The sequence below is a fragment of the Sanguibacter sp. Z41_6 genome (genome assembly GCF_059621145.1).
In genome coordinates this window covers 1-57,114 of the sequence record NZ_JCAQIF010000006.1, presented here as the reverse complement: position 1 = coordinate 57,114, position 57,114 = coordinate 1, and the positions used below count along the sequence as shown (strand labels likewise).

Genomic DNA, 57,114 nt, shown 5'->3' with positions numbered 1-57,114 from the left:
CCCACAAGGGCCTGCCCAACGACGCTCGCGTCGGCGACCCCATCCTCATCGACGACGGCCGGGTGCTCGTGCGCATCACCGCCGTCGAGGGCCCGCGCGTCGTCACCCGCGTCGAGGTCGGTGGACCCGTCTCCAACAACAAGGGCCTCAACCTGCCCGGTGTCGCCGTCTCCGTGCCGGCGATGTCCGACAAGGACGAGTCCGACCTCCGCTGGGCCGTGCGCCTCGGCGCCGACATCATCGCCCTGTCCTTCGTGCGCAGCGCCGATGACTACGCGGACGTCCGCCGCATCATGGAGGAGGAGGGCCGTGTCCTCCCCGTCATCGCGAAGATCGAGAAGCCGCAGGCGGTCGAGAACCTCGTCGAGATCATCGACGCGTTCGACGGCATCATGGTGGCCCGTGGTGACCTCGGCGTCGAGCTGCCGCTCGAGCAGGTGCCCCTCGTGCAGAAGCGTGCCGTCGAACTCGCTCGCCGGGCCGCGAAGCCCGTCATCGTCGCGACCCAGGTCCTGGAGTCGATGATCACGGCACCGCGTCCTACCCGCGCCGAGGCGTCCGACTGCGCCAACGCCGTGCTCGACGGTGCGGACGCGGTCATGCTCTCGGGCGAGACGAGCGTCGGCGACTACCCGCTCGAGGCCGTCCGCACGATGGCGCGCATCATCGAGAGCACCGAGGAGCACGGCCGCGAGCGCATCGCGCCCCTCGGCTCGACGCCGCACACCCGCGGTGGAGCGATCACCCGCGCCGCTGCGGAGATCGGTGAGATCCTCGGCGTCAAGTACCTCGTGACGTTCACGCAGTCCGGTGACTCCGCCCGTCGCATGTCCCGCCTGCGTTCCGCACTCCCGCTGCTGGCGTTCACGCCGAGCGCCGCGGTCCGCAACGTCCTGTCCCTCACGTGGGGCGCGCAGACGTACGAGGTGCCCTCGGTCGAGAGCACGGACGCGATGGTCCGCCAGGTCGACGTCACGCTCCGTGCCAACGGTCTCGCCGAGAACGGTGACCTCGTGGTCGTCGTCTCCGGTGCTCCGGTCGGCGTCTCGGGCACGACGAACTCGATCCTCGTGCACCGCATCGGCGAAGAGGTCTGACCCTCTCGTCACCGCATGACGACACCCCCTGTCCCGTCCGGGACAGGGGGTGTCGTCGTTCCCAGGCTCGTGCCGCCCGCAGACGGATCGGCAGGTCCGCGCATCAGAGAGCGCTGAGCGCCACTCCCTCGACGAGCCCCACGACCCCGACGCAGAACCCGTAGGTCGCGTAGAGGGTCACGGGCACGGCGAAGGCCCATTCCCGTCGGGACCCTGTGTTCCCGAGGAGTGGTAGCGCGAGGCACCCGTTGCTGCGCCAGACGTCGTTGAGGACGGGTGTGCGGCGCCACCACCGCGGAGGCTTCGGTGTCCACGGCCACAGGAGCGGTACCCCACCGGTCGTGAGCATGTCACCCACGATGTGCACGGCGACACCGATGCCGACCGCGACCGGCAGCCACTCCCACTCGTGAGGGGCATGGATCGTCACGAGCGCCGAGACGCTCAGCGCGATGAGCCACGACCGCACCCATGAGCTGCCGTCGGTGAGGTGCAGCACGCGTGCCGCGTAGGCCACGAGGAGCAACGAGAGCACTCCGGCGCCGAGCGCCACCCGCCCGTAGGTCGCGGTCTCCAGGCCGACGAGGCCCGCAAGGGTCGCGAGACCCACAGCGGCCGCCACGGCCAGCACGCCGTGGGTTCCCCGTCGGTGACCGCCGGAGATGTGCGCGACGGCCCGCGTGACAACCTTCGACAAGGGCGGCAACGACGTCGCGATGGTCCCTGAGTGGTGGTCGGCGTCGGGCAGCATCGCGGCGCCGGCGCAGACGACGGACCCGACGAGCAGACCCGAGGCCGAGACGGGGTACCACCCGAGCATGAGCGGACCCGTCCCGGCGACGGCCACCCACGCCGCTGATCCCGTCACGGCATGGTGCGCGCCCATCATCGTCTGCTGACCTCTCGTCGGTGCGTGCGAAGGCCCGACGGGCGTTCGGCGTCCCGGCGCGGGCGGCCGGACAGCACGCCGACGCGCCCCTGACCTGCTCCGGGACTGCGAGGAGGCACGCTACCTCCAGGCGCCGACACTGCCTTCCGCCGGACGGACCCGGGTAGCGTGACCGGGGTCAACACTGACCACGACGACCGGACGGAGAGGCCGAGGTGGACCTCACGACTGCTGCTGACGAGCTGTACGGTGCGCCGTTGGCCGGGTTCGTCGCGGCTCGCACGCGGCTGGAGATGCAGGCCCGAGCGGACGGTGACCCTGAGGTCGCCGCGCAGGTCCGAGGGTTGCGCAAGCCGTCTCAGGCCGCGTGGGCCCTCAACCAGATCGTCCGGCAGCAGCCAGACCTGCTCGACGACGTGCGTCGCCTCGGGACGGAGCTCCGCGCCGCGCAGGAGGCGGGGGACAGTGCGGCGCTGCGCCGGGCGACCGCGCGCCGGCACGAGGTCTATGCGGCGTTCCGTCGCAGGGCGGAGGAGCTCGTGGCGGCCGACGGACGGCGGTTCGGCGCCGCTGTGGCGCTGGCACTCGAGAGCACGCTGAGGGCTGCGCTGGCCGATCCGGGCGCGTCGGATGCCGTGTGCTCGGGTCGGCTCGTCGTCGACCTCGAGAACGCCGGGTGGGGTCCCGTCGACCTCGACGGAGCGCTGGCTGCTCCCGGTGTCTCGCTGGCAGGAGCGCAGCGGACCGCACCTCGGGTGGCCGGCGAACGGCAGGCGGGCCAGGGCACCCGGGGACGGGGGGCGACCGGTGGATCCACGGCCGAGGAGCGTGCCACTCAGCGCCGGGAGGAGGCGCGCCGGACGGCAGCACGCAGGGAGGTCGCGGCCGCGCTGGCCCGAGCGGAGAAGGTCGCCGGCGGCGCCAGGTCCGAGCTCGAGCGTGCGGAGGAGAGGCTCGACGCGGCCGACAGCGAACGACGGCGTCTGGGTGACCGTACGGCCGAGCTCCGCGAGGAGCTCCGCCGGGTCGAGATGAGCGCGGAACGGGCGACCACCGACGCGCGCACGGCGCGTGAGATGCGCGACGCGGCCGCTCGGAAGGTCGAGCGTGCCGACGCGCAGGTGCGTCGTGCACGAGACGAGGCGGGCACCCTCACAGGCCGCGCGCAGGACGTGGACCGCGCGTAGCGTGCAGGGAGGTGAGTACGCCCGTCCGACGAGCCCCGGAGCGACCATGGGTACCCGCAGGCACCATGACGTCGTCATCATCGGCGGCGGCAACGCCGGCTTGTCCCTGGCCGGGCGACTTGTGCGGGACGGAGCCAAGGACGTCGCCGTGATCGAACCGGCGCAGGTCCACCAGTACCGGCCCATGCTCTCGTACGTGGCGGGCGGGGAGGCGACGCTCGAGGAGCTCCGGCGCCCGCAGGCGCGTGTCACGCCCGCTGGGGTGCGTTGGTATCCCGACGTGGTGGTCGCGCTCGACCCGGAGCGGTCGGTCGTGCAGCTCGCCGGTGGTGACGAGATCGAGTATGTCGACCTCGCTGTGTGCCCGGGATCTGAGGTCGACTGGGACGCGTGGCCGGGTGCGGAAGCCGCCGTGGCGACACCGCACGCAGCCACGAGCTATCTCCCCGACTCGGCCGTCGACACGTGGTCGATGCTCGCGGCGCTCCGTCGTGGGCGCGCGGTGTTCGCCGTGTCGGACCAGCACGTGCCGTGCGCGCCGGTCGCTCTCAAACCCCTGTTCATGGCGCTCGAGCACTGGCGACGCGAGGGGGTGCGGGATTCCATCGAGGTCGAGCTCGTCGTCGAGGCGGACCGGCTGGTCGACCACGCCCGTGCCGACCGGATCCTGCGGTCCCAGGCAGCCGAGCACGGGGTGCGGGTCCGGCTCGGCGTGACCGTGCGTTCCATCGCGCCGGCCTCCACGAGCCTGGAGATCGAGGAGCTGTCGATCGGTGGGGACGGGAGCACCCGGAGCACCCTCGCGTACGACGCGCTGTACCTGGCGCCACCGCACCGCGCGCCCGCCTGGGTCGCGGCCAGCGGCTTGGCGACCACACGCCGCGGTGGCTTCTTCCGGGTCGACCCACGCACGCTGCAGAGCCCGGCGTACCCGAGGGTGTGGGGGCTGGGTGACGTCGCGGAGCTCGACGCCATGCCGTCCGGGGGAGCGCTCCGCAAGCAGGTGCCTGTCGTCGCGCGGAACATCGCAGCGCGACGGACCGGCGTGCCGATGCGCGCGTACGACGGGTACTCCATCGCCCCTGTCACCACGGCTCGTCGTCGCCTGCTCCTCGCCGAGTTCGACCGGGACGGGCGGCCCCGACCCTCGGTGCCGTTCCTGGACCTCGTGAGGCCGCGCCTGAGCACCTGGGTGCTCGACCGGTTCGTCGAGCCGCAGGTGTACTTCCGGCGGCTGCTGCAGGGCAAGGTGTCCTGAGGCGCGCCTCTCAGTCGTCTGAGTGACGTCCGGGCTCAGTCAGTGGCGCAACGTCGTCGAGGCCGACGTACTCGAAGTGCCACGGCTCGAACTTCGCCGTCTTGGCCCACCGCGGGTTCACCCACCCGTACTCGGCGCCGTGCTCGTGCAACCACGCCTGCATCCGCCCAGAGACATCGATCGCGAGACCGAAGCCGTGCTGGCTGGTTCCCGGGGTCGCCGCCAGGCCCGGCTTGCTCGCGGCGACCGCGACCTGGCCCTGGAGGGACCGGTAAGAGTCAGAGATCGACGAGACCGGCATGCCGGCAGCGCGCGCATCCTCGAGCGCGAGGTCCGCGTCGCAGCGCAGCAGGTGCTCGGGCTCGAAGGACAGCTCGCAGAGCGCATCCTCGGGGATCGTGCCGTTGGGGTAGGCAGCCGCGACCTTCGCCTGCTTCGTCGCGATCTCCAGGGGCGTCGGCGCCGGCGGGGGCGGCGGGGGCGGCGGGGGAGCGGGCGTGACCGCGAGGTCCGTGACCTCGATGCTCCACGGCGCGTCGGGTGCGGCGGTGACCGGCGTGCCGGCGGAGGGCGGTGGCAGGTCGTCGCGGTGCAGGCCGACGCTCGGCGTTGTCGCAAGCACGGAGAAGACGGCAGCAGACGCCATGCCCGCGATGATCCGTGAGGTGATGCGCATCGTGTCGTGGGGCCCTTTCGGAGCGCGCGGCGCACTGGTGACCGGACGTGGGGTCAACGCTGACTCGGCACTCCTGCGTGCCTCTCGGCGGGCGGACCCGTCCGCGAGCACGTGCGACATCCCCTGTAGCAGCCTGAGCCGTGAAACCCCTCTCCGCCACTCGAGCGCCGAGGACGTCATGGGACGGCTAGCGGGCGGCGCGGGTCACCGTGCGCGTGAGCTCGTCCGTGCGTCGTCGTCCAGACCGACGTACTCGAAGTGCCACGGCTCGAACTTTGCCGTCTTCGCCCATGCGGGGTTCACCCACCCGTACTCGGTCCCGTGCTCGTGGAGCCACGCCTGCATCGGGCCGGAAACGTCGATCGCCAGGCCGAGGCCGTGCTTGCTCGTCCCGGGCACCGCGGCGAGCGTGGGCTTGCTCTCGGCGACGGACACCTGGCCCTCGAGGGACCGGTAGGAGTCGGACATCGACGAGACGGGCATCCCTGCCGCGCGAGCGTTCTCCAGGGCCAGGTCAGCGTCGCAGCGCAAGAGCTGTCCGCGCGCGAAGGACAGCTCGCACAGGGCGTCCTCGGGGATCGTGCCGTTGGGGTACGTCGCGGCGACCTCGGCGCGGGCGGTGGCGATCTGCTCCGGCGTCTGGCGACGCACGGGCGGCGGCGGGGGAGGCGCGGGCGTGACGGCGAGCGTGGTCACCTCGATGCTCCACAGGGCGTCGGGAGCAACCGTGACTGCACGGCTCGCACGCGGACGAGTCTCGTCCTGGGAGGCGAGCGGCTCAGCAGACGCAGGCACCGTCGACAGCACCGCGAGGGCAGTGGCCAACGAGAGACTCGTGATGATCCGTGCGGCGGTGCTCATGGTGCGGTGGGTCCTTCCGGACTGTGCGGTGCGGGTCCAGGCGTGTGCAACCCCTGCGACGGTGATGGCGGGCCGTGCGTGACCGGGGTCTCCGTCCCTCCCGGACCACTATCGGCGCGGAGCGAGAGAACTGAACCCTTGCGGCGACGTTCACCCGCCGTCTCACCACTGCGCGTGGCCGTGCGGCGCATCGGCGGGGCCGCGATCCGCACGCCATCGCTGATGACGCGGCTGTGCGAGGGGCAGGTCGGCGCAGTGACCTCGAGCATCTCGCCGGGTTGGCGCTGGACGGCGTCACGGATGTGCTGTGAGGCGTCGAGAATCGGATGGCCCTCGCGTCGGAGTCGCGCCATGAGAGGGTGTTTCAGTGCAATTCGATGTCTCGAGCGCGTTGCTTGGTCTGCTGTTTGTGCGCGCCGCGTGGAATGTGGAAGACCCTCCTAGCCTGCCCTCCCTTTCGCCAGCCCCGGAAACGGGAGAATCCTTTCGCCAGCCCCGGAAACGGGAGAATCTCCTCGCCCTGACAGTGCCGATCTCGACGCGCGATGGTTGGCGCTTTGGGAGGCCGCCACACGTGATGACGAGGCGAGAAACGACCAGTCGTGGCGGGCGATCCTCGACCTCCGGGGGATCGACACGCAGGCTCTCAGGGAGTGGTCGAACAGCACACGCCACCGAATCAACACAGAACTCGTTGGACAAGGCCGTCCAGTGCACAGCACGTCTCTCGCGAGTCGGTCACACAGTGGTGAGGCTGCGGGACTGTCCTCCGTGCTGATCATCCCGGTGGATGGTCCGTACGCAGATCGCGTTATGCCCGACCGCATCGTGGTCTCGGAAGCGACGTACGTCGACGATGTCGCGTGGAGCAAGGCCCTCACTGTCTGATAGCTGCTGATATGCACGAGTCAGTGCTGCCATCGACGGCACCGCTGCTTGCAAGCGCGAGGTCTCGATCCTCATCGAACAGCGCATGTGGCCTGGCCTGAAGTCAGCACTGCGACACGGCCGCTCGGTTTGTAGGGCGCACCCGCGATGAGCTCCCAGGTGCGCCCGCTGCACCCGGCCGACATCCGCCGGGTGATCGAGGCGCCGCGGCATCCGCCGAGCACTACTTCCAACTGGTCAACGGCTACCGCACCGGAGGCGTCGAGACGTACCTGGCAGACGCCACCACGCGCGCCACCCAGGAAGCATCCGTGTCCGCTCAGCGCCTGATCGACCTGCCCAGGCAGTGGCACGAGCGGGCCCGTCCGCCGCGGCGGGTCCGCGGCCGCGGCGCTGCTCCCGCTGCTGACCAGCCACCCGATCGTCGGCGCCCACGACATCGGGTGCTACGTCCGGTCCCGCTCCTCGCGCGAGACCCTGAGTAGGTGCGCCTGCACCTGCGCCTGCCGCTCCACCTCAGATGACGCATCGACGACGCCCCGGGTGTGAGCCCTGGTCTGAGTTCTGGTCGTGACCCGCGCGCCGGGCATGGAGCGCGGGCGCGCACCGAGAAGGCGCTGCGCGATGTCGGACGAGGCTTTGATCACGACAGGGGGAGTGGGTCCCTCTGACCATGAGGTCAGCAGGTACTGCTCCCGGGCGGCAGTGACGACGAGATCGTCATCGAGGTCGCGGTTTCGGGCGTGCACCCTCAGGCGGAACCAATCAGAGCCTGCTGGGTTGAGCGCGCAGGGCAGGTCTGGAGGGTCTGCGTAGGGGCCGACGGCCACGACGAGAGGTTCCCGCGCGCGGCAACTGAGTTCCACGACGTCATCCCAGTCGTCGGTGGCATCGACATGAGAGGAGATTTCCCGGCGTTCGACGTGGATCCGTACCAGCCCCATCGCAATTCCGGTGATGATCCTCAGGTGGCCTGACGACATTCCAGCGAGGAGACCGCCGAGAAAGTCAGAGGGGTGGGGCAGTGGTTCACCGCCGCGCAGGTCGATACTTCGTTCGTCGGCCCGCGTGACGTATTCCATCTCAGCCCCGCCTCCCTGACTTCTCGCGCTGGTCTACATAGCGGTCGCGAAGAGCGCGTCACCTTCGATGACGCGCATCGGAACGTACAGGACGGTGTTGAGCAGCCCGCGCTGTCGAGTTCTCCGTCTCGTCAAGCATGCACGAGCTGTACCCGGGACCCGTGACTCCGGTGAGGTGGTTGGGAACCTGGCACCAGTCGAACGTGCGACCGAGGCCGCCGCCAGTAAACGCACCTTCCCGCGTGGACGAGAACGGGTACTCGTCGCAGCTCTTCCCGTCAGGTCTCGTCCAGGATCGCGGGCATGCCGTATCGCGGTTCCGATCACGGAGCGTCGCGTCTGTGAGCCGATGTAGCGGGGCTCCTGTGTACCAGGATCCTGGTAGCCCACTCTGTCGACATGGAGTGCCCCGGGTGGGATTCGAACCCACACCAGATACAGCACCCGAGCAGACCCCTTCAGGGGCTCTGACCAGCCCTACCAGACCAAGGCGGGGGAGCGGTTCAGGATCACCTGGCGCGAGCCGGTCGACCGCGACCGACCCGAAGCGGGCCTCAAGCAGTTCTCACGGGGAGGTTCACCACACGCAAGGAGGCCACCACCGGGCTGCGTGCGGTCCTGACGAAGGTCGACGCCGGCGTCCCCGCGAAGGTGGTCAAGGAGACGTTCGGCGCCTACGCGATGCACTGGCTGGAGACGAAGCGCGTCTCCCGATCGACATACACCAGCTACCACAGGCTGCTCACCCTCCACGCGGTCCCGCGGATCGGCAAGATGCAGCTCTCTGGCATACGCCCGACGACGCTGGCCGACCTGTGCGACCAGCGTCGTCTGCTGTCCACGTTCGACCTCGCCCTCACGCGCCCCGCCGGCCAGGGATCAGCGACCGGATGAAGTCCAGGATCGCAGTGAACGCCTTGGTCAGCGCCGCGGCCCGCCGCGGTGACGTGACGGGTTGCGTGGTCCACTCGGACCGAGGCAGCCAGTTTCGAAGCAGGAAGGTCCTACGGGAGCTGCACCGCCACGGCCTGGTCGAGTCCATGGGCCAGGTCGCCTCCGCCGGCGACAACGCCGCTATGGAGTCGTTCTTCTCCCTGCTGCAAAAGAACGTCCTGGACCGGCGCCGTTGGGCCACCCGCGAGGACCTGCGCCTGGCGATCATCACCTGGATCGAACGGACCTTTGAGTAGGCCTGTCACACGTGCTCAACGGCCTCGCGGAACGTGTCCCACCGCGTAGATGGTGGCGCGGGAGACACTGACCGGGGTGTTGGCGTTCAGCGAGGATTGCGGATATGTGGACTTGCGTGTTCCCGGACGGGCCGCTTCGCTGACATGGGTCGGTGGCGCGCCACGCGGGTACGACCGAGATCGCGGTGAAGATCGGCAGGTCCAGGGCGGATTCTGGCGGCTCGCCGTAGTGCCATCGTCTGACGCACGCACCCGACAACGGCCTGAGGCATGCTCGACATCACCGCTGCGCCCCGATGAAGTCCGCCAGGAGATTCGGGTACAGCGGGTGAGCAAGGCTGAGCCGTGGGAGCTCCTGGACGCCTACGAATCGCAGGTCGTCGTGTTCATCGGGCGCACCGTTGATGATGCGCCCGGACCACTCGGGGACGAGGTGAGCATCGAGCATCATCTCGTCCGACTCGATCCGGAACAGCACCGCCGGCTCGACGCTAGCCGCAACACCAAGCTCCTCGCGCAGCTCGCGAGCCAGGGCAGTGACTGTGCTTTCGCCTGGATCGACATGACCACCCGGAAGATCCCACACGCCGGGGTACCAGCGACGCGACGCGGATCGAAGCCCCAGCAATACAGCCCCACCTCGGTAGAGCACACCTACGACGACCCGATGTTCGTAGCCCACGTGCGGATGCTAGCCCTCCCGCTGCCCGGGTTCACCTGCGCCGAACGAGACCTGCGCAGGAACTCAAGAAAGGCGGTCCCAACCCCTCTACGCGCCACCCGTTGGTGACTCGCGGGTCGTGGTGGCGAACCGAACCTCTGACCAGCACCTCTACCCTCAGGAGGAGCGATCATGTGTCGAAATGCAGTGCCCCGGGTGGGATTCGAACCCACACTGGATCGGGTTTGAGCCGAACGCCTCTGCCGGTTGGGCTACCGGGGCCGGTCGCGCCGCAACGAGTGCCCGACAATGAAACCACATCGTCGCCGTCGGGTACGCACGGCATGTGGACAGCACGGGACAAGGCGCCCCCGGTACGCACTACGATGTGCGGTGTGACCGACAACGACGCGCCCGAAGGCAAGATCCCGCTCGACCTCCCGCCGCTCCTCGAGCCGGTCGAGGTCGCCGTGGACGCTGAAGCACAGGCGCCGCCCGCGGCAGCGCGGCGGGCGCGTCGAGCCGTGGTCGCTGAGGACGAGGCCCTCATCCGGATGGACGTCGTCGAGACGCTCCGCGAGGCCGGCTACGACGTCGTCGGGGAGGCCGGTGACGGGGAGACCGCGGTCCGCCTCGCGATGGAGCTCAAGCCTGATGTCGTCATCATGGACGTGAAGATGCCGGAGCTTGACGGCATCTCCGCAGCGGAGCGGATCGGCAAGGCGCACGTGGCGCCCGTCGTGCTGCTCACGGCGTTCTCGCAGACCGAGCTCGTCGAGCGCGCCCGCGACGCAGGTGCCATGGCGTACGTCGTCAAGCCGTTCAGCCCGGCTGATCTGCTGCCGGCGGTCGAGATCGCGATCTCTCGCTACTCGCAGATCAGCGCGCTCGAGGCCGAGGTCGCGGACCTGGCGGAGCGGTTCGAGACCCGCAAGCGGGTGGATCGGGCGAAGGGTCTGCTCATGACGAAGATGGGGCTGAGCGAGCCGGACTCGTTCCGGTGGATCCAGAAGACCTCGATGGATCGACGCCTGACGATGCGTGAGGTGGCCGACGCGGTCATCGAGCAGGTCGGCGGAGCCTGACCGAAGCCCTCCGTGCACACTGGTTGACCTCGCTGCCCTCGGGGAGGAACCTGGGAAGAAGCGGAAGGCCCGAACGCACCACGACGAAAGGGATCTGAGATGCGAGCGTTGGTCGACGTACGGCCCGCCGTGGCTGCCGATCTCCCTGCGGTCGCCCGGCTGTGCACCGCCGCACGCCGCGAGTCGGCGACGGGCATCCAGCTGTGCGTGAGCGACGAGGAGCGACTGGTCCGCCAGCTCGCCGCGCTGACGAGCGTTCCGGGCGGCAAGGTGCTCGTCGCCCTCCACGAGGAGGAGCCGGTCGGGTTCCTCCTGCTGCGCGTCCTCGACCCCAACGTCTTCAACGACGAGCCGTCGGTGTACATCGAGGCCATCTACGTCTCGCAGGACTTCCGGCGCCGTGGCGCAGGCCATGCGCTGCTCACCGCAGCCGGCGACCTGGCGGCGTCGATCGGCGCGCCGGACGTCTACTCGGTGCCCCTGCCCGGCTCGCGTGGCATGCAGCGGTTCCTCGCACGGCTCGGGTTCGCGCCCGCTGCCGGTCACCGCGTCGTGGCCACCTCGGTGCTGCAGCGCAAGCTCGCGCTCGACACCGCAGGCTCGCGCCGACAGGTGCGCGGGATCGAGGATCTCATCGCCCGCCGGCGCAAGGCCCGCATCGAGACGCACAGCGGACCCGTCGACCTGCGGAGCTTCCAGGCAGGACTCGCCGGTGCTCAGGGGCAGGACACGTCGTCCGACTCCGGCAACGCTCCGCTATCCAGGGGTCAGCACCAGACAGGTTAGGCGTGCGGTACACACACGTCGCCCGGCCTCGTCCTCGATGACGATCTCGTAGCTCGCGGTCGTGCGGCCCCGGTGCAGCGCCGACGCTGTGCCGGTCACCACGCCCGCGGTCGCGGCGCGGTGATGGGTGGCGCTCACCTCGATCCCGACGGCGTTGCGGCCCGGTCCCGCGTGCAGCTGGGCCGCGAAGGAACCGAGCGTCTCGGCGAGGACGACGCTCGCGCCGCCGTGCAGGAGGCCCGCCGGCTGCGTGTTGCCCTCGACGGGCATCGTCCCCACGACGCGCGACGCCGTGGCCTCGAGGAGCTCGATCCCCATCCGTTCGATGAGGGTGCCGCGGGCGGACTCGGTGAGGGCGTCGGTTCTGTCGATGTCAGCCATGGGGGATAGGTTTGCAGGTGTGACGGACATCGCGCGACCCAGGCTCCTGCTGATCGACGGCCACTCGATGGCCTTCCGGGCGTTCTTCGCGCTCCCCGTGGACAAGTTCTCCACGACGAGCGGTCAACCGACCAACGCCGTGCACGGGTTCATCTCGATGCTGGCGAACCTCATCCGCGACGAGGCCCCGACCCACGTGGGCGTCGCGTTCGACGCCGGCAGCACCACCTTCCGGACCGAGCAGTTCCCGCAGTACAAGGGCACCCGGGACGCCACGCCCGAGCCCTTCCGGGGACAGGTGCCGCTCATCAAGGAAGTTCTCGAGTCGATGCGGATCCCGCACCTCGAGAAGGACATGTTCGAGGCTGACGACATCCTCGCCACGCTCACGACCCAGGCCGCGCGCCTCGGCATGGAGGTGCTCGTCTGCTCCGGTGACCGCGACACGCTGCAGTTCGTCACCGACGACGTCACCGTCCTCTACCCCGTCAAGGGCGTCTCCGACCTCGCACGGATGACCCCAGAGGCCGTGCGGACGAAGTACGGCGTGGAAGCACGTCAGTACCCGGAGCTCGCGGCGCTCGTCGGGGAGTCCAGCGACAACCTCCCCGGCGTGCCGGGCGTCGGGCCGAAGACGGCGGCCAAGTGGATCAACCAGTTCGGGTCGCTCGACGAGATCCTCGAGCGCTCCTCGGAGATCTCCGGCAAGGCCGGCGAGTCGCTGCGCGCGCACCTCGACCAGGTGCGGCTCAACCGCCAGCTCAACCACCTCCTCACCGACATCGAGCTCCCCTTCGGGCCGGACGACCTGCGCGCGCAGCCGTGGGACCGTGAGGCCATGCACCGCGTCTTCGACGCGCTCCAGTTCCGGACGCTCCGGGAGCGGTTGTTCGCGATGCTCCCGGCGCAGGACGCCAGCACGGAGGGTGAGGCGGAACCGGCCCCCGAGGTCGTTCTGCTCGACGTCGCGCCGGGTGCGCTGCGGGACTGGCTGGCCGAGGTCCCCGCGGAAGGCGTCGGGCTCGAGGTGGCGGGCCGCTCGACCCCCGGCGCGGGCGACGCGTGGTCGGTCGCCGTCGCAGACCCCCGGCGCGGCGCGGTCGTCCTCGACCTCGCAGATCTCGCCCCGGAGGACGACGCGGCGCTGGGGGACTGGCTGGCCGACGCCGCCGCGTCCAAGGTGGTCCACGGGGGCAAGGCGGCGTGGCACGCACTCGCTGCTCGCGGGTACGACCTGCGTGGCGTCGTGTTCGACACCGAGCTGGCGTCGTACCTGTGCCACCCCGACCAGCGCACCTACGACCTGGGAGAGCTGGTCGTCCGCCACCTGCACCGTGAGCTCCGGGTGAGCGAACCGGGTCCCGGCGCGCAGGGAGCCTTCGACCTCAGCGAAGGCGGACAGGGCGAGGCGGAGCGCCTCGCCGTCCGTGCGGCTGCGCTCACCGACCTGGCCGAGGTGCTCGCCGGGGACCTGCGCGACAGGGACGCGACGTCGCTGCTCACCGACCTCGAGCTGCCGCTGTCGGAGGTGCTCGCCCACGCCGAGGCACGCGGCATCGCCGTCGACAGCGACTATCTCCGCGAGCTCGAGCAGCACTTCAGCGACGGCGTGGCCGAGGCGGCGCGCCAGGCGTACGAGGTCATCGGCCGCGAGGTGAACCTCGGTTCGCCCAAGCAGCTGCAGGAGGTCCTCTTCGACCAGCTGGGGATGCCCAAGACGAAGAAGATCAAGACGGGTTACACGACGGACGCCGCTGCGCTCGCCGATCTCTTCGCCAAGACCTCGCACCCGTTCCTCGAGCACCTGCTCGCGCACCGGGACGTCATGCGGCTGCGGCAGACCGTGGAGGGACTGCTCAAGTCCGTCGCGGACGACGGTCGCATCCACACGAGCTTCCAGCAGACGATCGCGGCGACCGGGCGGTTGAGCTCGACGGAGCCGAACCTGCAGAACATTCCCATTCGCACGGAAGCCGGGCGGAGGGTCCGCAAGGCCTTCGTCGTCGGGGAGGGGTACGAGACCCTCCTCACCGCCGACTACAGCCAGATCGAGATGCGGATCATGGCGCACCTGTCCGGCGACGAGAGCCTCATCGAGGCGTTCCGATCGGGTGAGGACCTGCACAACTACGTCGCCTCACGGGTGTTCGGCGTGCCGACCGACGAGGTGACGAGCGCGATGCGCTCGAAGATCAAGGCGATGTCCTACGGGCTGGCCTACGGCTTGTCCTCGTTCGGCCTGTCGAAGCAGCTCGACATCGCGGTCGGCGAGGCCGCGGCGCTCATGGACGACTACTTCTCCCGGTTCGGTGGCGTGCGCACGTACCTCACGGGAGTCGTCGACGAGGCACGCGCGACGGGTTACACGGCGACGATCATGGGCCGTCGCCGGTATCTCCCCGACCTCACGAGCGACAACCGGCAGCGCCGGGAGATGGCCGAACGCATGGCGCTCAACGCGCCCATCCAAGGGAGCGCCGCGGACATCATCAAGGTCGCGATGCTCGGCGTCGACCGCGAGCTGCGCGCCCAGGGTCTGCGCTCACGGATGCTGCTCCAGGTGCACGACGAGCTCGTGCTCGAGGTGGCGCCGGGCGAGCGCCCGCAGGTCGAGGCCCTCGTCCGCGAGCAGATGGGCTCCGCGGCGCAGCTGTCCGTCCCGCTGGACGTCTCGGTCGGGGTGGGTGCGAGCTGGCACGACGCCGGGCACTGAACCGACACCGGACGCTGAACTGACGCCAGGCGCTGAACTGACGCGGCGTGCTGATCCTCAGCACGCCCCCGGGAGGTGGGCGACGAAGATCGCCGTGCCCGGCAGTCGCTCTCCGCGGGTGCGGCTCCAGCCGCCCCACACGCCGTCGTGGTCGGCGGGCCACTCGGGCTCGACGAGGTCGGCGAGGACGAATCCCGCCCCGGCCACGTCCCGCACGTGGTCCCCGATCGTCCGGTGGTACTCGACGTAGGTCACGGCACCGCGCTCGTCGCGCTCCGCGTAGGGGCGCCTGTCGAAGTACGACCGGGTGGCAGTGAGCCCGCGCTCGGTGGGGTCGTCCGGGAAGGCCCACCGCACCGGGTGCGACACGGAGAACACCCACCGACCACCGGGGCGCAGCACGCGCGCGACCTCGGTGTGGATCGCCGCAGCGTCGGACACGAAGGGGATCGCCCCGTACGCGGTGAAGGCGACGTCGAAGCTGTCGTCCGCGAAGGGCAGGCGCCGTGCGTCCGCCTGGACGACGGGGACGTGCGTCCCGTGCGCCGCGTCGAGGTCCTGGCTCGCCCGGAGCATCCCGCCGGAGACGTCCGTCGAGACGACGTGCACGCCGCGCCCTGTGAGCCACCGGCCGCACTGTGCCGCCCCCGAACCGATCTCGAGGATGGTCTTCCCCACGAGCTCGTCCTGCGGACCGAGCAGGTGCGCGTCCGCCTCCCGGAGCCCCTCGGGGCACCAGCAGAAGTCGTCCGCACCGAGGAAGTCGCCGTGCTCGTCGAGGTAGTCGGCGGCGTTGTCGTCCCACCAGGTCCTCCCGACGGTCCTCGCGTCGGGGTCGGGGACGTCCTGGTAGCCGACACGCGGCGCACGAGTGCTCACGGGGACAAGTCTGCGCCATGCGGTGCTCCACGCCCTGACCGGGACCTATGCCGTACAGAGCCCGCCCGGGAATGGGTAGGGTTGAGTGTGGTCGTCCTGGTCCGGCCAGCACACTGCCCGACCAGTCATGTCGTCTGAGGGAGTTCCCATGCGTATCGGTCTGCTCACCGGCGGGGGCGACTGCCCCGGTCTCAACGCCGCGATCCGCGCCGTCGTGAAGCAGGGCCTGGGGGAGTACGGGCACACGATCATCGGATTCCGCAACGGGTGGAAGGGCGTCGTCGACGGCGACGTCCACACGCTCAACCGCGAGAACATCCGCAACGTCCTGCCGCAGGGCGGCACGCTCCTCGGTACGGCCCGCTACCACCCGCACTCCGCGGACGGCGGGATGGATGCGGTCATGGCGACGCTCGAGGCCGAGCGGATCGAGGCCCTCATCTGCATCGGTGGTGACGGGACGCTCAACGCGGCGAGCAAGGTCGCGGAGCAGGGCATCAAGATCGTCGCGATCCCCAAGACGATCGACAACGACGTCGCAGGCACGGACCTGTCGATCGGGTTCCACACCGCGGTGAACATCGCCACCGAGGCGATCGACCGGATCCACACGACGGCGGAGAGCCACAACCGCGTCATGGTCGTCGAGGTCATGGGACGCCACGCTGGATGGATCGCCGTGAACTCCGGCATCGCCGGCGGCGCCGAGATCGTGCTCGCTCCTGAGGAGCCGTTCGACATGGACCGCATCGTGAAGTTCCTCAAGCACCGCCACCGTGCGCACGCCAACTTCTCCATCGTCGTCGTCGCCGAGGGCGCCCTGCCCAAGGAGGGCAGCTCGATGCAGTACGAGGCGCAGCTGGGCAAGTTCGGGGAGATCATCGCCGGTGCGATCGGTGAGAAGGTCGCCAACGAGATCGCAGCGCGTACGGGCTTCGACACGCGGCTGACGATCCTCGGTCACGTCCAGCGTGGTGGTACGCCCACGCCGACGGACCGGATCCTCGGCAGCCGCTTCGGCGTCGCCGCCGTCGACGCGGTCTCCCGCGGAGAGACGAACGTCATGACCGCCCTGCGCAACGAAGAGGTCGTGCTCGTCCCGCTCGAGGAGATCGCTGGCAAGGTCAAGCACGTGCCGCAGGACCTGCTGCGGGTGGCGCGCGTCCTGGCGTGAGTGTCGCGTTGACCGGTGCACGGGGCCGCGACTAGGGTATATGGCGGTGCACTAGGGTCCGGCGCGTCCATTTTTCGTGACGAGACGACCCGACGTGCAGAGCATGAGACGGCGCTGGGTGTCACGTTCGGTCCTCGTCTTGTTGTGAAAAGCCGCAGCTTCATCCCTATCCGTCACTACTTCCTGTCCGCATCGGAGCACCTGACTCAATGACCATCACTACCCCCGCGAAGTCCGCCCCGCAGGTCGCCATCAACGACATCGGTTCTGCAGAGGACTTCCTTGCCGCCATCGACGCCACCATCAAGTACTTCAACGACGGTGACATTGTCGAAGGCATCATCGTCAAGGTCGACCGTGACGAGGTTCTCCTCGACATCGGCTACAAGACCGAAGGCGTCATCCCCTCCCGTGAGCTGTCCATCAAGCACGACGTGGACCCCGGAGAGGTTGTCACCGTCGGTGACGTCGTCGAGGCCCTCGTCCTCCAGAAGGAGGACAAGGAAGGTCGTCTGATCCTGTCCAAGAAGCGCGCACAGTACGAGCGCGCCTGGGGCACGATCGAGAAGATCAAGGAAGAGGACGGTGTCGTCACCGGTACCGTCATCGAGGTCGTCAAGGGTGGGCTCATCCTCGACATCGGTCTCCGTGGCTTCCTGCCCGCCTCGCTCGTCGAGATGCGTCGCGTCCGCGACCTCCAGCCGTACGTCGGCAAGGAGATCGAGGCCAAGATCATCGAGCTCGACAAGAACCGCAACAACGTGGTCCTGTCGCGCCGTGCCTGGCTCGAGCAGACGCAGTCCGAGGTTCGTTCGACCTTCCTGCAGACGCTGCAGAAGGGCCAGGTGCGCCCCGGTGTCGTCTCCTCCATCGTCAACTTCGGTGCGTTCGTGGACCTCGGCGGCGTCGACGGTCTCGTGCACGTCTCCGAGCTGTCCTGGAAGCACATCGACCACCCGGGTGAGGTTGTCGAGGTCGGCCAGGAGGTCACCGTCGAGGTTCTCGACGTCGACTTCGACCGCGAGCGTGTCTCGCTGTCGCTCAAGGCGACGCAGGAAGACCCGTGGCAGACCTTCGCCCGGACGCACGCCATCGGTCAGGTCGTGCCCGGTAAGGTCACCAAGCTCGTTCCGTTCGGTGCGTTCGTGCGCGTCGAGGACGGCATCGAGGGCCTCGTGCACATCTCGGAGCTCGCTGTCCGTCACGTCGAGCTGCCCGAGCAGGTCGCGAACGTCGGCGACGACGTCTTCGTCAAGGTCATCGACATCGACCTCGAGCGTCGCCGGATCTCGCTGTCGCTCAAGCAGGCGAACGAGGGTGTCGACCCCGAGAGCGACGACTTCGACCCCGCTCTGTACGGCATGGCGGCCGAGTACGACGCCCAGGGCAACTACAAGTACCCCGAGGGCTTCGACCCGGAGACGAACGAGTGGCTCGAGGGCTTCGAGGCGCAGCGTGAGGTCTGGGAGGCGGCGTACGCCAAGGCGCACGAGCGCTGGGAGGCGCACCGCAAGCAGGTCGCCGAGGCCGTCCGCGCGGACGCCGAGGCTGCTGACGCGCCCGACAGCGACACAGGTTCTGTGTCGGGTTCGTCGAGCTCCTACTCCTCGGCTCCGGCCGCGGAGCCCACGTCCGGTGGGACGCTCGCCTCGGACGAGGCGCTCGCCGCACTGCGTGAGAAGCTCACGGGCAACTGATCGCCCGCGGGTCACGATCCCGCGCGCATGACGAACGGGCCGGCTCCCCTCGGGGGGCCGGCCCGTTCGTCGTCCGCAGGACGGCTCAGACGGTGTCGTCCGCGAACTGCTGGTGGTAGAGGTCGGCGTAGAGTCCGCCGGCCTCGAGGAGCTCGCTGTGCGTCCCCTGCGCGACGACTGCCCCGTCCTCGAGCACGACGATACGGTCGGCCTCGCGGACAGTGGAGAGCCGGTGGGCGATGACCACGGACGTCCGGCCCTGGAGGGCGGCCCGCAGCGCCCGTTGCACGGCCGCCTCCGACTCGGAGTCGAGATGGGCGGTCGCCTCGTCGAGGACGACGATGGCCGGAGCCTTGAGCAGGAGCCGTGCGATGGCCAGGCGCTGCCGCTCGCCCCCCGACAAGCGGTACCCGCGGTCCCCGACCACCGTGTCGAGACCGTTCGGCAGGCGGGAGACGAGGTCCCAGATGTGCGCGGACCGCAGGGCGTCCTCGAGCTCGGCATCGCTCGCGTCCGGCCGGGCGTACCGGAGGTTGTTGGCGATGGACTCGTGGAACATGTGCGAGTCCTGGGGCACCGTGCCCACGACGTCACGCAGCGACGCCATGCTGACGTCCCGCAGGTCGCGACCAGCGACGCGCACCACGCCCGACGACGGGTCGTACATCCTCGTCACGAGCTGGGAGATCGTCGTCTTGCCAGCCCCGGAGGGGCCGACCAGTGCGACCATCTCCCCGGGTCGGACGGTGAACGACACGTGGCGCAGGGTGTCCGCGACGGGATCGTTGCTCAGGACGGCGACGGACTCGAGCGACGCGAGGGAGACGTCCTTGGCGTCCGGGTAGCGGAACGTCACGTCGTCGAGCTCGATGCTCGCTCCGTGCTGCGCGACGTGCTCGCGAAGGTCGCTCGCTGTGGGGGAGTCGGTGACGGTCGGGCGCAGGTCGAGGACCTCGAGCACGCGCTCGAAGCTCACGAGCGCGGTCATGACGTCCACCTGCACGTTGGACAGAGCGGTGAGCGGGCCGTACAGCCGCCCGAGGTATGCGGTGAGGGCGACGACGACGCCGACGGTGAGACCTCCGCCGATCGCCATGACACCGCCGACACCGTAGACCACGGCGACGGCCACGGCGGCGACGGTCGTCAGGCCTACCCGGAAGACGGTCGCGTACATCGCCTGCTTGATGCCGATGTCCCGCACCCGGGTGGCTGCGGACGCGTACGTGCGCGACTCGTCCTCGGGACGGCCGTAGGTCTTCGCGAGGTGTGCGCCGGCGACGTTGAAGCGCTCGTTCATGATCTGCGCGGTATCGGCGTTGATGGTGTAGCTCTCCCGGGTGATGCGGGCGAGCCGTGGTCCGATCCACCGGGCGGGCAGGATGAACGCGGGGAGCAGCACGAGGGAGAGCAGGGTGAGCTGCCAGGACATGGTGAGCATGGCCGCGAGCACGAGGATGACGGTGAGCCCGTTGCTGAAGACGCTCGACAGCGTGGACGTGAACGCCTGCTGGGCTCCGAGGACGTCGCCGTTGAGACGCTGGACGAGCGCTCCGGTCCGCGTCCTGCTGAAGAACGCGAGGGGCATGAGCTGGACGTGGTCGAAGACGGCGGTCCGCAGGTCGAGGATGAGACCCTCGCCGATGCGCGAGGAGAACCACCGCTGGGCGAGGGTCAGGGCGCCGCTGAGCAGGGCGAGCAGGGCGACGAGGCCCGCGAGCCAGAGGACGACGTCGCGTCGTCCTGCGCTGATGCCGTCGTCGATGATGGCCTTGAAGATCAGGGGTGTGGCCGCGCCGATCGCGGCGTCCAGGCCGATGAGGACGAGGAAGGCGACGAGCTGGCGGCGGTAGGGCCGGGCGAAGCGCAGGATGCGGCGGACCGTACCGTCCGCGAGGACGTGGTCCTTGACACTCGCGTCCTGGCGGAAGGAGCGCATGTTGCCCCCACCTGGGCCGCCCCCGCCCGCGGGGATGGGCAACGACATGGATGACCTCCGGTCGAGGGGATCGGGCGGTGAGAGATTCGGGCCGCCCAATTCGTGAGTCTAACTCACAATGTGGTCCGGTGCGCGGGTCGGACAGTGAGCTAACCTCTTTTCATGGCCGACGCGAGCGGAACGCACACGCACGAGGGCGACCCGCCAGGTGCGGAGTTCGTCTCCCTCCTGCACGTCGTCCTGCAGCGCGTACGCCGGGAGGCCATGGAGCAGGACGACTCCACGGGGACGACGCCGGGACAGTACCGTCTGCTCCGCACGCTCGCCGCGGCGGAGGGACCCCAGCGACTGGGCGACGTCGCGGCGGCCCTCGGGATCGCGCCGCGGTCCGTCACCTCCAAGGTCGACGACGCCGAGAGCGCCGGGCTCGTCCGACGCCTCGCCGACCCCCACGACCGCCGCGCGACACGCGTAGAGCTGACCGCCGAGGGGCGTTCCGTGCTCGAGCGGGTGAGTGCGCGCCGCGCGGAGCACGCCGCACGCCTGCTCAACGGTCTGAGCGACGGCGAGCGGGACGAGCTCTTGCGGCTCCTGCGGCGGGTCGGCCGGGTGGCCGCACCTCGGTGCTGTGCCGTGGACGAGGGCGGGCCCGCGCACTGACCCCCTCGCGCCGCTCCGTCGGCCGCGCTGGCGAGCAGTGCCCCGGACCGGCAGGATGAGGTGATGTTGCGGATCGGGCTGACAGGGGGCATCGCGGCGGGCAAGTCCGTTGCCTCGGAGCGACTGGCCGAGCTCGGTGCGGTGGTGATCGATCACGACACGCTGGCCCGGGAGGTCGTCGAGCCCGGCACCGTCGGGCTCGAACGCATCGTCGAGACCTTCGGTCCGGAGGTCGCGCCGGACGGCGAGCTGGACCGAGAGGCGCTCGGTCACATCGTCTTCGGGGACGCTCGGGCGCGCGAGGCGCTCAATGCGATCGTGCATCCCGAGATCCGCCGGCTCTCCGCCGAGCGCGAGGCGGCCGCGGACGCCGCCGACCCGGCTGCTGTCGTCGTCCACGACATCCCCTTGCTCGTCGAGACGGGGCAGGCCGACTCGTTCCACATCGTCGTCGTCGTCGACACGCCGGCAGACCTGCGCATCCGGCGGCTCGTCGAGATACGTGGGATGTCGCTCGCCGACGCCCGGCGGCGCGTCGCCGCGCAGGCCGGTGACGAGGAGCGACGCGCAGCGGCAGATCTCGTCCTGTCGGGTGGGGGATCGGTCGACGAGCTCCGTGCGGGGATCGACGCGTTGTGGCGCCGGCTCCAGGTCGAGGTGGAGGAGGAGCTGGTGTGACGAGCACACCGCGCGCGGCGAGATGTCAGCGGGTGGTCGTACGGTGGGTGCATGCGACCCGTCACTGATCTGCAGCGCGCCGTGGCACCGTTCGAGGTGGTGTCCGACTACACACCCTCCGGTGACCAGCCCACCGCCATCGCCGAGCTGACGCAGCGCATCCAGGCGGGCGAGAAGGATGTCGTCCTGCTCGGCGCCACGGGTACGGGCAAGTCGGCGACGACCGCCTGGCTCATCGAGAAGCTCCAGCGACCCACGCTCGTCATGGCGCCGAACAAGACCCTGGCCGCGCAGCTCGCCACCGAGTTCCGCGAGCTCCTGCCCAACAACGCCGTCGAGTACTTCGTGTCGTACTACGACTACTACCAGCCCGAGGCGTACATCGCGCAGACGGACACCTTCATCGAGAAGGACTCGTCGATCAACGACGAGGTCGAGCGGCTGCGGCACTCCGCGACGAGCAACCTCCTCACGCGCCGGGACGTCGTCGTCGTCGCCTCCGTCTCGTGCATCTACGGCCTCGGTACGCCGCAGGAGTACGTCGACCGGATGGTGCGGCTCGACGTCGGGGACGTCGTGGAGCGCGACGCGCTGCTGCGCCAGTTCGTGACGATGCAGTACTCACGCAACGACATGGCGTTCACCCGCGGGACGTTCCGGGTCCGGGGCGACACCGTGGAGATCATCCCGGTGTACGAGGAGCTCGCCATCCGCATCGAGTTCTTCGGCGACGAGATCGAGGCCATCCAGACCCTGCACCCGCTCACCGGGGAGGTGGTCCGGAACGAGACGTCGATCAACCTGTTCCCCGCCACGCACTACGTCGCCGGTCCGGAACGGATGGAGCGTGCGATCAGCTCGATCGAGATCGAGCTGGAGCAGCGGCTGGCGGAGCTCGAGGCGCAGAACAAGCTCCTCGAGGCCCAGCGCCTGCGGATGCGCACGACGTACGACATCGAGATGATGCGGCAGATCGGTTCCTGCTCCGGCATCGAGAACTACTCGCGGCACATCGACGGCCGCGCCCCCGGCACGGCGCCGCACACCCTGCTCGACTACTTCCCCGACGACTTCCTCCTCGTCATCGACGAGTCGCACGTCACCGTCCCACAGATCGGGGCGATGTTCGAGGGCGACATGTCTCGCAAGCGCAACCTCGTCGACCACGGGTTCCGGCTGCCCAGCGCCATGGACAACAGGCCGCTGCGGTGGGAGGAGTTCGTCGAGCGGATCGGGCAGACCGTCTATCTCTCCGCGACGCCGGGCAAGTACGAGCTGTCCATGTCGGACGGTGCCGTCGAGCAGATCATCCGGCCGACGGGCCTCGTCGACCCGCAGGTCGTCATCAAGCCGACGACCGGTCAGATCGACGACCTCCTCGAGGAGATCCGGGTACGCGCCGACCGCGACGAGCGGGTGCTCGTGACGACACTCACGAAGAAGATGGCGGAGGACCTCACCGACTACTTCCTCGACAAGGACGTCCGGGTGCGTTATCTGCACTCCGAGGTGGACACCCTGCGGCGTGTCGAGCTGCTGCGCGAGCTCCGGATGGGCGAGTACGACGTCCTCGTCGGCATCAACCTCCTGCGCGAGGGCCTCGACCTTCCGGAGGTCTCGCTCGTCGCGATCCTCGACGCCGACAAGGAGGGATTCTTGCGGTCCGCGACATCGCTCATCCAGACGATCGGTCGCGCGGCGCGCAACGTCTCGGGCGAGGTCCACATGTACGCGGACAAGATCACGGCCGCCATGGCGATGGCCCTCGAGGAGACCGATCGGCGTCGTGAGAAGCAGGTCGCCTACAACCTGCTGCACGGGGTCGATCCGCAACCGCTCCGCAAGAAGATCAGCGACGTCACCGACATGCTCGCCCGGGAGGACATCGACACGGCCGAGCTCCTCAGGGGCGGCTATCGCAACGCAGGCAAGGGCAAGGCCCCGGTACCTGGGGGCGGCAAGGCGGGAGCGACGACGGCGAACCGGCTCGCGGGCGTTGCTGCAGGGGAGCTCGTCGACCTCATCCAGGAGCTCAGCGACCAGATGCACGCGGCTGCGGCGGAGCTGCAGTTCGAGCTCGCAGCCCGCCTTCGTGACGAGATCTCCGGATTGAAGAAGGAGCTACGGCAGATGCAGTCCGCGACAGCCTGACCCGTCCTGCGCGTCAGGCCGTCGCCGACTCATTCCGCCCAGGGGCCGAACACCACGGTCCATTCGGCGACGGCGCGGCTGGCGACGAGTCCTTCGACGTGGAACGGGTCGGAGTCGAGCAACGTCTCGACCGCGTCCGTCGAGTCCGCCCGCACGACGAGCAGAGCGCCCTGCATCTCGCCCACGCTCACCGGTCCCGACGCGAGCAGGATCCCGGCGGCGAACAAGCCACCCAGGAAGCCACGGTGCGCGGGTCGGTGGACGTCGCGCACGTCCGCGCGGTCGTCGTAGACGTAGGTCACTGCGTAGATCGTCATGGCGCCATTGAAGCACCGGTCGGCCCCGACAGGTGCGCCGTGACCGCCATGTTCGCCACGCACGGCACCTAGCCGGGGGCGAGCCGTCCCACGAGCGCGTGCGCCGCAGCGGTCACCACTGCCCGGTCATACGTCACGACGAACTCGAACTGACGCTCACCGTCCGGTCCCTCGTCGCCCAGATCCTTCGCGATGAGAGCGGCTGCGTGGTGCGCCCCGAGGACGACGACCGTCCACTCGTCTGCCAGCGGGTCGCCTTCCTCGAGTGCCGTTCCCCGGACGCCGACAGCCGGCGCCTTGGGCATGTCGACGGCCAACGCACCCACGAAGGGAAGAGTCTCCGCCAGGTTCTCGTACCGGCGCGCCGTGCCCGGGGTGAAGAACGAGCCGTGCTGGAACGCCGCGAGAAGCAGCGGGGGGATGCGCGACTGGATGGCCATCATCTCGAGCGTCCGAGAGATCGGCAGGAGAAGGCTCTTGGGCGCGAGCCGCAGCCGACGGAAGTTCCGGACGAGGTCGTACGGTGTGCCGCACAGACTCACGCCGATGGGGCGCGGAGCGAACCGGCCGGGACGGGACGCGGTCGCACTGAACTTCCTGCCCCCGTGGCTCCACAGCCAGCCCTGACCGAGCGTGGCCCCGAGGACGAGTGCGCGCCGGAGGTCCTCCTGCGTCTCGACACCTTCCGCGACGACCTCGGCGCCTGACTCCTCGGCGTACCCGCGGACGGCCTCCGCCACGCTGATCGTGCTGATGTCGTCGACGCTGCGGAGCAGCCCCAGGTCAAGCTTGACGACCTCGGGACGCAGCAGGGGGATGAACGCGAGAGAGGCCGGTTCCAGGCCCACGTCGTCGAGCGCGATCGCACACCCGGCAGCCCGGAGACGCTCGGCACCGTGCAAGATCGCGGCCACGTCCGCCGCCAGCGCCCGCTCGGTGATCTCGACGACCACCTGGACGTGCGCGGGCCGGGTCGCGAGGGCGTCGAGCACGACGTCGAGCCGTTGCGTGAGCGTCGTGGGCTCGACGTTGACGAACAGGGTCATGGGCCGACCCAGGGACAGGCGCGCGGCGTCCGCGATCGAGGTGCGCAGGGAGTACGCCTCGAGCTCAGCGAGACGTCCCGTGCGGCGAGCAGCCTCGATGAGGACGAGCGGCGACGCCCACGGCGAGCCGACCGGGCCACGCAGCAGCGCCTCGTGCGCGTATGCGGAGCCGGTCTCCAGGTCGATGAACGGCTGGTAGACGCAGTGCAGCCGGCGGTCAGCGATGAGCGCATCGAGCGGGACCTCCACGGGCGCCGCCTCGCGCACCTCCGCGTCCTGCACGGGGTGATCGACGACCATCGTTCCTGCGCCGCCGGCGCTGTTCTCTGATTCCACGTGCGTCATATCGACAGACGACGGCGCCCCATGAGGATCGCCGTCGACCAACGTCGCTGCCGGGGTGTGACGCGGGCCGCTCACCATCCGCGTTCCTCCCACGACGGGAGGGCCGGTCGCTCGGCGCCCAGCGTCGTGTCGGGCCCGTGACCGGGGTACACCCAGGTGTCGTCGCCGTACCGGTCGAACACCCGCGTCGTGACGTCGCCGAGCAGCTGCGCGAACCGCGTGGCCTCGCCGCCGGTGTTGCCCACGCCACCGGGGAACAGCGAGTCGCCGGTGAAGAGGTGGGTCCGACCGGGCACCCCTTCCGCGAGCCTCTCCCCGCCTGCATCGCTGGACGGCGGGCCGTCGGGGGACAGGGACGGCTCCGTGTAGGCGAGGGCGATCGAGCCGGGGGTGTGCCCGCGCAGCGCGACCACCTCGAGCTCGACCTCGCCGAGCGCGATACGGTCCCCGGCGCGCAACCGCTTGACGACGGGCACCCCGAGGGCGTCCGCGTCGTCCGCGCCCGCGGCGGTCACGGCCCCGGTGACGGCGACCATGTCACCGAGGGCGCCGTGATGATCGGCGTGCCGGTGCGTGGTGACGATGAGGTCGAGACGCGCCGACCCGGACCCTTCACGGACGAGCGCGAGCAGCCGGTCCGGGTCTGCGGCCGCGTCGATGAGCAGCTGGTGACCTGTGCGCCGGCACGTCAGGAGGTAGGCGTTGTTGTCCATCTGGCCGACGCTGGCCTTACGGACGACGAGCTCGGGGAGCACCCGGACGTCGCTCTCCAGCCCGGCGCGCACGACGCCGGTGTAGGGGACGGGTGCATCGTGGGGTGGGGTCGGCATAGTCGATTGTGCGCGCAGGCCGGGGATCCGGCACCTGGGTCGACAGCCGTGTGGGGGAGCGCACGTTCGAACACGCGTGCGCATGTCGGACGTTCCCCCTACGATCGACGGGTGAGTGACCGTCTCGTCGTCCAAGGTGCCCGTGAGCACAACCTCCGAAACGTCGACCTGGATCTGCCGAGGGACAAGCTCATCGTGTTCACCGGCCTGTCGGGGTCCGGGAAGTCGTCGTTGGCGTTCGACACCATCTTCGCCGAGGGGCAACGGCGATACGTCGAGTCGCTGTCGGCCTATGCCCGGCAGTTCCTCGGGCAGATGGACAAACCTGATGTCGACTTCATCGAGGGGCTCTCGCCCGCGGTGTCGATCGACCAGAAGTCGACGAACCGCAACCCGAGGTCGACGGTCGGGACCATCACGGAGGTGTACGACTACCTCCGGCTGCTCTTCGCGCGCGCCGGCACCCAGTACTGCCCGCAGTGCGGCGAGCGGGTCACGGCACAGACCCCGCAGCAGATCGTCGACCGCCTCCTCGAGCTGCCGGAGGGGACCCGGTACCAGGTCCTCGCGCCCGTCGTCCGCGGACGCAAGGGCGAGTACGCGGACCTCTTCAAGGACCTTCAGGCGAAAGGCTTCGCGCGGGCCCGGGTCGACGGTGACGTCGTCCAGCTCACCGACCCGCCCGTCCTCGAGAAGAAGCTCAAGCACACGATCGAGGTCGTCGTCGACCGTCTCGTCTCCCGCGAGGGGGTGCAGCGGCGCCTCACGGACTCGATCGAGACCGCGCTGGGGCTCGCCGGCGGTCTCGTCGTCGTCGAGCTGGTCGACGCACCGGCCGACGACCCGCAGCGCGAGCGTCGGTTCTCGGAGCACCGGGCCTGCCCCAACGACCACGCCCTCGCGCTCGAGGAGATCGAGCCGCGCACGTTCTCCTTCAACGCGCCCTACGGGGCATGCCCCGAGTGCACCGGCATCGGTGTGCGGCTCGAGGTCGACCCCGAGCTCATCGTCCCCGACGAGGACAAGACGCTCGCCGAGGGTGCCGTCGCCCCCTGGGCCCAGATCTCGTCCGAGTACTTCGTCCGGGTGCTGAGCTCCCTCGCCAAGGACCTCGGGTTCTCCATGGACGTCCCCTGGCGCGCGTTGCCGGAGCGGGCCCGCAACGCGGTCCTGCACGGACAGGACCACGAGGTCCAGGTGAAGTACCGCAACCGGTGGGGGCGAGAGCGCCAGTACTCGACCGGGTTCGAGGGCGCGATCACCTTTCTCAAGCGCCGCCACGCCGAGACGGAGTCCGACTGGTCGAAGGAGAAGTACGAGGCCTACATGCGGGAGGTGCCGTGCCCCGTCTGTGACGGGACGCGACTCAAGCCCGAGGTCCTCGCCGTGCGCGTCGGCGGGAAGTCCATCGCCGAGGTGTGCGCGATGCCGCTCCGCGAGTGCCGCGACTTCCTCGATGCCCTCGAGCTCGGCGTGCGCGAGCGCGCGATCGCGACCCAGGTGCTCAAGGAGATCCAGGACCGCCTGGGCTTCCTGCTCGACGTCGGGCTGGACTACCTGTCGCTCATGCGGGCAGCAGGCACGCTCTCGGGCGGCGAAGCGCAGCGGATCCGGCTCGCCACGCAGATCGGCTCCGGGCTCGTCGGCGTGCTGTACGTGCTGGACGAGCCGAGCATCGGCCTGCACCAGCGGGACAACCGTCGCCTGATCGAGACCCTCACCCGCCTGCGGGACCTCGGGAACACGCTCATCGTCGTCGAGCACGACGAAGACACCATCCGACAGGCGGACTGGATCGTCGACATCGGGCCGGGCGCCGGCGAGCACGGCGGACGCGTCGTGCACTCGGGTGACTACGCGGGGCTGCTCGAGGCGCCCGAGTCGGTGACGGGGGCGTACCTCGCCGGCCGGCGCTCGATCCCCATGCCTACCCAGCGTCGGCCCATCGACCCGTCACGCAAGCTCACGGTCGTCGGTGCCAAGGAGCACAACCTCAGCGGCATCGACGTGTCGTTCCCTCTCGGGGTGCTGCTGGCCGTCACCGGGGTGTCGGGGTCCGGCAAGTCCACGCTCGTGAACTCGATCCTCTACACGGTCCTCGCGAACGAGCTCAACGGTGCCCGCCAGGTCGCGGGCCGGCACAAGCGGGTCACCGGTCTTGAGCATCTCGACAAGGTGATCCACGTCGACCAGGGCCCTATCGGCCGCACCCCGCGGTCCAACCCGGCGACGTACACGGGAGTCTGGGACCACGTGCGCCGGCTGTTCGCCGAGACGGCAGAGGCGAAGGTCCGCGGGTACACGCCGGGACGCTTCTCCTTCAACGTCAAGGGTGGACGGTGCGAGGCCTGCTCGGGTGACGGCACGATCAAGATCGAGATGAACTTCCTGCCGGACGTCTACGTCCCCTGCGAGGTGTGCCACGGTGCTCGGTACAACCGGGAGACGCTCGAGGTGCACTTCAAGGGCAAGACGGTGGCGGACGTCCTCGACATGCCCATCGAGGAGGCAGCCGAGTTCTTCGCGGCGGTGCCCGGGATCGCCCGGCACCTGCGAACGCTCGTCGACGTCGGGCTCGGGTACGTCCGTCTCGGGCAGCCGGCTCCGACGCTCTCCGGTGGTGAGGCGCAGCGGGTGAAGCTCGCCAGCGAGCTGCAGAAGCGTTCGACAGGACGCAGCATCTACGTGCTCGACGAGCCCACGACCGGACTCCACTTCGAAGACATCCGCAAGCTGCTCGCCGTGCTCCAGTCGCTCGTGGACAAGGGGAACTCTGTGCTCGTCATCGAGCACAACCTCGACGTCATCAAGAATGCCGACTGGGTCATCGACATGGGTCCGGAGGGGGGCTCCGGGGGCGGCCTGGTCGTCGCCCAGGGCACGCCCGAGAAGGTCGCGGCCGTCCCGGAGAGCCACACTGGTCGGTTCCTCGCGGAGGTGCTGGCGCCGCACCCGCCCGTCCCGGTCGGGAAGCTCGTTCCCCCGGCGGTGGCGAGCAAGCCGGCGGCGAAGGCGAAGGCCCCACGGAAGCGCGCGAAGCTCACCTCATGATGGTCAGGTGACGCTCGCGGGCACGAGAGGGCTCACGCGGACGGGGAAGTTCACCGAGCGCGCGAGGAAGCAGTGGTCGTGGGCGCGCTGGTGGAGGTCGAGCAGCAGGGCGGTCGCATCTGCCGGGCTCACGTCCGCGAGGACGACGCGCGGTCGGAGCTCGACCTCGGTGAACTGTCCGGCACCCGCGGTGTCCACCCGCATGGTCCCCACCGGCGTGTCCGCGTACTCGGTGACGACGACGTCGTGCTGAGCGGCCATGTGCAGGAACCACAGCATGTGGCACTGGGCGAGCGACGCGACGAAGAGCTCCTCCGGGTTGGGACGGTGCGGATCGCCGCGGAACGCCGGATCCGAGCTCGCGAGGATCGGGGGTTTCCCCTCGATCGACACGGTGTGGTCGCGTGAGTACGCCAGGTAGCTCGAGGTGCCGGTCGCGCCGGCTCCGGTCCAGGTGATCGTGGCGGTGTACGAGTGAAAGGCTCCCATCGGCACACGGTAGCCGGATCGCCGCGAATGTGACACCAGTCACGTTCCGCTCTCCTCGTCCACGGTGACCGCGGACGAGCGGGACCTGCTCCCGCCCCGGAGGCGACGGGGTCCTGTGCTGGGTGTCGGACGCCTCAACTAGGCTCGAAGGCATGGCCGATCCAGTGACCTACCGACCCGCGCCGGGCGAGATTCCCACGACCCCCGGCGTGTACAGGTTCCGTGACGAGCACCGTCGGGTCATCTACGTCGGCAAGGCGAAGAACCTGCGAGCGAGGCTCTCGAGCTACTTCCAGGACCTCTCGGCCCTGCACCAGCGCACCCGGACGATGGTGACGACGGCGGCCTCCGTGGAGTGGACCGTCGTCGGCACGGAGGTGGAGGCCCTCGCCCTCGAGTACTCCTGGATCAAGGAGTACGACCCGCGCTTCAACGTCAAGTACCGCGACGACAAGTCGTACCCCTACCTCGCGGTGACGATGGGCGAGAAGGTGCCGCGCGCGCAGGTCATGCGGGGCGTCAAACGACCCGGCACGCGATACTTCGGTCCGTTCGCGCACGCCTGGGCGATCCGCGAGACCCTCGACCTGCTGCTGCGTGTCTTCCCCGTCCGCACCTGCTCCGCCGGTGTGTACAAGCGCGCCGAGCAGTCGGGCCGGCCATGCCTGCTCGGGTACATCGACAAGTGCTCCGCCCCGTGCGTGGGGCGCATCAGCATCGAGGACCATCGTGCGCTCGCCGACGACTTCTGCTCGTTCATGGCGGGTGAGACCGCGACGTTCGTCCGACGGTTGACCGAACGGATGAACGAGGCCGCCCGGAACATGGAGTACGAGCAGGCCGCTCGCCTGCGCGACGACATCCAGGCCCTCGAGCGGGCACTGGAGAAGAACGCGGTGGTCCTGCAGGACGCGACCGACGCGGACATCTTCGCTCTCGTGGGTGACGAGCTCGAAGCGGCGGTGCAGGTGTTCCACGTCAGGGGCGGCCGGATCCGCGGTCAGCGGGGCTGGATCGTCGAGAAGGTCGAGGACGTCACGGACGCCGACCTCGTCGAGCACCTCCTGCAGCAGGTGTACGGCACGGCGGACGAGAGCGCCGGTGGTGACGCGCAGGCGGCGAGGGCCGACAGCGTGGTTCCGCGGGAGGTGCTCGTACCGGTGCTCCCCGCGCACCACGAAGAGGTGGCTGCGTGGCTCAGCGGGTTGCGAGGCGCGAAGGTGGAGGTCCGGGTGCCCCAGCGTGGGGACAAGCGTGAGCTTGCGGAGACGGTGCGCAAGAACGCCGAGCACGCGCTCGCGCTGCACCGCACCCGCCGGGCCGGTGACCTGACGACGCGGTCCCAGGCGCTGCAGGAGCTCCAGGAGGCCCTCGGTCTGGCGACCGCACCCCTGCGGATCGAGTGCTACGACATCTCCACGACCCAGGGCACGTTCCAGACGGCGTCCATGGTCGTGTTCGAGGACGGGCTCGCACGCAAGAGCGAGTACCGGACCTTCACCGTGCGAGGCCCGGACGGCGACGGTGCGCGTGACGACACCGCAGCGATGTACGAGGTCATCACCCGGCGGTTCCGGCGGTACGTCGCCGACCGCATCGCCGTCGGTGAGCTCGAGGCGGACATGCCCGGGGGAGAGGTCGGCCCCGACGCGAGCGACGGAGAGCCGGAGGGTGAGCGCAAGAGGTTCGCGTACCCGCCCAACCTCGTCGTCGTCGACGGTGGACCACCCCAGGTCGCCGCGGCCGCCCGCGCGCTCGCCGACCTCGGGATCGACGACGTGGCGCTGTGCGGCCTCGCCAAGCGCCTCGAGGAGGTGTGGGTGCCGGGTGACGACTACCCGGTGATCCTCAACAGGGCGTCCGAGGGCCTCTACCTCCTGCAACGCGTCCGCGACGAGGCGCACAGGTTCGCGATCTCGGCGCACCGCAAGAAGCGCAGCAAGGGGATGACTGTCTCGGCGCTCGACGACATCCCCGGCCTCGGGCCTGCCCGCAAGGCCGCGCTGCTGCGGCACTTCGGGTCGCTCAAGCGCCTGCGTGCGGCGTCGGCCGAGGAGATCGAGTCGGTGCCGGGCATGGGGCGGCGCACCGCTGAGGCCGTCGTGGCCGCGCTCGCGCCGCAGCAGGGCCCGGTGGCGGTGGAACCGTCCGGCGAGGAGCGGTCCACCGCGGACCGACCTGGCATGCTGGGCGCATGAGCAGCGAACCGGCACCCATGACCGTCCCGCAGGGGATCCCCCAGGTCGAGGCGACGACACACCCTGCCGCACCTGAGGAGAGCGAGGTCCTCATCATCACCGGGATGTCCGGGGCGGGCCGCTCCCGGGCCGCGATGGTGCTCGAGGACCTCGACTGGTACGTCGTCGACAACCTGCCGCCCAGGATGCTCGTGCCGCTCGTCGACATGATGACGCGGACGGGATCGGCGATCACCCGGGTCGGCGCGGTCGTGGACGTCCGTGGCCGGGAGTTCTTCAACGACCTCACTGAGGTCCTGGCGCGCTTCCGCAAGCGAGCGATCCCGTACCGCATCCTGTTCCTCGACTCGTCCGACGAGGTGCTCGTCCGGCGTTTCGAGCAGGTCCGGCGACCGCACCCGCTCCAGGGTGACGGCCGGATCCTCGACGGGATCGGTGTCGAGCGGCAGCTGTTGCGGGCGATCCGGGAACGCTCCGACGTCATCATCGACACGTCCGAGCTCAACGTCCACGACCTCGCGCGCGAGGTCCGCAAGTCCGTCGCGGAGGGCACCACCGAGGCGCTGCGGGTGAACGTCCTGTCGTTCGGGTTCAAGTACGGGATCCCGCTCGATGCGGACCATGTCGTCGACATGCGCTTCCTGTCCAACCCCTACTGGATCACCGAGCTGCGGCACCTCACCGGCCGGGACGAGCCCGTGCGGGACTTCGTGCTCGGCCTGCCGGGAGCGTCAGAGTTCATCGACCGCTACCTCGAGGCGCTCGAGCCGGTGTTCGCGGGGTACCTCCACGAGGAGAAGCGGTACGTCACCCTCGCGATCGGGTGCACGGGCGGCAAGCACCGTTCGGTGGCCGCGAGCGAGGAGATCGCCCGCAGGCTGCGCGAACGTGGTCACCGGGTCGCGGTGACCGCTCGCGACCTCGGAAAGGAGTAGCCGCCCGTGCCGTCGAGCACGAGCGGACAGAACCCTGCGGTCGTCGCCCTCGGTGGCGGCCACGGCCTGTCCGCCAGCCTCTCCGCCCTCCGGCTCATGTCCGACCGCCTCACGGCGATCGTCACCGTCGCCGACGACGGTGGGTCCTCCGGTCGTCTCCGTGAGGAGCTCGGTGTGCTCCCGCCGGGGGACCTCCGGATGGCGCTGTCCGCGCTGTGCGACGACTCCGAGTGGGGCCGCACGTGGCGGGACCTGCTCCAGCACCGTTTCACGTCCTCCGGCGATCTCGACCAGCACGCGGTCGGGAACCTGCTCATCGTCGCGCTGTGGGAGCTCCTCGGTGACTGCGTCGAAGGCCTCGACTGGGTCGGACGTCTCCTCGGCGCTCGCGGCCGGGTGCTGCCCATGGCGTCCGTGCCCTTGTCGATCGAGGCCGACGTCGCGATCGACGGTGGTGTCGTCACGGTCGTCGGACAGTCGCAGGTCGCCTTGGCGGCCGGCAGGGTCGAGCGGATCCGGCTCGTCCCCGACAACCCGCCGGCGCGGCCCGAGGCCGTCGAGGCGCTCATGGCCGCGGACTGGGTCGTCCTCGGTCCAGGGTCATGGTTCTCCTCCGTGATGCCGCACCTCCTCGTCCCTGAGCTCGCTGAGGCGTTGCACGCCACCACCGCGCGCAGGTGCCTCACCCTCAACCTCGCGAGCGAGACCGACGAGACGCTCGGCATGACGACGATCGAGCACCTGCGCGCGCTCTACCGGCACGCGCCCGACCTGCACATCGATGCGGTGATCGCCGACCCGTCGGCCGTCGAGGACCCTGAGCTGCTGCTGCAAGAGGTGGAGAACATGGGGGCGACGCTGCTCATGCGGCAGGTCCGCAGGGGTGACGGCACGCCCCGGCACGACGACCTGCGGCTCGCCGCGGCGTACCGGGACGTCTTCGACCGATTTCTCGGTGACGTGGGGACGGTGACACGGTGACTGCTCACGCTGGTGGTCACGCAGCCGCACCGAGCCCCGCAGGAGCAGTGGCAGGATTGGGCACATGGCGCTGACGGCACAGGTGAAGGACGAGCTCGCGCGGTTGAAGGTCGACAAGACGTCGTGCCGCAAGGCCGAGGTCGCCGCGATGCTGCGGTTCGCCGGAGGGCTGCACATCATCTCGGGTCGCATCGTCATCGAGGCCGAGCTCGACACCGCGATCGCGGCACGGCGACTCCGCGAGGCGATCTCTGACGTCTACGGCCACACGAGCGAGATCATCGTCGTCTCGGCGGGCGGGATCCGACGTGGCAGCAGGTACGTCATCCGGGTGGTCAAGGACGGTGAGTCCCTCGCGCGCCAGACAGGGCTCCTCGACAGCCGCGGCCGCCCGGTCCGAGGGTTGCCGCCCCAGGTCGTCTCCGCCGGGACCGCCGAGGCAGAGGCCGCGTGGCGTGGCGCGTTCCTCGCGCGTGGTTCCCTCACCGAGCCCGGGCGGTCGTCCGCGCTCGAGGTCACGTGCCCGGGGCCGGAGGCCGCGCTCGCTCTCGTGGGTGCCGCACGCCGCCTCGGGATCTCGGCCAAGGCCCGGGAGGTCCGGGAGGTCGACCGCGTCGTCATCCGTGACGGCGAGGCCATCGGGGCGCTGCTCTCACGGCTCGGTGCGAAGGAGGCCGTCGTCGTCTGGGAGGAACGCCGCCTGCGCCGCGAGTTCCGCGGGACCGCCAACCGTCTCGCGAACTTCGACGACGCGAACCTGCGGCGTTCCGCCCGGGCGGCCGTCGCGGCGGGTGCTCGCGTGGAGCGTGCCTTCGAGATCCTCGGCCCCGATCTGCCCGAGCACCTGCGGGAGGCGGGCGAGCTCCGCCTCGCGCACAAGCAGGCATCCCTCGAGGAGCTCGGGCAGCTGGCGGACCCACCGCTGACGAAGGACGCCGTGGCCGGACGTATTCGTCGGCTGCTCGCCACAGCGGACAAGCGAGCTCAGGACCTCGGAATTCCCGATACCGAGGCGGGTCTCAGCGCGGATCTTCTCGATCTCTGACGATGGTGGTGCATCCACCCCGTCTCATCGGGACGATCGTCCTCACACGACGACCCGCGGGGGTATAGGCTCGAGTCGTCCGGTTGACCAGCGCCCGCGGCAGGCCACAGGGCCTCGGTGCGACGGCGCATGGCTCCGGACGGTAGGGATCAGCGTACGTCGGCGTACGTGAAACTTTGTCAACAATTGTGTGCGTCGGACCATCCGGCGCGACCTGAGGAGGGTATTTTGACCATCCGCGTCGGAATCAATGGCTTCGGCCGCATCGGACGTAACTTCTTCCGCGCCATTCTTGCTGCCGGGACGGACATCGAGATCGTCGGTGTCAACGACCTCACGGACAACAAGACGCTGGCCCACCTGCTGAAGTACGACTCTGTGCTCGGTCGTCTCGCTGCGGACGTGAGCTACGACGAGGACTCCATCACCGTCGACGGCAAGAAGATCAAGGCACTCGCCGAGCGCGACCCGGCCAAGCTCCCCTGGGGCGAGCTCGGTGCGGACATCGTCATCGAGTCCACCGGATTCTTCACGGACGCGACGAAGGCGAAGGCCCACATCGAGGCCGGCGCGAAGAAGGTCATCATCTCGGCTCCCGCGAGCAACGAGGACGGCACGTTCGTCATCGGCGTCAACGAGGGTGACTACAACCCCGAGACGATGCACATCATCTCGAACGCGTCGTGCACCACGAACTGCCTCGCGCCCATGGCGAAGGTCCTCGACGAGGCCTTCGGCATCGAGCGTGGCCTCATGACGACGATCCACGCCTACACGGGTGACCAGAACCTCCAGGACGGCCCCCACAAGGACCTCCGTCGTGCGCGTGCGGCCGCGGTCAACATCGTCCCGACGTCGACCGGTGCGGCCAAGGCCGTGGCGCTCGTGCTCCCGCAGCTCAAGGGCAAGCTCGACGGCTACGCGCTCCGCGTCCCCGTGCCCACAGGCTCGGCGACGGACCTCACCTTCACGGCCTCCAAGGAGGTCACCGTGGAGTCGGTGAACGCCGCGATCAAGGCTGCCGCCGAGGGCCCCCTCAAGGGCATCCTCGTCTACACGGAGGACCCGCTGGTCTCCTCCGACATCGTCACGGACCCGGCCTCGAGCATCTTCGACGCCGGCCTCACGAAGGTCATCGGCGACCAGGTCAAGGTCGTCTCCTGGTACGACAACGAGTGGGGCTACTCCAACCGCCTCGTGGACCTCACGGTCCTCGTCGGCGAGAAGCTCTGAGCTTCGCCTAGCGAAGCGACTCGGGTCCTGACCCGAACCCCATGATGCGTCCGCGTGAGTACCAGCCGTCTGGCGAGGGTCACTCACGCGGACGTATCTGTGTCCGCACCCACCACCTGGAGAACCCATGAAGACGATCGAGGACCTCGGCGACCTGCGCGGCAAGCGCGTGCTCGTCCGCTCCGACTTCAACGTGCCGCTCGACGGCACGACCATCACCGACGACGGCCGCATCCGCGCCGCGCTCCCCACGCTCCGCTCGCTCGTCGACGCGGGCGCCAAGGTCGTCGTGACCGCGCACCTCGGTCGCCCCAAGGGCGCTCCCGAGGAGAAGTACTCCCTCGCTCCCGTCGCTGCACGTCTCGGTGACCTCCTCGGGGTCCCCGTCACGCTGGCGGCCGACACGGTGGGCGAGTCAGCGACGGCCACGGTCGCGGCGCTCAAGGACGGCGAGGTCGCACTCCTCGAGAACATCCGCTTCGACCCGCGGGAGACGTCGAAGGACGACGCCGAGCGTGCGTCGCTCGCCGCCGACCTCGCGAAGCTCGCTGATGCCTTCGTGTCCGACGGCTTCGGAGTCGTGCACCGCAAGCAGGCGTCCGTCTACGACGTCGCGCGCGTCCTGCCGTCGGCGGTCGGCTCGCTCGTGCTCAAGGAGGTCGAGTCGCTGAAGAAGGCGACGGAAGACCCCGCGCGCCCGTACGTCGTCGTCCTCGGTGGCTCGAAGGTCTCGGACAAGCTCGGCGTCATCGCGAACCTCCTCACCAAGGCCGACCGTCTGCTCATCGGTGGTGGGATGGTCTTCACGTTCCTCGCGGCCAAGGGGTACTCGGTCGGCAACTCGCTGCTCGAGGCCGACCAGATCGAGACGGTCAAGGGCTACCTGACGCAGGCCGAGGAGGCCGGCGTCGAGATCGTCCTGCCGACGGACATCGTCGTGGCACCGGAGTTCAAGGCGGACTCGCCGGCCACCGTCGTGCCTGCTGACGCGATCCCCGACGGCATGATCGGCCTCGACATCGGTCCCGACTCCCAGGCACTCTTCGCATCGAAGATCGTTGATGCGAAGACCGTCGTGTGGAACGGTCCGGCCGGCGTCTTCGAGTTCGAGGCGTTCTCCGGTGGGACCCGGGCGATCGCGCAGGCGCTGGTCGACGCGACCGCGAACAACGGCGCGTTCACGATCGTCGGCGGCGGAGACTCCGCGGCAGCGGTGCGCATCCTCGGGTTCGACGAGGGTGCGTTCAGCCACATCTCCACCGGCGGTGGGGCGAGCCTCGAGTTCCTCGAGGGTAAGTCGCTTCCCGGGATCGCCGTCCTCGACGCATGAGCGTCGCCCCCCACACCACGAAGGATTCCACCATGGCCAGCACGCGTACCCCGCTCATCGCGGGCAACTGGAAGATGAACCAGGACCACCACCAGGCGATCCACCTGGTGCAGAAGCTCGCCTGGGCGCTCAAGGACGGCAAGCACGACTACTCGGCGGTCGAGGTCACGGTGCTCGCACCGTTCACCGACCTCCGGAGCATCCAGACCCTCGTCGACGCCGACAAGCTCGAGCTCAGCTACGGGGCGCAGGACGTGTCCCAGCACGAGTCCGGTGCGTACACGGGTGAGATCTCGGCCGTGTTCCTCGAGAAGCTCGGCGTCACGTACGTCGCGGTCGGTCACTCCGAGCGCCGCCAGTACCACGGCGAGGACGACGCTCTCGTCAACGCCAAGGCGAAGGCTGCGCTCAGCCACGGCATCGTCCCGATCATCTGTGTCGGCGAGGCGCTCGAGGTGCGCAAGGCCGGGGAGCAGGTGCCGCACACCCTCGCGCAGGTCGACGGGGCTCTCGCCGGGCTGAGCGCCGAGGATGCGGCGAAGGTCGTCATCGCCTACGAGCCCGTCTGGGCCATCGGTACCGGTGAGGTCGCGACCCCGCAGGACGCGCAGGAGGTTGCCGGCGCGATCCGGGCTCGTCTCGCCGAGCTGTACTCGGCCGAGGTGGCCGACGCGGTCCGCGTGCTCTACGGCGGTTCGGTGAAGTCGTCGTCGATCGCCGAGCTCATGAAGGAGCGGGACGTCGACGGCGCGCTCGTCGGCGGAGCCAGCCTCGATGCGGACGAGTTCGCCAAGATCGCCCGCTACCAGGCTCACGCCGCCAGCTGATGGGCGCGCGCACCTCGGTGCGCGTCGCCCCCGGCCTCAGGCCCGTCGGAATCGCACGGTTCTGGCGGGCCTGTGGCCTGCGGCCGGCATCTTGGCCTACTCTTGACCTCGGCGCCAGCGGTGCCACACATCACGGGTCCCACTCGCGGGCCCGGCGAGCTAGAGGAACGAAACGAACCTGTGGACATCCTGCGCATCTCCCTCGAGATCATCCTCGTCCTCACGAGCCTCTTCCTCATCCTGCTGATCCTCATGCACAAGGGCAAGGGTGGCGGGCTGTCGGACATGTTCGGCGGCGGGGTGTCGAGCAGCGTCGGCAGCTCGGGGGTTGCTGAGCGCAACCTCAACCGCATCACGATCGGGTTCGCCCTCGTGTGGTTCGCCACCGTCGTCCTGCTGGGTCTCATGATCAAGGTCGGGTCCTAGGGCCTTACGGCCGTTCACCGCGCACTGAGGAGTCAAAGTGGCTGGTGGTAGTGCGATCCGAGGATCGCGAGTCGGTGCAGGGCCGTTGGGTGAGGCAGAGCGTGGTGATACTGCGCCACGCTTCTTCGTCTCGTACTTCTGCGCCAAGCAGCACGAGACTCGGCCGAGCTTCTCGACGGAGGCCGGGATCGAGGTGCCCGAGCAGTGGGACTGCCCGAAGTGCGGGCTGCCCGCTGGCCCGGACGCGCAGAACCCGCCCGCCGCCGTGCGCAACGAGCCCTTCAAGACGCACCTCGCGTACGTGAAGGAGCGCCGGAGCGAGGCCGACGGGGAGGCCCTTCTCGACGAAGCCCTCTCCGCGTTGCGCGCCCGCCGCGGAGGGCGGATCTGACGCTGAGCGGGGGCTGATCGCCGCTGAGCGGCGCACCATCTACCTGTCGGAGCAGCGCGACGCTACCCGTTGCCTACCTGTCCGAGCCGGCGCGCCGCCTACCTGTCGCCTAGATGTCGGAGCCCGTGGCTCCGTCAGATGCTGTCCCACCGCCGTCTGTGGGCGTCGGCAGGGCCGACGCTGCAGCGGTGTCGACGAGCCAGAGGGTCAGGTACTCACCGACGGCGCCCGCGATCGGGGCGACCTCGATGTCCGCTCCGCCGAGTGCGGCGGCGACCGCAGGCGCCTTGTCCTTCCCCGCGGCCACCACCCACACCTCGTGCGAGGCGCGCAGCGCCTCGAACGTCAGGGAGACGCGCTCAGCGGGCGGCTTGGGGGAGTCGAGCACCCCGGTGGTGGGCTGGCCGGTCACACCGAGCGCAGCGTTGCCGGGGAACAGCGACGCCACGTGGGCGTCCGGGCCCATGCCCACGAGAGTGATGTCGAATGCAGGCGTCGACGCACCTGCTTCTGCGAGGCGCGCGAGCTCCCTCGCGTACTCCTCGGCAGCGGTCTGCGGGGTCCGCTCGCCGTCCGCGGCAGGCATCGCGTGGACGTTCTCCGCGGGCAGCGTCTGCAGCGCGTCGATGAGCGCGTCGCGTGCTTGCGTCTCGTTGCGGTCGGGGTCGCCCGCGGGCAGGAACCGCTCGTCGCCCCACCACAGGTGCACGCCGGTCCAGTCGACGGCGTCGCGCACAGGGTTGCTGCGGACGGCGGCGAGGGTCTTGATGCCGACGGTCCCACCCGTGAGGACGACGTGCACGGGCGACCGGACCGACTGGATGTCAAGGATCCGGGTGAGCAGTCGCGCCGCAGCGGCCTCCGCGAGGACGTCGGCCGACGGGTGGACGACGACGAGCCGGTGCCCGGTCATGCTCCCACCACTGCCGCGTCGAGACCGCGGCTGAGCACCTCACCGTAGACCTCGTCCGGGTCGAGCCGGCGAAGCTCCTCGGAGAGGCACTCGCGGAGCTGGCGGACGGGCAACGAGATGCGGTGGACCGGCTGGTCGGGCTGGGTGAGCGTCGCGATGTGGCCCTCGGGACGGTCGATGATGATCTCGCCGGACGCTCGCCGCAGGACGACCCGCGTGATCGCCTGGGCCTCGGGCCGCCGGTTGAGCGTGACGGGGCAGTCGAGCCGGTGCCCGAGCCACGCCGCGAGCAGGTCGACGGACGGGTGTGACTCGTCGCCCTCGACGATCACGGACTCGACGGGCTGGAACGGGGGCTGGTCGAGCGCGGCCGCGATGAGCCCGCGCCACACGGTGATGCGTGTCCACGCGAGGTCGACGTCACCCGGGCGGTGGTTGGCGCGGAGGGTGGCCAGCGTGGCGCACGGGTCGGGCCGGTTCATCGCGTCCGTGATCCGGATCCGCGCCATGGCTCCGACGAGGTCGTCGGAGGGGCTCTCGGGCAGCTCGTTCGGCCACCACGCAACGATCGGCGCGTCGGGCAGCAGGAGCGGCATGACGAGGGTGTCGGGGTGCGCCGACAGGGGCCCCGACGGGCGGAGCACGATGACCTCGCTCGCGCCCGCGTCCCCGCCGACGCGGATCTGCGCGTCGAGGTGGTTGGTCGGGCGGTTCTCGTCCGTCGCGATGACGACGATGCGGCACGGGTGCTCACGGCTCGCGTCGTTCGCGGCGTCGATCGATTCCTCGATGTCGTCCTCGTGGCCGATGATGACGAGGGTGAGGACGCGTCCGAGGGCGATGGCACCGCCTTCCTCGCGGAGCTTGATGAGCCGCTTCCCGACAGCTCCGACGGTCGTCTGCGGCATGTCGATGATCACGTGCGGTTCTCCCTCAGCAGTGGTGCGGTCACGTCGGCGGGCAGGGTCGGCCTCATGGTCGACGCCAGGCCCGGCCGTCGCGTGCGAGCATCTCGTCGGCCGACGCGGGGCCCCAGCTTCCCGAGCGGTAGGGGTCGGGGCGGCCTGCGCTCTCCCAGTGGGCGGTGATGGGGTCGAGGATCTTCCAGGAGAGCTCGACCTCCTCGTGCCGGGGGAACAGCGGCGGGTCGCCCAGGAGCACGTCGAGGATGAGCCGCTCGTACGCCTCGGGGGAGGACTCGGTGAACGCGTGCCCGTACCCGAAGTCCATGGTGACGTCGCGGACCTCCATCGCGGTGCCCGGCACCTTCGCACCGAGCCGCAGCGTGACGCCCTCGTCGGGCTGGACCCGGATGACGATCGCGTTCTTGCCGAGCTCGGACGTCGCGGTGGACTCGAACGGTAGGTGGGGCGCCCTCTTGAACACGACGGCGATCTCCGTGACGCGTCGGCCGAGACGCTTGCCGGCGCGCAGGTAGAACGGGACACCCGCCCATCGACGTGTGTCGATGTCAACGCGGATCGCTGCGAAGGTCTCCGTCACGGACTCGGGGTCGGTCCCTGCCTCCTCGAGATAGCCGACGACCTCCTCGCCGCCCTGCCACCCGGCGCTGTACTGGCCGCGAGCGGTATGGGCGTCGAGGTCGGCGGGCAGCCGCATCGCCGAGAGCACCTTGATCTTCTCGGCGATGAGGTCGTTCGCGCTGAACGAGACAGGTTCCTCCATCGCCGTGAGCGCGAGGAGCTGCAGGAGGTGGTTCTGGATGACGTCCCGGGCAGCGCCGATGCCGTCGTAGTACCCGGCGCGACCACCGATGCCGATGTCCTCGGCCATGGTGATCTGTACGTGGTCGACGTAGTTGGCGTTCCAGATGGGCTCGTACATCTGGTTCGCGAACCGCAGCGCGAGCAGGTTCTGGACCGTCTCCTTGCCCAGGTAGTGGTCGATCCGGAACACGGAGTCGGGGTGGAACACCTCGGAGACGACGTCGTTGAGCTCCTGGGCGCTCGCGAGGTCATGGCCGAAGGGCTTCTCGATGACGACGCGGCGCCACGCGTCCTCGGGGGACTCTGAGAGGCCGGACCGCGCGAGCTGCCTGCACACGATCGGGAACGCGCTCGGCGGCACGGAGAGGTAGAAGGCGTGGTTGCCACCCGTGCCGCGCTCGACGTCGAGCTGGTGCACCGTCTCGGCCAGCCGCTCGAAGGCGGCGTCGTCGTCGAAGGTTCCCTGGACGAACCGGATGCCTTCGGCGAGCTGCTTCCACACGGACTCCTTGAAAGGGGTCCGCGCGTAGGTCTTCACCGCGTCGTGGACGACCTCGGCGAAGTCCTGGTCCTCCCAGTCGCGCCGGGCGAACCCGGTGAGCGCGAACCCCGGCGGGAGCAGGCCGCGGTTCGCCAGGTCGTAGACGGCGGGCATGAGCTTCTTGCGCGCGAGGTCTCCGGTGACTCCGAAGATCACGAGTCCGCACGGGCCGGCGATGCGCGGCAGACGCAGGTCTCGGGGGTCGCGGAGCGGGTTGGACTCGGCAGTGATGGGTGCGGGGCTCACGTGATCTCACATCTCTTGGTTCGCACGTGCCCCTGGACGAGGCACTGCGGATCTGACCTGCGTGCGCACCGGCGGGACCGGCTCGCGCACCTCGGTGCTGTTCTACAGCAGGGGGCGACTGCGCGGGCGGGGTGTCTCAGGATGAGGCGCCGGGGCCCTCGGAGGCGTTGGGTCCGCCCGGGGAGACGGGCGAGGAGGGATCGGTGAGGCCCTCGCGCACGGTGTCCAGGAGCTCGGTCCAGCTCGTCACGAACTTCGACAGACCCTCGTCCTCCAGCTGGCGGGTGATGTCGTCGAGGCTCACCCCCACCATCGCGAGCTTGTCGAGGATCTCGCGTGACTCGAGGTAGGTCTCCGTGATGGTGTCCCCGGTGATCTCGCCGTGGTCGGCGACGGCCTCGAGCGTCGCTCGGGGCATCGTGTTCACGACGCCGGGCGCGACGAGCTCCGTGACGTACCGCGTGTCCGGGTACGCGGGGTCCTTCACGCCTGTGGAGGCCCACAGGGGGCGCTGCGGGCGTGCACCGGCCGCCGCGAGCCGGGCCCACCGGTCGCTCGCGAGGGTCTCCTCGTGCACCTCGTAGGCGAGCCGCGCGTTCGCGATGGCCACCTGGCCGCGCAGCTCGTTGGCCGCCTCGCTGCCGATCTCGGTGAGCTTGGCGTCGACCCCGCTGTCGACCCTGCTGATGAAGAACGACGCGACCGAGCCGATTCCACTGACGTCCCGCCCCGCCGCCAGGGCCTGCTCGATCCCGGCGAGGTAGGCGTCGATGACCGCGCGGTAGCGCTCGAGGGAGAAGATCAGCGTGACGTTCACGCTGATCCCGGCGGCGATGGCGGCGGTGATGGCGGGGAGCCCCTCGACCGTCGCGGGGATCTTGATGTAGAGGTTCGGGCGGTCGACCGACGTCCAGAGCTCGTGGGCGAGCGCGACCGTCCCGTCGGTGTCCCGTGCGAGCCGGGGATCGACCTCGATCGAGACCCGACCGTCCTCGCCGTTCGTCGCGTCGTAGACGGGGCGCAGGATGTCGCAGGCGTCGCGCACGTCCTGGGTGACGATGGTCCAGACGTCCTGGGTGAGCTCCTCGTCGTCGGCCGGAGCACCGAGCTCGGTCAGCTGCGCGTCGTACTGCGAGCCCTTCGCGAGCGCGCTCGCGAAGATCGTCGGGTTCGTCGTCACACCGACGACGCCGCGGGTGGAGACGAGCGTGGCGAGCTCGCCGGTGGCGATGAGCTCCCGGGAGAGGTCGTCGAGCCAGATGGCAACTCCCTGCTCGGACAGCTGCACGGTCGCGGGGGACTGGACCGGGGTGGTGTCTGCTGATGCCACGATGACCTCTCCTTACGGTGCTGGACGTCTGGGGAATGCACGACGGGCGGGCCCGTGGGCCCGCCCGTCGTCACTGCTTACTTCTGGTCGCCCGTCCCGCCCTCGGAGGGCGTGGGTGCCGCTCCCGGCGAGGCGGAGCCTGCTGCGGCGAGCGACTCCTTGGCTGCGGCAGCCACGGTCTCGGCGGTGATGCCGAACTCGCGGTACAGCGTCTTGAAGTCGGCCGACGCGCCGTAGTGCTCGATGCTGATGGACCGCCCGGCGTCACCGACGATCTCGCGCCAGCCCTGGGCGATGCCTGCCTCGACGGAGACACGCGCCTTGACGGATGCCGGCAGGACCGACTCGCGGTACTCGGCGTCCTGCCCGTCGAACCACTCGCGGCAGGGCATCGAGACGACGCGCGCCTGGATACCGTCGGCAGCGAGCGCCTCGCGAGCGGCCACGGCGAGCTGCACCTCGGAGCCGGTGCCCACGAGGATGACGTCCGGCTCACCGTTCGCTGCGTCCACGAGGACGTACGCACCGCGCGCGACGCCTGCGGCCGACGCGAACGTCTCGTCCGTCGCCGCGCCGTCGCCGCGCACGTAGGTGGGGACGTTCTGGCGGGTGAGGACGATACCGGCGGGCCGGTCGTTGTTCTCGAGGAGCGTCTTCCACGCCCACGAGACCTCGTTGGCGTCCGCGGGGCGGATGACGTCGAGGCCCGGGATGGCCCGCAGCGCAGCGAGGTGCTCGATGGGCTGGTGCGTGGGGCCGTCCTCGCCGAGACCGATCGAGTCGTGGGTCCACACGAAGGTCGACGGGATGCGCATGAGAGCCGCGAGGCGGACCGCCGGGCGCATGTAGTCGGAGAAGACGAGGAACGTGCCACCGTAGGCGCGGGTGCCACCGTGCAGGACGATCCCGTTGAGGATCGCGCCCATCGCGTGCTCGCGGATGCCGAAGTGCAGCGTGCGCCCGTACTCGTTGCCGATCCAGGCCTTCGTGGCGTGCTCGACCGGGATGAAGGAGGGCTCGCCCTCCATCGTCGTGTTGTTGGACTCGGCGAGGTCCGCGGACCCACCCCAGAGCTCGGGAAGGACGGGGGCGAGGGCCGTGAGGACCTTGCCGGACGCGGCACGCGTCGAGACGTCCTTGCCGCCCTCGAACGCGGGGAGGGCGTCGGACCAGCCTGCGGGGAGGGTGCGGGTCGTCAGACGCTCGAGGAGCGCGGCGCCCTCGGGGTTGCTGTCCTTCCACGCCTCGAAGCCGACGGACCACTGCTCGCGCAGCTTAGCGCCGCGCTCGCCGACCGACCGGGCGTGCGCGAGCACGTCGTCCGCGACCGCGAAGGACTCCTCGGGGTCGAGCCCGAGGGCGACCTTGAGGCCCTTGACCTCGTCGGTCCCCAGCGCGGAGCCGTGGATCTTGCCGGTGTTCTGCTTGCTCGGCGACGGCCAGCCGATGACGGTGCGCAGCGCGATGATCGACGGCTTGCCGGTCTCGGACTTCGCGGCGGCGAGTGCCGCGGCGAGCTCCTCGACGTTCTCGACGTAGCCGGTGCCACCCTGCGTCCAGTCGACGCGCTGGGTGTGCCAGCCGTAGGACTCGTACCGGGCAAGGACGTCCTCGCTGAACGAGATGTCGGTGTCGTCCTCGATGGAGATGTGGTTCTGGTCGTAGATGACCACGAGGTTGCCGAGCTGCTGGTGGCCGGCGAGCGACGAGGCCTCGCTCGTCACGCCTTCCTGGAGGTCTCCGTCGCCGGCGATGACGAACACGGAGTGGTCGAACGGGCTCTCGCCCGGCGCGGCGTTGGGGTCGAGGAGACCGCGCTCACGGCGCGCGGCCATCGCCATGCCCACGGCGGAGGCCAGGCCCTGGCCGAGCGGCCCGGTGGTGATCTCGACGCCGTCGGTGTGGGAGTACTCGGGGTGGCCGGGGGTACGTGAGCCCCACGTGCGCAGCGACTTGATGTCGTCGAGGTTGAGGTCGTAACCGGCCATGAACAGCTGGAGGTAGATCGTCAGCGACGAGTGCCCGGCGGAGAGCACGAAGCGGTCGCGGCCGACCCACTGCGAGTCGCTCGGGTCGTGGCGCATGACCTTCTGGAAGAGGAGGTACGCGGCGGGGGCCAGGGAGATCGCGGTCCCCGGGTGTCCGTTGCCGACCTTCTCGACCGCGTCTGCGGCGAGGGCCTTGATGGTCTTCACCGCACGGTCGTCGAGCTCTGACCAGTCGAAGGGCTGCTCTGCGGGAGCGAACGCGTTCACCGAACCTCATTTCTCCGGGGCGCGAGCCCGCCGGAATCAGTCGTGGACATTCTTGTCACGAGTTCCTCAGGCAACTGCGGCCCACGCTGGCACGCAGTTGCTCCGTCCACCCTATCCGTTCCTGCCCGCGCGCCGGGGGAGTGTCCACGGGGTGACGCACGCGCGGACCCACGCGGGAACCCAGGCAGGGACGACGCATCTCACAGCGCACGGAGGGCCGGGCCCCGCCGTGAGAACGCTCCGGGGACGTACCATGGTCGGAGTCCTCCCAGGCATCCGCGCGCTCCGGCCGCGCGCGCACAGCTCGACACTGCCTTCCCTCGGACGCAGAACGGAACCCAGCCCCGCGTGCACACATCGACCCAGGCCACGCCCTCCCTGCCGGACGGACGCGACGACGCGTCGGTCCGGGCAGCAGGCGCACCCGCCCCGCGCAGCAAGGTCGGTGCGTACGTCGCACTGACGAAGCCGCGCATCATCGAGCTGCTGCTCGTGACGACCATCCCGACGATGATCCTCGCCGCGGACGGTCTGCCCTCGCTGTGGCTCGTGCTCGCGACCCTCGTCGGGGGTACTGCGGCGGCCGGTTCGGCCAACGTCCTCAACTGCTACCTCGACCGCGACATCGACGAGGTCATGAACCGCACGAAGCGGCGACCGCTCGTCACCGGGGAGGTGAGCCCGCGCGAGGCGCTCGTCTTCGGTCTCGCCCTGGGTGCGCTGGCGCTCGGCTGGTTCGCGCTCGTGGTGAACGTCGCCTCGGCGCTGCTGACGGCCGGCGCGATCCTCATCTACGTCGTGGGCTACACGATGATCCTCAAGCGACGCACACCCCAGAACATCGTCTGGGGCGGCATCGCGGGGTGCATGCCGGTCTTCATCGGCTGGTCGGCCGTGACGGGCGAGCTCAGCTGGGGCGCACTGGCTCTCTTCCTCGTCATCTTCTTCTGGACGCCGCCGCACTACTGGCCGCTGTCGATGAAGTTCCGCCGCGACTACGCAGCCGCGGGAGTCCCGATGCTGCCCGTCGTCGCGGAGAACACGAAGGTCGCGCGGCAGATGATCGCGTACACCCTCGCGATGGTCGCCTGCTCGCTCGCGCTCGTCCCGCTCGAGGACATGGGGTGGTTCTACACGGTCGCCGCGGTCGTCCTGGGCGCATGGTTCACCTACGACTGCCTGAGCATGTACCGCCGCGCCCAGCATCCCGAGCGGGGCAAGCTCGCCGAGATGCGTGTGTTCCACGGGTCGATCACGTACCTCACGCTGCTGTTCACCGCGGTGGCCGTCGACGTCTTCCTGCCCTTCTGACGGCACAGCGGTTCACTGCCGTGACGTCCGCCGCCGCTCTGCAGGTCTACCTCGACCACCTCGTGGTCGAGCGCGGCAGCTCGCCCAACACCGTCGCGGCCTACCGGCGCGACCTGACTCGCTACGTGGAGTTCCTCGACGCCTCGGGCACGCCGGTGGGCGAGGTCACCCCGGACCTCGTGGAGCGGTACGTGACGACCGTGCGTGAGGGCAGCGACGGACGGGCACCGTTGTCCGCGGCGTCGACGTCCCGCAGCCTGGCAGCGCTGCGGGGCTGGCACCGGTTCTGCGTCGCGGAGGGCGTGGCTGCGGCGGACCCGACGGCGGCGGTCCGCCGTCCGAACCAGCCGAAGCGTCTGCCGAAGGCGATCTCGACCCACGACGTCGAGCGCCTGCTCGACGCGGCGGGTGAGGGGGACGGGCCGGCGCAGCTGCGCGACCGTGCCCTCCTCGAGCTCTTGTACTCGACGGGTGCGCGCATCTCCGAGGCCGTCAACCTCGACGTCGACGACCTCGACCTCGCGCCCGGCGCCGCCTCCGTGCGGCTCCTGGGCAAGGGCAGCAAGGAGCGGGTGGTCCCGGTGGGCTCCTACGCCGTCGAGGCCCTCGAGGCCTACCTCGTCCGGGCCCGCGCGGTGTTCTCGGCGAACGGTCGGGGCACGCCCGCGGTGTTCCTCAACACCCGGGGCACGCGACTGAGCCGGCAGAGCGCGTGGGCGGTGCTGCGGTCCTGTGCCGAACGCGCCGGGCTCCCGGGCGCCGACCACATCTCGCCGCACACCCTGCGGCACTCGTTCGCCACGCACCTGCTGCAGGGCGGGGCCGACGTCCGCGTCGTGCAGGAGCTCCTCGGGCACGCGTCGGTGACGACGACGCAGGTGTACACGATGGTGACCCCGGACGCGATGCGCGAGGTCTACGTCCAGTCCCACCCCCGAGCCCTCGCCTGAGCGCGCCCGCGATGCCGGGGACGGACCTCACACTCCTCGCTCCGGCGCGTTCCGGCCACGCTGCGCCCAGGCTGCGGTAGCGTGAACGCGTGACGAGCCAGGCCCCGACAGAGACCAGTGATCAGACGTTCGACGCCGTCGGACGTCCGATGCCGGACTTCGCCGTCCCCGCTCCGCTGGAGAGCCACGGACCGGCGCGGATCATCGCGATGTGCAACCAGAAGGGCGGCGTCGGGAAGACGACGACGACCATCAACCTCGGCGCGAGCCTCGCGGAGTACGGCCGCCGGGTGCTCATCGTCGACTTCGACCCCCAGGGTGCGGCGTCGGTGGGGCTCGGGGTCAACCCGCACGAGCTCGACCAGACGGTCTACAACCTCCTCATGGAGCGCCGGGCGGACATCCACGAGACCATCGTCCCGACCGGGGTTCCCGGGCTGCACGTGCTTCCCGCGAACATCGACCTGTCCGCCGCGGAGGTGCAGCTCGTCGGCGAGGTCGCCCGCGAGTCCGTGCTGGCGAGGGTGCTGCGTCCGGTCCAGGACGACTACGACGTCATCCTCGTCGACTGCCAGCCGTCGCTCGGGCTGCTCACGGTCAACGCCCTCACGGCGGCCCACGGGGTCCTCATCCCGCTCGAGTGCGAGTTCTTCGCGCTGCGCGGGGTCGCGCTGCTCGTGGAGACGATCGAGAAGGTCCGGGACCGCCTCAACCCCCGCCTCGAGATCGACGGCATCATCGCGACGATGTTCGATCCCCGCACGCTGCACGCTCGCGAGGTCGTCAGCCGGGTGCACGAGGCGTTCGGCGGCACCCTCATGCACACGGTCATCGGTCGGACGGTGAAGTTCCCCGACTCGTCGGTCGCGGCCGAGCCGATCACGACGTACGCGCCCACGCACGCCGGTGCGATCGCGTACCGGCAGCTGGCGCGCGAGCTCGTCGCCCGTGGCGACGCCGCCTGAGCCGCCCGCGGTACCCGCGGGGGGCTTCGAGGTCCGGCTCGACAACTTCACCGGTCCGTTCGACCTCCTGCTCTCGCTCATCGCCAAGCACAGGATGGACATCACCGAGGTCGCGCTCGCGCGGGTGACCGACGACTTCATCGCCTACCTGCGTGCGGGCGACCGTGACCTCGGGACGACGAGCGAGTTCCTCGTCGTCGCCGCGACGCTCCTCGACCTCAAGGCTGCCCGGTTGCTGCCGGCGGGCGACGTCGACGACGCGGAGGACCTCGAGCTCCTCGAGGCCCGGGACCTGCTCTTCGCGCGGCTCCTGCAGTACCGCGCGTACAAGCAGCTCGCCGCCGTGTTCGCCGGGCGGATGGCTGACAGCAGCCGGCGCGTGGCGCGCGCCGTCCCGCTCGAGCCGCACCTCGCCGCGGTGCTCCCGGAGCTCGTGTGGACGTTGACGCCGGAGCGGTTGGCAGCGCTCGCGAACGCCGCCTTCGCGCCGCGGGTGCTCCCCGAGGTCGACGTCGAGCACCTGCACGCCCCGACCGTCAGCGTGCGCGACGAGGCCGACGGCGTCGTCGAGAGACTGCGGGCCCTCGGCGGGGCGACGTTCGACCATCTCGTCGCCGACGCGGGGTCGGTGCTCGTCGTCGTCGCCCGGTTCCTCGCTCTGCTCGAGCTGTTCCGGGAGGGCGTGGTCGCCTTCGAGCAGGAGACGGCGCTCGGCGAGCTCACGGTGCGGTGGACGGGCTCCGCCGTGGGAGCTGTCGACGTCGTCGGGGACTTCGACCTGCCGGTGGAGGTGACCGCCGGTGCATGACGTCGATCACGGTGGCGTCCGCGACGGGGGAGCCGCAGACGTCGCGGACGAGGTGCTCGCAGCGATCGAGGCGGTGCTCATGGTGGCCGACGAGCCGGTGCCGGCGGCACGGCTCGCTGCGGTCGTCGGGCTGCCGACGGTCGACGTCGAGGCCGTCCTCGTGCGCCTCGCCGAGGAGTACCGCGGACGCACCCCGGCGGGGTCCGTCCGGGTCCGGGGCTTCGAGCTGCGCGAGGCGGGAGGTGGCTGGCGCATCTACTCCGCCGCGGCCCACGCGGACGTCGTCGAGCAGTTCATCGTCGACGGGCAGGCCGCACGGCTGTCCCATGCCGCGCTGGAGACGCTCGCCGTCGTCGCGTACCGGCAGCCCGTCACGCGGGGCCAGGTCTCGGCGGTGCGCGGCGTGAACGTCGACGGCGTCATGCGCACGCTCCTGGCGCGCGGACTCGTCGTGGAGACCGGCTCCGACCCGTCCAGTGGTGCGGTGCTGTACGGAACCACGGGATACTTCTTGGAGCGCATGGGTTTTACCTCGCTCGACGACCTGCCCGCTCTGGCCCCGCACCTGCCGGAGATCGACGCCCTCGACTGGGCCGACGACCTCCACGCCCGCGGGCGTGGAGCGGGACCCGGGCCGCAACGGCTCACCGAGCAAACCGACGTGCCTGACCTGGAGGAGAAGTAGATGAGCAACACCCGCGGCGGCCGCAAGCCCGCCCGACCGCAAGAGCCGCCCCGCGACGTCCACGTGCCGGACGGCGTGCGACTGCAGAAGGTGCTCGCCACGGCCGGCCTGGGGTCCAGGCGCGCGTGCGAGAACCTCATCACGAGCGGCCGTGTCGTCGTCGACGGCGTACCCGTCCACGAGCTCGGCGTGCGGATCGACCCGACGCGCAACGTCGTGCACGTCGACGGCCTGCGCATCCAGCTCGACACGTCCATGGTGACGATCGTGCTCAACAAGCCGGCGGGCGTCGTCTCGACGATGCACGACCCGGAGGGCCGTCCCACGCTCGCGGACTACGTCGCGGACCGCAAGGAGCGCCTCTTCCACGTCGGGCGTCTCGATGCCGAGTCCGAAGGGCTCATCCTCCTGACGAACGACGGTGAGCTGGCCAACCGGCTCGCCCACCCCAAGTACGAGATCGTCAAGACGTACCTCGTGAGCGTCGAGGGACGGGTCCCGGGCAACCTCGCGAACACGATGCTGCACGGCGTCGAGCTCGAGGACGGCATCGCGAAGGTCGACCGCTACAAGCTCGTCGACGTCTCGCCCAACGCGAGCCTCATCGAGGTCGAGCTCCACGTGGGTCGCAACCGGATCGTCCGGCGCATGTTCGACGCGGTGGGCTACCCGGTGACGCGTCTCGTGCGCACGCGCGTGGGCCCGATCCGCCTGGGCGACCTGCGCCCGGGGAGCGTCCGGGTCCTCGGGCAGACCGAGCTCGGCACCCTCATGGCCGACGTCGACCTCTGAGCCGCCCCCGTCCTTCGTCCTGACCATCACAACACCAGGGAGTCACCCATGACGGTGCGCGCGATCCGTGGCGCCACACAGCTCGACGTCGACGAACGCGAGCACCTGTTCGAGCGCACGACCGAGCTGGTGCGCGAGGTCCTCGAGGCCAACGACCTCGACTCCGAGGCCCTCATCTCGATCCTCTTCACCTGCACCCCGGACCTCGTGGCGGACTTCCCCGCCGCGGCCGCCCGGGAGATGGGCCTCGGCGACGTGCCGCTCATGTGCGCGACGGAGATCTCTGTCGAGCACGCGCTCCCGCGCGTGGTGCGCCTCATGGCCCACGCGAACCTCGACCGTCCGCGCGCGGACGTGCGTCACGTCTACCTCTACGGGGCGACGTCGTTGCGCAAGGACCTCGCCCAGTGACCGGATCGGACGCGATCGTCGGGACGGGTCTCACGGTCGCCATCGACGGACCCTCGGGCTCCGGGAAGTCGAGCGTCTCGCGCGAGGTCGCTCGCCGGCTCGGGCTGGCGTACCTCGACACGGGTGCCATGTACCGGGCCGCGACGTGGTGGTGCCTCGAGAAGGGCGTCGAGCTCGCCGACGCCGATGCGGTGGCCGCGCTGGTGGCTGAGCTGCCGCTCGTCGTCGGCGTCGACCCGGACAACCCGTCGGTCGAGGTGGCGGGCACGGACATCGGGGAGGCCATCCGGGAGTCGACGATCTCCTCAGCCGTGAGCGCTGTCGCGACGAACCCACGGGTGCGCGCGGAGCTGGGCCGCCGGCAGCGGGCCGTCATCGACGAGGAGCGCACGGCGGGCTTCTCCGGCGGTGCCGGGGTCGTCGCCGAGGGGCGTGACATCACGACGGTCATCGCTCCCGACGCCGACGTGCGCCTGCTGCTCACCGCGAGCGAGGCGGCGCGGCTCGCGCGTCGTGCCAGGGACGTCCACGGCGCCGACGACGCTGCCGCCGTCGAGGCCACGCGCGACCAGGTGCTGCGCCGCGACGCGGACGACTCGACGGTCTCCCAGTTCCACGTCGCTGCCGATGGGGTCGTCACGGTCGACTCCTCGGACCTCGACCTCGAGCAGACCGTCGTCGCGGTCCTCGACGTCGTGGCGCAGGTGACGGGCGACCAGGCATGAGCTCCGCCCCACCCGCGGCGCCAGGGCCCTGGGGTCCTCGGTGGGGCCGATGGGTGGGGCGGTTCCTCGCGCGCGGCGTGTGGGACACCCGCGTGCACGGTGCCCACCACGTCCCGGCGACGGGTCCGGTGATCCTGGCCGCGAACCACACCGGTCTCATGGACGGCCCCGTCGTCGTCGGGATCGCGTCACGTGGCGTGCACATGATCGTCAAGGAGTCACTGTTCACCGGCGTGCTCGGGGTGGTCCTGCGAGGCGCCGGGCAGATCCCCATCGACCAGGACGGCCTGCGGGACGGCGGACGCGGCGCGCTCGTCTCGGCGCTCGCTGTCCTGCGGCGCGGGGGAGTGGTCGGCATCTTCCCCGAGGGCAACCGCGGACGGGGCGACGCGGCGTCCGCCCGCGCTGGGGTGGCGTGGTTGGCGATCAACGGGCACGCCCCGGTCGTGCCCGTCGCGATCCTCGGCACCCGGCGCACCGGAGAGGCCGTGGGCAGCCTGCCCGGCTTCCGGCGCCGGCTCGTCGTGGAGTTCGGCGCGCCGGTCGTCATCGAACGTCCGCCCGGGGTCAGCGGGAAGCGGGCGCTCGAGGTCGGCCACGAGACGGTCCGCGCCGCGCTCGCGGTCCACGTCGCGGGGGCCGTGCAGCGCACGGGGATCGAGCTGCCGGTCGACGACCCGAACCGCCGCGCCCCGACGTAGTCACGGACGGTGTTCGTGAAAGGGCCCTGAGGCTGGGACAATGGGTGTATGAGTGTGTCTGAGCAGAACCCGTCCGAAGACCTCGTCCCTGCAGGGGACCCCATCGTCGAGCGTGCCGACGGGTCCGTCGAGCGACCGGCCGAGCAGGACGACGAGGTCTCCGACGAGGCCCGCGAGCGGGCGTTGCTCGCCGGCCTCGCCGAGTACGACCTGGCCGAGGACGACCTCGCGCTCCTCGGCGGCTCGCTCGAGGACGGCCGCGCCGCTGAGCCCGCCGCCCCGCTGCCCGTGCTGGCCGTCGTGGGCCGCCCGAACGTCGGCAAGTCGACCCTCGTCAACCGCATCCTCGGCCGCCGTGAGGCCGTCGTCGAGGACAAGCCCGGCGTGACCCGGGACCGCGTGAGCTACCCCGCCGAGTGGTCGGGACGGCAGTTCATGCTCGTCGACACCGGTGGCTGGGAGGTCGACGTCCTCGGCATGGAAGCACGTGTCGCTGAGCAGTCCGAGATCGCGATCTCGCTCGCGGACGCCGTGCTGTTCGTCGTCGACGCGACCGTGGGGCCGACGGCCACCGACGAGAAGGTCGTCAAGCTCCTGCGCAAGTCCGGCAAGCCGGTGGTGCTGTGCGCCAACAAGGTCGACGGACCCCGCGCCGAGGCGGACGCCTCGGAGCTGTGGAGCCTGGGTCTCGGCGAGCCCCACCCGGTCTCCGCCCTCCACGGGCGCGGCACGGGTGACCTGCTCGACGCCGCGATGCGCGCCCTGCCGACGACGTCGGAGCACGGCGTCGTCGTTCCCGACGGTCCACGCCGCGTCGCCCTCGTCGGACGACCGAACGTCGGCAAGTCGTCGCTGCTCAACAAGGTGGCGGGCTCCGAGCGCGTCGTCGTGGACTCCACGGCAGGCACCACCCGCGACCCCGTCGACGAGCTCGTCGTGCTCAAGGGCAAGCAGTGGACCTTCGTCGACACCGCGGGCATCCGCCGCCGCGTGCACCAGACGAAGGGCGCTGACTTCTACGCCTCGCTGCGCACCCAGGCCGCGATCGAGAAGGCCGAGGTCGCCGTCGTGCTCCTCGACGCGAGCGTCCCGCTCACCGAGCAGGACACCCGCGTGATCTCCCAGGTGATCGACTCCGGCCGCGCCGTGGTCATCGCCTACAACAAGTGGGACCTCATGGACGAGGACCGTCGACCGTTCCTCGAGCGGGAGATCGAGAAGGAGCTCGTCCAGGTGCAGTGGGCACCCCGGGTGAACATCTCGGCGCAGACGGGCTGGCACACCGACCGCCTCGTGCCCGCGCTGGAGAAGTCGCTCGAGTCCTGGGACACCCGCATCCCGACGGGACGCCTCAACTCGTTCCTCGGCGAGCTCGTCGCTGCCCACCCGCACCCGCTGCGTGGCGGTAAGCAGCCGCGCATCCTCTTCGCGACGCAGGCCTCCACGCGCCCGCCGCGGTTCGTGCTCTTCGCGACCGGCTTCCTCGAGGCCGGCTACCGCCGGTTCATCGAGCGTCGCCTCCGCGAGACGTTCGGCTTCGAGGGGTCACCGATCACGATCTCTGTCCGGGTCCGGGAGAAGCGCAAGCGCTGATCCCCGGCTCGACCGGTGCGGGCGTCGTCCGGAGAGTGTGACCTGTTCCTCACAGGTTCACCTGTCCGGGCGGCGCCCGTCTCCGTACCATCAGAGCCATGAGCGAAACCGGGCTGAACCAGGCACAGCAGAAGATGCTCGACGGTGGCGTGCACCCGACAGCGGTCGACGTCTTCTCCCACTTCTACCGGCTGCTGGAGTCCGGCGACACGGGCGTCATCCCCGAGTCCGAGGTCCAGCCGCTGACCGACGTCCCGCACCAGGCGGACCTCGAGATCTCGGACGAGGTGGGGCGGGAGGCGCTCGCGGCGACCGCGCTCATCAAGCTCAACGGCGGCCTCGGCACGTCGATGGGCATGGACCGGGCGAAGTCGCTCCTCACGGTCCGGGGCACGCAGACGTTCCTCGACGTCATCGTCGGCCAGGTGCGCCACGCCCGCGCAGAGTACGGCGTCCGCCTGCCGCTGATCTTCATGAACAGCTTCCGCACGCGCGACGACACCCTCGCGGCGTTGTCCGCCTACCCGGACCTGGCGGTCGAGGGCCTGCCCCTGGACTTCCTGCAGAACCGCGAGCCGAAGCTCCGCGCGGACGACCTCACGCCCGTGGAGTGGCCCGCCGACCCTGACCTCGAGTGGTGCCCGCCGGGCCACGGCGACCTCTACACCGCCCTCCAGACGTCCGGGGTGCTCACCGCCCTGCTCGAGCAGGGATTCCGGTACGTGAGCGTGTCCAACTCCGACAACCTCGGGGCGGCTCCCGACCCCGCGGTCGCCGGCTGGTTCGCGGCGTCCGGCGCGCCGTTCGCGGCCGAGGTCGCGCGGCGCACGGCGGCGGACCGCAAGGGCGGCCACCTCGTCGTGCGCACGTCCGACGGGCGGATCGTCCTGCGGGAGAGCGCGCAGGTGCTCGACGCCGACGCCGAGGCGGCCGGCGACATCAGCACCCACAAGTACTTCAACACGAACTCCCTGTGGTTCGACCTGCAGGCGCTCGCCGACGAGCTCGAGCGCACCGGGGGGGTGCTGCACCTCCCGGTGATCCGCAACGCCAAGACGGTCGACCCGACAGACGGCTCGTCCACACCGGTCATCCAGATCGAGTCGGCGATGGGCGCCGCCATCGAGGTGTTCGACGGGGCCGTGGCGATCGAGGTGGACCGCTCACGGTTCCTGCCCGTCAAGACGACGAACGACCTCCTGGTGCTGCGCTCCGACGTGTACGAGCTGGGGGAGGACTACCGCCTCACCGCCCGCGTGGAGGCTCCGCTCGTCACGCTGGACCCCTCGTACTACAAGACGATCGCAGCCTTCGACGCGCGCTTCGCGGCTGGCCCGCCGTCGCTCGTCGAGGCGACCGCGTTCTCGGTGGTCGGGGACTGGACGTTCGAGGGTGACGTACGAGCGGTGGGCGAGGCCGTCCTCGGCGGCGCTGGCGAGCCGACGATCGTGCCCGCCGGCTCGCTCATCACCGACGACGGCATCGTCGAGTAGCGCGTCGTGTCCTGGAGGGCCTCTCACGTGGGGTAATATTCTCAACGGTCCTGCGGGACCGGTGAGGTCCTCCGGGACCCACGGGCTGTGGCGCAGCTTGGTAGCGCACTTGACTGGGGGTCAAGGGGTCGCAGGTTCAAATCCTGTCAGCCCGACAGACGAGGCCGGCCCTGGGTCCGCGGAGACGCTGAGCCAGGGCCGGCCTTCTTCGTCTTTCGATTTTTCTTTGGCCCCGCCAGCAAAAGGAGGACTGTTGGCCCAGGCCCACCCCCTCTTTTCCCCCCCACCGAAC

Annotated in this window: 51 protein-coding genes, 2 tRNA genes and 1 pseudogene (1 of these 54 only partly in view); 35 read left to right on the top strand and 19 right to left on the bottom strand. The window is 70.1% G+C overall.

What is annotated here, in order from left to right; genetic code table 11:
* On the top strand, window positions 1–1,097 hold the 3' portion of the coding sequence (gene pyk / locus AC54T1_RS12910; RefSeq protein WP_484344361.1) for a pyruvate kinase. It extends 322 nt beyond the left edge of the window; 1,097 of the gene's 1,419 nt are visible here — the last part of the coding sequence; its start codon lies off the left edge, out of view; it ends in the stop codon at window positions 1,095–1,097.
* A 103-nt stretch (window positions 1,098–1,200) separates the two neighbouring features.
* Here pyk and AC54T1_RS12905 read toward each other — a convergent pair whose 3' ends face one another.
* Window positions 1,201–1,983, bottom strand: coding sequence for a metal-dependent hydrolase (locus tag AC54T1_RS12905; RefSeq protein ID WP_496912246.1), 783 nt, complete (start codon window positions 1,981–1,983; stop codon window positions 1,201–1,203).
* Between the two features lie 218 nt (window positions 1,984–2,201).
* Between AC54T1_RS12905 and AC54T1_RS12900 the strand changes: the two genes are divergently transcribed.
* On the top strand, window positions 2,202–3,173 hold the full coding sequence (locus AC54T1_RS12900; protein WP_496912189.1) for a hypothetical protein: 972 nt from the start codon (window positions 2,202–2,204) through the stop codon (window positions 3,171–3,173).
* 46 nt (window positions 3,174–3,219) lie between these two features.
* On the top strand, window positions 3,220–4,431 hold the full coding sequence (locus tag AC54T1_RS12895; protein ID WP_496912188.1) for an NAD(P)/FAD-dependent oxidoreductase: 1,212 nt from the start codon (window positions 3,220–3,222) through the stop codon (window positions 4,429–4,431).
* Between the two features lie 10 nt (window positions 4,432–4,441).
* Here the strand turns inward: AC54T1_RS12895 and AC54T1_RS12890 are convergent, their stop codons facing one another.
* The 4 genes from AC54T1_RS12890 to AC54T1_RS12875 all read right to left on the bottom strand — a co-directional run bounded on the left by AC54T1_RS12890 (window position 4,442) and on the right by AC54T1_RS12875 (window position 8,368).
* Window positions 4,442–5,107, bottom strand: coding sequence for a M15 family metallopeptidase (locus tag AC54T1_RS12890; RefSeq protein WP_496912187.1), 666 nt, complete (start codon window positions 5,105–5,107; stop codon window positions 4,442–4,444).
* A gap of 204 nt (window positions 5,108–5,311) precedes the next feature.
* The gene (locus AC54T1_RS12885) at window positions 5,312–5,968 is read right to left on the bottom strand and encodes a M15 family metallopeptidase (protein ID WP_496912186.1); all 657 of its coding nucleotides are present in this window, start codon (window positions 5,966–5,968) and stop codon (window positions 5,312–5,314) included.
* 1,334 nt (window positions 5,969–7,302) lie between these two features.
* On the bottom strand, window positions 7,303–7,938 hold the full coding sequence (locus AC54T1_RS12880; protein WP_496912185.1) for a hypothetical protein: 636 nt from the start codon (window positions 7,936–7,938) through the stop codon (window positions 7,303–7,305).
* A gap of 58 nt (window positions 7,939–7,996) precedes the next feature.
* Window positions 7,997–8,368 (bottom strand): NucA/NucB deoxyribonuclease domain-containing protein, encoded by a 372-nt coding sequence (locus AC54T1_RS12875; protein WP_496912184.1) that lies wholly within the window; start codon window positions 8,366–8,368, stop codon window positions 7,997–7,999.
* A gap of 221 nt (window positions 8,369–8,589) precedes the next feature.
* Here AC54T1_RS12875 and AC54T1_RS12870 point away from each other — a divergent pair, with 221 nt between their 5' ends.
* Both AC54T1_RS12870 and AC54T1_RS12865 read left to right on the top strand, forming a co-directional pair.
* Window positions 8,590–8,832, top strand: coding sequence for a tyrosine-type recombinase/integrase (locus AC54T1_RS12870; protein WP_496912183.1), 243 nt, complete (start codon window positions 8,590–8,592; stop codon window positions 8,830–8,832).
* Window positions 8,817–9,122: pseudogene (locus tag AC54T1_RS12865) on the top strand (transposase); the annotation flags it as partial. The gene AC54T1_RS12870 and the pseudogene AC54T1_RS12865, both read left to right, overlap by 16 nt.
* A gap of 286 nt (window positions 9,123–9,408) precedes the next feature.
* On the opposite strand, the gene AC54T1_RS12860 reads toward AC54T1_RS12865, so the two are convergent.
* Both AC54T1_RS12860 and AC54T1_RS12855 read right to left on the bottom strand, forming a co-directional pair.
* The gene (locus AC54T1_RS12860; protein ID WP_496912182.1) at window positions 9,409–9,810 is read right to left on the bottom strand and encodes an NUDIX domain-containing protein; all 402 of its coding nucleotides are present in this window, start codon (window positions 9,808–9,810) and stop codon (window positions 9,409–9,411) included.
* Window positions 9,811–9,997: 187 nt separating this feature from the next.
* A tRNA-Leu gene (locus tag AC54T1_RS12855) sits at window positions 9,998–10,071 on the bottom strand.
* A 104-nt stretch (window positions 10,072–10,175) separates the two neighbouring features.
* Between AC54T1_RS12855 and AC54T1_RS12850 the strand changes: the two genes are divergently transcribed.
* Entirely contained in the window at window positions 10,176–10,874 is a 699-nt protein-coding gene (locus AC54T1_RS12850; protein WP_484344367.1) for an ANTAR domain-containing response regulator, read from the top strand.
* A 99-nt stretch (window positions 10,875–10,973) separates the two neighbouring features.
* A complete protein-coding gene (locus tag AC54T1_RS12845) occupies window positions 10,974–11,660 on the top strand; it encodes a GNAT family N-acetyltransferase (protein WP_484344368.1) in 687 nt (228 codons plus the stop codon).
* Here the strand turns inward: AC54T1_RS12845 and AC54T1_RS12840 are convergent.
* Window positions 11,631–12,041, bottom strand: coding sequence for a hotdog fold thioesterase (locus tag AC54T1_RS12840; protein WP_484344369.1), 411 nt, complete (start codon window positions 12,039–12,041; stop codon window positions 11,631–11,633). The two genes, AC54T1_RS12845 and AC54T1_RS12840, sit on opposite strands and share 30 nt — an antisense overlap.
* Between AC54T1_RS12840 and polA the strand changes: the two genes are divergently transcribed.
* Window positions 12,040–14,754, top strand: coding sequence for a DNA polymerase I (polA, locus tag AC54T1_RS12835; RefSeq protein ID WP_496912181.1), 2,715 nt, complete (start codon window positions 12,040–12,042; stop codon window positions 14,752–14,754). The genes AC54T1_RS12840 and polA overlap by 2 nt on opposite strands.
* Before the next feature lie 57 nt (window positions 14,755–14,811).
* Here the strand turns inward: polA and AC54T1_RS12830 are convergent, their stop codons facing one another.
* Window positions 14,812–15,633, bottom strand: coding sequence for a class I SAM-dependent methyltransferase (locus AC54T1_RS12830; protein WP_496912180.1), 822 nt, complete (start codon window positions 15,631–15,633; stop codon window positions 14,812–14,814).
* A 148-nt stretch (window positions 15,634–15,781) separates the two neighbouring features.
* Here AC54T1_RS12830 and AC54T1_RS12825 point away from each other — a divergent pair, with 148 nt between their 5' ends.
* Window positions 15,782–16,807, top strand: a complete 1,026-nt coding sequence (locus AC54T1_RS12825; protein ID WP_484344372.1) for a 6-phosphofructokinase — start codon at window positions 15,782–15,784, stop codon at window positions 16,805–16,807.
* A 209-nt stretch (window positions 16,808–17,016) separates the two neighbouring features.
* Window positions 17,017–18,504 (top strand): 30S ribosomal protein S1, encoded by a 1,488-nt coding sequence (gene rpsA, locus AC54T1_RS12820; RefSeq protein ID WP_484344373.1) that lies wholly within the window; start codon window positions 17,017–17,019, stop codon window positions 18,502–18,504.
* A gap of 85 nt (window positions 18,505–18,589) precedes the next feature.
* On the opposite strand, the gene AC54T1_RS12815 is transcribed toward rpsA, so the two are convergent.
* Window positions 18,590–20,491 carry an ABC transporter ATP-binding protein gene (locus AC54T1_RS12815; protein WP_496912179.1) on the bottom strand — a complete coding sequence of 634 codons (1,902 nt, stop codon included), beginning with the start codon at window positions 20,489–20,491 and terminating at the stop codon, window positions 18,590–18,592.
* A gap of 114 nt (window positions 20,492–20,605) precedes the next feature.
* On the opposite strand from AC54T1_RS12815, the gene AC54T1_RS12810 reads away from it, so the two are divergent.
* The 3 genes from AC54T1_RS12810 to uvrB all read left to right on the top strand — a co-directional run bounded on the left by AC54T1_RS12810 (window position 20,606) and on the right by uvrB (window position 23,932).
* Complete coding sequence (locus AC54T1_RS12810; RefSeq protein WP_496912178.1) at window positions 20,606–21,103, top strand: MarR family winged helix-turn-helix transcriptional regulator; 498 nt, start codon at window positions 20,606–20,608, stop codon at window positions 21,101–21,103.
* 63 nt (window positions 21,104–21,166) lie between these two features.
* Entirely contained in the window at window positions 21,167–21,781 is a 615-nt protein-coding gene (coaE, locus tag AC54T1_RS12805; protein WP_484344376.1) for a dephospho-CoA kinase, read from the top strand.
* 51 nt (window positions 21,782–21,832) lie between these two features.
* Window positions 21,833–23,932: an excinuclease ABC subunit UvrB gene (gene uvrB, locus AC54T1_RS12800; RefSeq protein WP_496912177.1), complete on the top strand. Its 2,100-nt coding sequence runs from the start codon at window positions 21,833–21,835 to the stop codon at window positions 23,930–23,932.
* A gap of 29 nt (window positions 23,933–23,961) precedes the next feature.
* Here uvrB and AC54T1_RS12795 read toward each other — a convergent pair whose 3' ends face one another.
* From AC54T1_RS12795 to AC54T1_RS12785, 3 genes are all read right to left on the bottom strand, one after another.
* Window positions 23,962–24,249 (bottom strand): YciI family protein, encoded by a 288-nt coding sequence (locus AC54T1_RS12795; RefSeq protein ID WP_484344378.1) that lies wholly within the window; start codon window positions 24,247–24,249, stop codon window positions 23,962–23,964.
* A 68-nt stretch (window positions 24,250–24,317) separates the two neighbouring features.
* Complete coding sequence (locus AC54T1_RS12790; protein WP_496912176.1) at window positions 24,318–25,631, bottom strand: sensor domain-containing phosphodiesterase; 1,314 nt, start codon at window positions 25,629–25,631, stop codon at window positions 24,318–24,320.
* Between the two features lie 80 nt (window positions 25,632–25,711).
* On the bottom strand, window positions 25,712–26,470 hold the full coding sequence (locus tag AC54T1_RS12785; protein WP_496912175.1) for an MBL fold metallo-hydrolase: 759 nt from the start codon (window positions 26,468–26,470) through the stop codon (window positions 25,712–25,714).
* Window positions 26,471–26,581: 111 nt separating this feature from the next.
* On the opposite strand from AC54T1_RS12785, the gene uvrA reads away from it, so the two are divergent.
* Window positions 26,582–29,521, top strand: coding sequence for an excinuclease ABC subunit UvrA (gene uvrA / locus AC54T1_RS12780; RefSeq protein ID WP_496912174.1), 2,940 nt, complete (start codon window positions 26,582–26,584; stop codon window positions 29,519–29,521).
* Between the two features lie 3 nt (window positions 29,522–29,524).
* Here uvrA and AC54T1_RS12775 read toward each other — a convergent pair whose 3' ends face one another.
* Window positions 29,525–30,010, bottom strand: coding sequence for an OsmC family protein (locus AC54T1_RS12775; protein WP_496912173.1), 486 nt, complete (start codon window positions 30,008–30,010; stop codon window positions 29,525–29,527).
* Between the two features lie 152 nt (window positions 30,011–30,162).
* Between AC54T1_RS12775 and uvrC the strand changes: the two genes are divergently transcribed.
* The 9 genes from uvrC to AC54T1_RS12730 all read left to right on the top strand — a co-directional run bounded on the left by uvrC (window position 30,163) and on the right by AC54T1_RS12730 (window position 39,376).
* On the top strand, window positions 30,163–32,208 hold the full coding sequence (uvrC, locus tag AC54T1_RS12770) for an excinuclease ABC subunit UvrC (RefSeq protein WP_496912172.1): 2,046 nt from the start codon (window positions 30,163–30,165) through the stop codon (window positions 32,206–32,208).
* Window positions 32,205–33,143 carry an RNase adapter RapZ gene (gene rapZ, locus AC54T1_RS12765; RefSeq protein WP_484344384.1) on the top strand — a complete coding sequence of 313 codons (939 nt, stop codon included), beginning with the start codon at window positions 32,205–32,207 and terminating at the stop codon, window positions 33,141–33,143. Before uvrC ends, rapZ begins: the two co-directional genes overlap by 4 nt.
* A gap of 6 nt (window positions 33,144–33,149) precedes the next feature.
* A complete protein-coding gene (locus AC54T1_RS12760; RefSeq protein ID WP_496912171.1) occupies window positions 33,150–34,124 on the top strand; it encodes a gluconeogenesis factor YvcK family protein in 975 nt (324 codons plus the stop codon).
* A gap of 64 nt (window positions 34,125–34,188) precedes the next feature.
* Window positions 34,189–35,169, top strand: coding sequence for a DNA-binding protein WhiA (gene whiA / locus AC54T1_RS12755; RefSeq protein WP_484344386.1), 981 nt, complete (start codon window positions 34,189–34,191; stop codon window positions 35,167–35,169).
* Window positions 35,170–35,397: 228 nt separating this feature from the next.
* A complete protein-coding gene (gap, locus tag AC54T1_RS12750; RefSeq protein WP_484344387.1) occupies window positions 35,398–36,402 on the top strand; it encodes a type I glyceraldehyde-3-phosphate dehydrogenase in 1,005 nt (334 codons plus the stop codon).
* 127 nt (window positions 36,403–36,529) lie between these two features.
* Window positions 36,530–37,732 (top strand): phosphoglycerate kinase, encoded by a 1,203-nt coding sequence (locus AC54T1_RS12745; protein ID WP_484344388.1) that lies wholly within the window; start codon window positions 36,530–36,532, stop codon window positions 37,730–37,732.
* A 32-nt stretch (window positions 37,733–37,764) separates the two neighbouring features.
* Window positions 37,765–38,559: a triose-phosphate isomerase gene (gene tpiA / locus AC54T1_RS12740; RefSeq protein WP_496912170.1), complete on the top strand. Its 795-nt coding sequence runs from the start codon at window positions 37,765–37,767 to the stop codon at window positions 38,557–38,559.
* A 180-nt stretch (window positions 38,560–38,739) separates the two neighbouring features.
* A complete protein-coding gene (gene secG / locus AC54T1_RS12735; protein WP_484344390.1) occupies window positions 38,740–38,985 on the top strand; it encodes a preprotein translocase subunit SecG in 246 nt (81 codons plus the stop codon).
* 37 nt (window positions 38,986–39,022) lie between these two features.
* Entirely contained in the window at window positions 39,023–39,376 is a 354-nt protein-coding gene (locus tag AC54T1_RS12730) for an RNA polymerase-binding protein RbpA (protein WP_484344391.1), read from the top strand.
* A 109-nt stretch (window positions 39,377–39,485) separates the two neighbouring features.
* On the opposite strand, the gene pgl is transcribed toward AC54T1_RS12730, so the two are convergent.
* From pgl to tkt, 5 genes are all read right to left on the bottom strand, one after another.
* Entirely contained in the window at window positions 39,486–40,289 is an 804-nt protein-coding gene (gene pgl, locus AC54T1_RS12725; protein ID WP_496912169.1) for a 6-phosphogluconolactonase, read from the bottom strand.
* The gene (locus AC54T1_RS12720) at window positions 40,286–41,209 is read right to left on the bottom strand and encodes a glucose-6-phosphate dehydrogenase assembly protein OpcA (RefSeq protein WP_484344393.1); all 924 of its coding nucleotides are present in this window, start codon (window positions 41,207–41,209) and stop codon (window positions 40,286–40,288) included. Before AC54T1_RS12720 ends, pgl begins: the two co-directional genes overlap by 4 nt.
* 52 nt (window positions 41,210–41,261) lie before the next feature.
* Window positions 41,262–42,803 carry a glucose-6-phosphate dehydrogenase gene (zwf, locus tag AC54T1_RS12715; RefSeq protein ID WP_496912168.1) on the bottom strand — a complete coding sequence of 514 codons (1,542 nt, stop codon included), beginning with the start codon at window positions 42,801–42,803 and terminating at the stop codon, window positions 41,262–41,264.
* 136 nt (window positions 42,804–42,939) lie between these two features.
* Complete coding sequence (gene tal, locus AC54T1_RS12710) at window positions 42,940–44,136, bottom strand: transaldolase (protein WP_484344900.1); 1,197 nt, start codon at window positions 44,134–44,136, stop codon at window positions 42,940–42,942.
* 74 nt (window positions 44,137–44,210) lie between these two features.
* Window positions 44,211–46,388 (bottom strand): transketolase, encoded by a 2,178-nt coding sequence (tkt, locus tag AC54T1_RS12705; protein ID WP_484344395.1) that lies wholly within the window; start codon window positions 46,386–46,388, stop codon window positions 44,211–44,213.
* Between the two features lie 378 nt (window positions 46,389–46,766).
* On the opposite strand from tkt, the gene AC54T1_RS12700 reads away from it, so the two are divergent.
* From AC54T1_RS12700 to AC54T1_RS12645, 12 genes are all read left to right on the top strand, one after another.
* Window positions 46,767–47,699 (top strand): heme o synthase, encoded by a 933-nt coding sequence (locus AC54T1_RS12700; RefSeq protein ID WP_484344901.1) that lies wholly within the window; start codon window positions 46,767–46,769, stop codon window positions 47,697–47,699.
* Between the two features lie 20 nt (window positions 47,700–47,719).
* On the top strand, window positions 47,720–48,649 hold the full coding sequence (gene xerD / locus AC54T1_RS12695; RefSeq protein ID WP_484344396.1) for a site-specific tyrosine recombinase XerD: 930 nt from the start codon (window positions 47,720–47,722) through the stop codon (window positions 48,647–48,649).
* 149 nt (window positions 48,650–48,798) lie between these two features.
* The gene (locus AC54T1_RS12690; protein ID WP_484344902.1) at window positions 48,799–49,614 is read left to right on the top strand and encodes a ParA family protein; all 816 of its coding nucleotides are present in this window, start codon (window positions 48,799–48,801) and stop codon (window positions 49,612–49,614) included.
* Complete coding sequence (locus AC54T1_RS12685) at window positions 49,598–50,422, top strand: segregation and condensation protein A (protein WP_484344397.1); 825 nt, start codon at window positions 49,598–49,600, stop codon at window positions 50,420–50,422. The genes AC54T1_RS12690 and AC54T1_RS12685 overlap by 17 nt, the downstream gene beginning before the upstream one ends.
* A complete protein-coding gene (gene scpB / locus AC54T1_RS12680) occupies window positions 50,415–51,107 on the top strand; it encodes an SMC-Scp complex subunit ScpB (RefSeq protein ID WP_484344398.1) in 693 nt (230 codons plus the stop codon). The genes AC54T1_RS12685 and scpB overlap by 8 nt, the downstream gene beginning before the upstream one ends.
* Window positions 51,108–51,899 carry a pseudouridine synthase gene (locus AC54T1_RS12675; protein ID WP_484344399.1) on the top strand — a complete coding sequence of 264 codons (792 nt, stop codon included), beginning with the start codon at window positions 51,108–51,110 and terminating at the stop codon, window positions 51,897–51,899. It begins immediately after the preceding gene.
* A gap of 48 nt (window positions 51,900–51,947) precedes the next feature.
* The gene (aroH, locus tag AC54T1_RS12670; protein WP_496912167.1) at window positions 51,948–52,310 is read left to right on the top strand and encodes a chorismate mutase; all 363 of its coding nucleotides are present in this window, start codon (window positions 51,948–51,950) and stop codon (window positions 52,308–52,310) included.
* Complete coding sequence (gene cmk / locus AC54T1_RS12665; RefSeq protein ID WP_496912166.1) at window positions 52,307–53,035, top strand: (d)CMP kinase; 729 nt, start codon at window positions 52,307–52,309, stop codon at window positions 53,033–53,035. Before aroH ends, cmk begins: the two co-directional genes overlap by 4 nt.
* The gene (locus tag AC54T1_RS12660; protein WP_496912165.1) at window positions 53,032–53,736 is read left to right on the top strand and encodes a lysophospholipid acyltransferase family protein; all 705 of its coding nucleotides are present in this window, start codon (window positions 53,032–53,034) and stop codon (window positions 53,734–53,736) included. Before cmk ends, AC54T1_RS12660 begins: the two co-directional genes overlap by 4 nt.
* 48 nt (window positions 53,737–53,784) lie before the next feature.
* Window positions 53,785–55,329, top strand: a complete 1,545-nt coding sequence (gene der / locus AC54T1_RS12655; protein WP_484344403.1) for a ribosome biogenesis GTPase Der — start codon at window positions 53,785–53,787, stop codon at window positions 55,327–55,329.
* A gap of 98 nt (window positions 55,330–55,427) precedes the next feature.
* The gene (locus AC54T1_RS12650; RefSeq protein WP_484344404.1) at window positions 55,428–56,822 is read left to right on the top strand and encodes a UTP--glucose-1-phosphate uridylyltransferase; all 1,395 of its coding nucleotides are present in this window, start codon (window positions 55,428–55,430) and stop codon (window positions 56,820–56,822) included.
* A gap of 81 nt (window positions 56,823–56,903) precedes the next feature.
* Window positions 56,904–56,977: transfer RNA gene (locus tag AC54T1_RS12645), tRNA-Pro, on the top strand.
* Window positions 56,978–57,114: the final 137 nt, after the last annotated feature.

Excerpts from the sequence above, each read along its gene's own strand:
- AC54T1_RS12890 (WP_496912187.1), bottom strand. The coding sequence starts at position 5,107 with ATGCGCATCACCTCACGGATCATCGCGGGCATGGCGTCTGCTGCCGTC.
- uvrC (WP_496912172.1), top strand. The coding sequence starts at position 30,163 with ATGGCCGATCCAGTGACCTACCGACCCGCGCCGGGCGAGATTCCCACG.
- AC54T1_RS12775 (WP_496912173.1), bottom strand. The coding sequence starts at position 30,010 with ATGGGAGCCTTTCACTCGTACACCGCCACGATCACCTGGACCGGAGCC.
- polA (WP_496912181.1), top strand. The coding sequence starts at position 12,040 with ATGGGGGATAGGTTTGCAGGTGTGACGGACATCGCGCGACCCAGGCTC.
- tpiA (WP_496912170.1), top strand. The coding sequence starts at position 37,765 with ATGGCCAGCACGCGTACCCCGCTCATCGCGGGCAACTGGAAGATGAAC.
- AC54T1_RS12845 (WP_484344368.1), top strand. The coding sequence starts at position 10,974 with ATGCGAGCGTTGGTCGACGTACGGCCCGCCGTGGCTGCCGATCTCCCT.
- uvrB (WP_496912177.1), top strand. The coding sequence starts at position 21,833 with ATGCGACCCGTCACTGATCTGCAGCGCGCCGTGGCACCGTTCGAGGTG.
- whiA (WP_484344386.1), top strand. The coding sequence starts at position 34,189 with ATGGCGCTGACGGCACAGGTGAAGGACGAGCTCGCGCGGTTGAAGGTC.
- AC54T1_RS12850 (WP_484344367.1), top strand. The coding sequence starts at position 10,176 with ATGTGCGGTGTGACCGACAACGACGCGCCCGAAGGCAAGATCCCGCTC.
- der (WP_484344403.1), top strand. The coding sequence starts at position 53,785 with ATGAGTGTGTCTGAGCAGAACCCGTCCGAAGACCTCGTCCCTGCAGGG.
- coaE (WP_484344376.1), top strand. The coding sequence starts at position 21,167 with ATGTTGCGGATCGGGCTGACAGGGGGCATCGCGGCGGGCAAGTCCGTT.
- AC54T1_RS12815 (WP_496912179.1), bottom strand. The coding sequence starts at position 20,491 with ATGTCGTTGCCCATCCCCGCGGGCGGGGGCGGCCCAGGTGGGGGCAAC.
- AC54T1_RS12880 (WP_496912185.1), bottom strand. The coding sequence starts at position 7,938 with ATGGAATACGTCACGCGGGCCGACGAACGAAGTATCGACCTGCGCGGC.
- AC54T1_RS12810 (WP_496912178.1), top strand. The coding sequence starts at position 20,606 with ATGGCCGACGCGAGCGGAACGCACACGCACGAGGGCGACCCGCCAGGT.
- AC54T1_RS12650 (WP_484344404.1), top strand. The coding sequence starts at position 55,428 with ATGAGCGAAACCGGGCTGAACCAGGCACAGCAGAAGATGCTCGACGGT.
- AC54T1_RS12795 (WP_484344378.1), bottom strand. The coding sequence starts at position 24,249 with ATGACGATCTACGCAGTGACCTACGTCTACGACGACCGCGCGGACGTG.
- AC54T1_RS12785 (WP_496912175.1), bottom strand. The coding sequence starts at position 26,470 with ATGCCGACCCCACCCCACGATGCACCCGTCCCCTACACCGGCGTCGTG.
- AC54T1_RS12675 (WP_484344399.1), top strand. The coding sequence starts at position 51,108 with ATGAGCAACACCCGCGGCGGCCGCAAGCCCGCCCGACCGCAAGAGCCG.
- AC54T1_RS12660 (WP_496912165.1), top strand. The coding sequence starts at position 53,032 with ATGAGCTCCGCCCCACCCGCGGCGCCAGGGCCCTGGGGTCCTCGGTGG.
- rapZ (WP_484344384.1), top strand. The coding sequence starts at position 32,205 with ATGAGCAGCGAACCGGCACCCATGACCGTCCCGCAGGGGATCCCCCAG.
- AC54T1_RS12825 (WP_484344372.1), top strand. The coding sequence starts at position 15,782 with ATGCGTATCGGTCTGCTCACCGGCGGGGGCGACTGCCCCGGTCTCAAC.
- AC54T1_RS12895 (WP_496912188.1), top strand. The coding sequence starts at position 3,220 with ATGGGTACCCGCAGGCACCATGACGTCGTCATCATCGGCGGCGGCAAC.
- aroH (WP_496912167.1), top strand. The coding sequence starts at position 51,948 with ATGACGGTGCGCGCGATCCGTGGCGCCACACAGCTCGACGTCGACGAA.
- rpsA (WP_484344373.1), top strand. The coding sequence starts at position 17,017 with ATGACCATCACTACCCCCGCGAAGTCCGCCCCGCAGGTCGCCATCAAC.
- AC54T1_RS12840 (WP_484344369.1), bottom strand. The coding sequence starts at position 12,041 with ATGGCTGACATCGACAGAACCGACGCCCTCACCGAGTCCGCCCGCGGC.
- pgl (WP_496912169.1), bottom strand. The coding sequence starts at position 40,289 with ATGACCGGGCACCGGCTCGTCGTCGTCCACCCGTCGGCCGACGTCCTC.
- AC54T1_RS12690 (WP_484344902.1), top strand. The coding sequence starts at position 48,799 with ATGCCGGACTTCGCCGTCCCCGCTCCGCTGGAGAGCCACGGACCGGCG.
- AC54T1_RS12885 (WP_496912186.1), bottom strand. The coding sequence starts at position 5,968 with ATGAGCACCGCCGCACGGATCATCACGAGTCTCTCGTTGGCCACTGCC.
- AC54T1_RS12745 (WP_484344388.1), top strand. The coding sequence starts at position 36,530 with ATGAAGACGATCGAGGACCTCGGCGACCTGCGCGGCAAGCGCGTGCTC.
- AC54T1_RS12905 (WP_496912246.1), bottom strand. The coding sequence starts at position 1,983 with ATGGGCGCGCACCATGCCGTGACGGGATCAGCGGCGTGGGTGGCCGTC.